Here is a 57,200-nt window from a genome sequence, read left to right as displayed (position 1 = left end):
GAGCTTCACATTTCCCGGGGGATTCGCAAGCAATCCCTTTTGATTCAATTGATTGACGTATCAAAAAAGCAGGGCGCAGGGGGAGACCCGCCTGCGCCCCGTCATTCATCCGCCATCAGCCGCGAATGTGCGCGATAAAGGCATCGATCTGTTCACGGCCACAGGCGGGGTTCATGAAGACCGCCTTCTCCCCTGCGATGTAGGAGTATTTGCCGCGGGCATCGTAGTCGGAGTGGGCTATGGCCTCCACCCAGTTGGTGTAGAGCCCCACCTTGCCGCGCCCGGTAAAGAGGCCGCGGTGATAGTCGGTGTTGCGCTGCAAGCGCGCCTTGTAGGCCGCATCCGGGCTGCGTGCCAGCTCGAAGGCGAACTCGGCGTCCGGATCCTGCACCCACTCGGGGTTGTAGATCTTGAAGCCCACGCTCGGCCCCTGATTCTCCTGGGCCACCAGCTTGACGTTGCCGAGCTGGCTTAACCGGAAGCGGAAGTAGTTGGCATTTTGCAGGCAGTGGGCCAGCACGGTGCGATAGCCCTCCACCCCCAGGTAGTTGAGCGCCGCATAGGCACCGAACAGACCGCTCGCCCCGCGGGAACACTCAATGGTGGACTGCAGGTGGGTCTGGCCCTGAATGTCCCGCTCAAAATAGGAGAAGTTCTCCGGGTCGTTCTCCATCGCCTGGAGATCGTCCTGCTCCTTGATCATCACCAGGCTGGAGGTGTAGGGCACATAGCCCCACTTCTGGAAGTCGACGGTGAAGGAGTCGGCGTATTTCAGCTCGGCGAAGCGGGCCACGTTGCGCTCGATCCCCGCCAGGGTGGCGCCGTTGATGGCGAGCGGGTTGGCGCCAAAATCGTAATCCAGGAAGAAAATCATCGACCAGCCGATGGCGGCATCCACGTGGATGTGAGGCTTGACCGCCACCTCGAACCGCTCGCAGAGGCGATCCCGCAGCTCGACCACGGGTTTGACCTGGTCCACCCCGAAGGTGTCCGTGGTCCCCATGGTGAGCATGATGGTGGGCACCACATGCTTGAGGGCAAAACAGGCGGTCAGGGTGCGTTCCAGGTGATCGAGATCGATGTCGTTGTTCTCGCCAACCTGAATGCGGATGGTCTTGTTCTCTATGTCGACCCCGAGCAGGGAGAGGTTGGTGATGTTGGAGTAGTGGCCGCCCTGGGAGTTGATGATGCGGTAATCCTGATAGTGGCCGAGCCCCTTGTGCTTGGCCTCCGGCAGGCTCTTGCGAATGCCGAGCAGGTAGCCGTAGAGGTTACAGAAGGTGCCCCCCTGGGTGAAGATGCCGGTGGCGCGGGCCGGATCATAGCCAGCCAGCAGGGCTATCTGGCGCACCACCTTCTTCTCCAGCTCCTCGGCCACCCCGGCATACTCGGAGTAGACCAGATTGGGGTTGGCCAATATGCCCATCTGGGCGCCGTAGATGGCGGGATCCGCCGACATTGTGATGACGTTCTCGACGCTGGAGGGGTTCTCCCAGTCTTTCGACAGGGCGCCGGCAAACAGCAGCTCGGCCATGGGTTCACCCGGAGTGCGCATCTGTGCGGGCACCGGCATGGTCTCGCAGAGATCGGCGAGGCGGGCGCGGCCATCGGGCCAGGCGTTCAGGCGGGCATCCGGCGCCAGGCCACGGGCGCGAAACTCGTTGAGGGTGGCGAAACCGGGCTCGCGAAACACCGGCCAGAGATCGGGATTGCGCGAGAAAAAGTTAGCTTTGACTGTGGCAAAACGGGCGGAGAACTCGTGGTGGACGGCGTTGACGCCTTCATCTTTCAGATAAACTAAGTCACTCATTTTTATACCATTAGTACAGCAAGTGTGCTGCCCTTATACCCCTGAGCCGCTGTTTGAAACAGCGACAATATCTAATGGCCGCCCCTACTTTTTGTCATGATGAGCCGTGGCGTGGGTTGGCAAAAAGGCGCCTTTTGGGCGCCTCTTTTGATTTCGTGATCGGACAGGAAAAAACCTCAGCGCAGCGCGGCCAGCAACCAGCGGGAGAGCTCGTCCAGCTCGGCTTGCTGGGCCGGGAAATCGGCCCGCAGTTGCGACAGCAGCGCCGCTATGACCTCGCGGCGATAGGCGAGGCCAACCAGCCGTTCGGCCAGCGCATCCAGCGGCGCCGGATCCAGGCTGTCGCTGAAGATCTGCGCCCGGCCTATGACCCCCTTCTCCACATCGAAATGGAGCTCGACCCCGCCCCAGCCGAAGCGCTCGTCCAGCTGATGGCTGAACGCAGGCGCATGGCCGAAGTTCCACTCCCAGCTGCGCTGGCGGGCGAAGGTGTCGGCAAAGCCGGGCAGGTCGGGCAGTTGGCTCGGAGAGATGTGTTCGGACAGAACCCGCTCGCCGTAATGGGCAAAGAAGGCCTCGCAGAGGGCGTGGCTCAGCTGGTTGTGGTCAATGCCGGGCAGCAGCTCGCACAGGTTGGCCACCCGGCTGCGCACCGAGCTGATGCCCTTGGCCGCCAGCTTCTTGGGATCCGGATTGAGGTAGTTGGCGAGCCGGCCCAGATCGGCATTCAGCAGCAGGGTGCCGTGATGAAAGCCGCGATCCTGGGTCTCCCGATACGCCGAGCCCGACACCTTGCGCTCCCCGTCCTGGGTCGCCACCAGCAGATCGTTGCGCCCGGAGGCGAAGGCGCTCACCCCGAGCCGCTTGAGCGCGTCCAGCACTATGGCGGTGGAGATGCTCTTGTCATAGCCGGGCTTGCCCGCCATGAAGGTGAAGCAGCTGTTGCCAAGGTCGTGAAACACGGCGCCGCCGCCGCTACTGCGCCGGGCCAGGGTCACCCCATCCTCTTCCATGCGACGGGTGTTGCACTCCTTCCAGGGATTCTGGGCGCGGCCAATCACCACCGTATTGGCGTTGCGCCACAGGAAGAGCACCCGCTGGTTCGGGTCCATCTGGCGAAAGATGCACTCCTCCACCGCCAGGTTGAACAGGGGATCGTGAGAGTCGGACAACAACAGACGCAATCGGGACATGAGAGAGCCTCAACGAGAAGGAAGAGCCGCTATCATACCACCGCTGGCAACCGGATTTGGGCCCTTGCCGGCTGGGCTCCATCGTTACCGATTAACAACCTAATAGAATCAATCCGGATACATTTCCACAGCATCAGAAAAGTATCTTTTGATACGGCGACACAGGTTGACGCATTGCACCGTGAAAAAAGCAATCACTCACTATTACTGAGGTAAACAACAGGTAAATACGACTAAAATGCGACCGTTTTTATAGGCCATATGGCTCCTTAATTATTCGCATAATTGACAAAAATACCGAGCATGAAAGCCAAATGTGATAAACGACACAGAAATCACTTTTTTTGTCACCCATCCCCCATTCCAGCAGCCTTTCGCCCCCTTGCGGGCAACAAGGAATTGTTTGACTCTAGGATCGAACCCGTCTCCCGAGAGGAATGTATATGACAGGCGTAAATTCCTCCCTTCATCGCTTGCTCTGGTATCTGCCAATGCTGGGTATGGCGATCTGCTACAGCGTCACCTCTCTGCCCCTGAGGGCGGCAGATCAGATAGTGGTGCAACTGCCATGGCAACATCAGTTCCAGTTCGCCGGTTATTACGCCGCCCAGTTCAAGGGCTTTTATCGTGATGCCGGTCTGAATGTCGCGCTGCGCGCCGCCACGCCGCAGACCAATGTGGTCAACGAGGTGGTGTCGGGCAATGCCCAGTTCGGGATCAGCGGCAGCGACTTGCTGCTCGCCCGTGCCGCAGGCCGTCCGGTCGTGGTACTGGCAGCCATGCTGCAGCACTCGCCGCTGGTCCTGCTCTCGCTGGAACGGCCCGACATACTGCAACCCTCGGATCTGGCGGGCAAGCGCCTGATGCTGGAACCAGGCTCAAGGGAGTTGCAGGTCTATCTCGGCCGCCATGCCCAGCCACAGAGCTGGACCAAACTGCCCTATGAACAGGGGCTGCAGGCCTTGCTGACCGGACAGGTGGATGCCATCAGCGCCTACAGCACCACCGAGCCCTTCTATCTGGCCCAGCTGGGGATCCCCTACCGGGTATTCTCCCCCCGCGACATCGACTTCGACTTCTACGGTGACAATCTGTTTACCTCTGAGCGTGAGCTGGCGGGCAGGCCGGAGCGGGTCTATGCGTTCCAGCAGGCCAGCCTCAAGGGATGGCGCTATGCCATGGAAAACCCGGAGGAGATGATCAGCTGGATCATGGAGCACTATCCCAGCGGTTATGGCCGTGAGCAGCTGGAGTTCGAAGCCCGTGAAACCAGGGAGCTGATGCAGCCGGATCTCATCGAGCCCGGCTACATGCAACCCGAGCGATGGCAGCAGATCGCCAGGACCTACCTGGAGGCAGGCTTGCTCAGCTCCCTGCCCGATCTGGAGCGCTTCCTCTACAACCCGGACCGGGAGCGGATGCGCCAGCAGCGGCAGCTGTTCGACAAGAGCGTGGCTGTCGCCATGCTGATCACCTTCACCCTGCTGACCCTGCTCGGCATCTTCTGCCATCTCTACCTGCGCCTGCGTCAGGAGGCCCGGGATCGGCTGCGGCTCACCCGTGAACTGGCCCAGAGCGAACAGCACTACCGGTTCGTGGCGGAGAACAGCGCCGACGTCATCTGGACCATGGATACCGCCACCCTGCGCTTTCGCTACGTCAGCCCGGCCATTCTGCCGCTCAGCGGTTACGAGGCGATCGACATCCTCAGCCTGCCCCTCAAGCAGCTGATCCCGGAGACCTCCAGAAAACAGCTGCGCGATGAGCTCAGTGACTCCCTCGCCGCCTGGCAACGGGGCGACCACGAGCAGACCCGCTGCGTGATCCGCACCCAGTTGCGGCACAGGGAGGGGCATCTGGTCGCGACCGAGACCATCACTACCTTGCACGGCAACGAGAAAGGCCAACCCGACGCCATCCTGGGGGTCACCCGCGACATCACGGAACGCGCCGCCAGCGAGGAGATGATGCACCGCCTCGCCTTCTATGATCCGCTCACCAACCTGCCCAACCGTCGCCTGCTGCAACTGCGGCTGAAGGAGGCCATGGCCGACGAGGGGAGAGAGCTGGCGCTGATGTTCATCGATCTGGATCACTTCAAGCCGATCAACGACACCTTCGGCCATGAAACCGGCGATGTGCTGCTCAACATGGTGGCCGAGCGCATGCGCCACTGCGTGCGGGAACAGGATCTGGTGGCCCGCCTCGGGGGCGATGAGTTCGTGATCCTGCTGCCCGATATCAGTGACGAGGCGCTGGCGGTGGCGGATCATCTGCACCAGAGCCTGCGTCATCCGTTCCGGGTGGATGAAGAGCAGGAGTTGCGGATCTCCAGCAGCATAGGGGTGGCGCTCTACCCGGAACATGGCACGGATCCCAAGACCCTGATGCACCATGCCGATCAGGCCATGTATCAGGCCAAGGGACGGGGCCGTGGCCGGGTCTGCCTGTTTACCGCCGGGCTGGATCCCGAGCTGGGTTCACTGCTGTGGCAAAACAGCCACGAGTGCGGCCACCCCCGCATCGATGCCGAGCATCGTCAGCTCTTCGTGCTGACCAACCGGCTGCTGGAGCGCATGAAAGACAACAGTGAACACCCTGCCCTCTATCTGGAGAGTCTGGAAGGCTTGTTCGAGATGGCGCGCCATCACTTCGCCTTCGAGGAGCAGATGCTGGCCGAGCTGGACTATGCCGAGCTGGCCAGCCACCAGCAGGACCACCAGCGGCTGCTGCACAGGGCAAGCCAGCTGATGACCGCCGCCAGGGCCGGCGAGCTTGGCAACGACGAATTGCTCAACTTCATCATTCAGGAGCTGGTTGTCGGCCACATGAGCCAGGCCGACCGACGCTACTTCCCGCTGATGAAAGGACGCTGACTCAGCGCGCCAGCCACCTGAACGTGTGAAAAGAGGAGGGCCACCCAGGTGGCCCTCTCGCTATTGCGCCTGCCTGACTCCGGCACGGATACCGGGACTGCGGGATCATGGCGCCTGGGGATCAGGCGCTGCGGGCGGGCCACAGCGTCGGCCATACCCTGTCCACCAGCAAGATCCCGCTCACCATGGCCGCCACGAACAGCAGTATCATGGGCTGACCGCTGGAGATGAGGCTCAAGGCAGGCCCTGGGCAGATGCCCACCAGGCCCCAGCCGATGCCGAACAGGGCCGAGCCACCGAGGAGGCGACCGTCCACCTGTCGGGCCTGGCTGAACGAATATGGCTCACCGAGCAGGCTCTGGTGGCTCGGTTTGACCAGCAGAAAGTAGCCCGGCATGAACACCAGCAAGGCCCCCCCCATCACGAAGGCCAGGCTGGGATCCCAGGCCCCCGCCACGTCGAGAAAGCCGATGACCCGGGCCGGATCCACCATGCCGGAGATGGCAAGGCCGAGCCCGAACAAGAGACCGGCCAACAGACTGATAAAGAGTTTCATCTCATCGCCTCGTTACAACAGATGCAGGATGACAAACACGGTGAGGGCACCGGTTGCCATGAAGGTGAGGGTGGCAAGGATGGAGCGCACAGAAAGCCGACCCATGCCGCAGATGCCGTGACCACTGGTGCAGCCATTGCCAAGACGGGTACCGATCCCGACCAGCAGCCCAGCCAGCAACACCAGCGGCCAGGCCGGCAGGGTGTCGAAACGCGGCAGCCTGGCCCAGTCCAGGGAAAATGCCAGCCAGGCACCCGCCCCCAGTCCCAGCAAAAACAGCCAGCGCCAGGCGTGCCTGTGTTGCATGGCGCCCGCCAGAATGCCGCTGATCCCGGCCACCTTGCCGTTGAACAGCATCAGCATCAGGGCGGAGAGCCCCACCAGCATGCCCCCGGCCAGGGCAAGCAACCATTGGGTTTCAAACATCAGGACACCTCGTCATCTTGGGAGTGGCAAAAATGGGTGCGCAACACGGCCAGTACATCCGCCGCCGCCTCGTTCGCCAGCGAGCAGTAGATCTGCTGGGCAACCTTGCGCGACCGGATCAGGCCGCTGCGCCTGAGCACCGCCAGTTGCTGGGAGAATGCCGACTGCCCCAGCGCACTGTGTGCCAGCAGTTCGCCAACACCCTTCTCGCCATCAAGCAGCTGGCAGAGCACCAGCAACCGCTCGGGATGGGCCAGCGCCTTGAGCAGGGCGGCCGCCTCGCTGGCATGCCGGGTCATCTCATCGAAAGGGGCCATAGGAATAAATTAGCAGTTGCTTATATTAAGCTTCATTCTATAAATAAAACCTAAATTAGCAATATCTAATTTTTATATGGGAGTGAACCCTAAGCATGGCCGTGGATCAGGGCGCAGGCTGCCGCAGCCACTGGCCCGGCGCCTGGGATGGCGCCGGCCTTGGCCGGGCTGGTATGGATGTAGCCAAGTGGCTCAGGTTATTGACAAACTTGTATCTAAATGTTGCTGAACGCGGATAAGGCTTTACCTCATCGCTCTGGATGAGTACCATCTGGCCGTTCATCAACAGCGGAGACCATCAGTGGGCAATTCATCAAGTGACAGTTGTAGGCCGACCCAGTCAGTCGGCACCCAGGTCGCGAGATAGCCGCAGGTCTTCCTCTGCCGCGTTCTCGCAACCCTGCGAGAAGCGGAAATCCACTCCCCTCTTCTCTTTTTACACTTGACGTCAGGTGACCCAAGCCCAGGCCTGGACACCTTGCCTGCATAGTTTCTGCTTCCCACAAGGAGGCTGCTATGCGTTTTATTTCAACCAAGTCCGGATCCACCCAGGCCCACCCCCTGCTGAGCAAGCTGGGCCGTGGTTTGTTGCCACTCTGGCTGCGCGCCAAGCCGAGTCAGCACCACTACAGGTTGCAGATCCGTTGCCAGGATCGCGCCGACATGGAGCAGGTGCTCGACATGGTGACTCATACCCTGCAACCGGCCGGGCTGCGTCCCATGCAGTCCCTGAGGCCAGGGCGCAGCGGAGGTCGGGAGCTGGTGCTCAATCTGCACTGCACCCCGCCACAGCGCCGTTATCTGGTGCAGTTCGTGCATCAGGTCGGGGTCGCCCACCCGGTTCGCTGGGAGCTGCGTCCCCGTCGCGACGCCGAGCCACTGCTCAACTAACGGGATCGCGTAGATCGGGGGCCAGCCATGCTGGCCCCTTTCCATCTGGCCCGGCTATCTGCTCGCCATTCTGAGTGCGCGGGCCCGTTTGACCGTGCGCCCGCTTTCATTTCCCATGATGGCCTTCACCGCGCGCACCTCTGCGATTCATCAGGAATGCTCACTGGGCCTTCTATCCTGTATCCCGAAGGCCATCTCAAACCAGAAGGAGTACGCCATGAGAATGTGGCAGCAATTTGACATGATTTCCCTGCTCGACACCCTGGCCAGCCTGTTGCTGGCCTTCGTGCTGGGCAGCCTGGTCGGGCTGGAGCGCCAGTACCGCCAGCGTACCGCCGGTCTTCGCACCAACGTGCTGGTCGCAGTGGGGGCCGCCCTGTTCGTCAGCCTGGCCCAGCGCATCTATGACCTGCACGGCGGCAACTACAACGTGGTCCATGTGGTGGCCTATATCGTCTCCGGCATCGGCTTTCTCGGCGCCGGTGTCATCATGCGCGAGTCTGGCAATATCCGCGGCATCAACACGGCCGCCACCCTGTGGGGCGTGGCGGCTGTGGGCGCGGCCAGCGGGGCCGGGCTCGCCATGGAGGCAGTGCTCGGCGCCCTGTTCGTGCTGGCCGCCAACACCCTGCTGCGACCGCTGGTCAACCAGATCAACCGCCGCCCGGTGGACAATACAGATACCGAGGTGACCTACAGGGTCACGGCCCTCGCCCAGCGCGAGTATCAGAAGGAGGTGCTGCACTGGCTCGAAGAGATGATGGAGCAGGCCAACTACCCTTTGAGCGAGCTGGACATAGAGCCGTTCGGTGAACAGGATCTGGAGATCTCCGCCGTGCTGCTGGCTACCTCCATCGACGGCGACGAGCTGGATGCCCTGATGGTGAAGCTGGCCATTCATCCCCATATCAAGCAGGTGTTCTGGCGCGCCAGCACCACGGATTGAACCGGCTGGGCATGTCTGTGTGCCCTCCCCCGATAAACAAAAAAGCCCCGCCAATTCTGGCGGGGCTTTTGTATGGGAGCAAACCTGCGCGACTAGCGGCGGGTGCGCCAGCGTACCCTGGGGCTGATCACCTGGGCGGTCTGCGCGGGGGGATTGCCCGCGATCAGTTGCTGCATCAGCTCGAAGGCGGCGCGGGCCAGCGCCGGACAATCCTGCGCCACCGAGTCGATGCGCATCGGTATGCAGTCGAGCAGATCGTGATCATCGAAGGTGCACAGCCGCATGCCCGTCTCCATCAGCCCAGCCTCGTTGAGATAGCGCAGCACCCCTTCCAGCAGGGTAAAAGAGGCGGTGAAGAGCCCGCGGGGCGGCGCCCCCAGCTCGGCCACCAGCTCGGCCATCAGCTGATAGCCCGAGCTCGGCTGATAGTCACGATGGCGCACCCGGATGGCGTCCGCCTCAAGCCCGGCTCGATGCAGCCCCAGCTCATACCCGGCAAGCCGATGGCGGCTGGGGGAGAGATCCAGCAGACCGCCGAAATAGTAAATTTCCTCGCCGCATTCGCCAGCCATGTCCCGCACCAGCTCGGCGGTGGCCTTGCAGGCGTCCGAGATCACCATGGGCAGGCGCGACTCGCCTATGTGGCGATCCAGCTGCACCACCGGCAGGCGGTCGTGAATGCGGGCATAGATGTCGTCGCTGTGGCCGCTGGAGGCGACGATGAGGCCATCCACCTGACGGCTGATGAGGTTGTCCACCACCGTCTGCTCCAGAGTGGGATCATCCTCGGAGCAGGCGATCAGCAGCTGGATGCCCGCCTCCCGGCAGTGAGCCTCGAGGGCGCGGGCGATGCGGGCAAAACCGAAGTTGGTGAGATCGGGGATCACCAGACCCCAGGTGTAACTGCGGGTCTCGCGCAGGGCGCGGGCATGAAAGCTCGGCTGGTAGTGGCACTCATCCGCCACCGCCTGGATGCGCTTTTGGGTCTGATCGGCAATCCGGTACTCAGCACTCTTGCCGTTGAGCACCAGACTGGCGGTCGCCTTGGACACCCCCGCCAACTCGGCTATCTGGGCAATCGTGATCCGTTTCTTCTTCTCCACCTGGCCTCCCGGCTGACTAGCACCGGGCTATTGTACTAGGCAAGCCGACAGCGGCCAGTGATTGAGGCAAATTTTGCAGCCCCCACCCGCGTTCCCTGCCGATAGCTGCGGCTTTTCACCGGGGAAGTAGCGGGCCGACAGGCTGTGGCGACCGCCATCGATGAAACACTCCAGACTGGAACGATCGCACAGCACAGTGATCCGCCCACCCAGCCAGGGGGCGGATCGCGTCTCCCATTCCCCGCTCTGCCAGTTCTGGCGCCGCAAGGTGATGCGCCCAGGCTGCCACACCAGCTCGGCCACAGCGCCGAACCAGAGGCTTCCCTCACCGCACAGATCCAGATCGAGCCAGGCCGAGTCGATGGCCAGCCCCGCAAATTCGCCTGGCGTCCCCTCGAACCGGGTCAACTCCCCCTTCAATGCCGCCAGCTCCGCCACCGGCCGCTGGCAGAGCCACTCCCCCTGCCAGAACAGCTCCCGCGGGCAGCTCATCTGATGGATCCAGCCATAGGGGATAGTGGGCTGGCTCATCTCGTTCTCCTCCGGCAGCCCCAGCCAGCCGAACAAGAGGCGCCGCCCCTGACTGTCCTGGGTGGTCTGTGGCGCATAGAACTCGAAGCCCCTGTCCAACTCGTGGAAAGCCCCGTGCTTGAAGTGCTCGCCGTCAAAATGGCCCGCCAGCCAGCCACACTGGTAGAGATTGCGATAATCCTCCCCCACCGGGGCAATCCCTTGCGGGCAACTTATCAGCACGTGGCGACCCCCTAGCGGGAAGAGATCCGGGCACTCCCACATATAGCCAAAGTCGCCGAGACCGCCATGCCCGCTGCCGGCGATGGAGCCCAGCAGCTGCCACTTGTCCAGCGTCTCGCCGCGATAGAGCAGCACTTCGCCCCTGTCATCCAGAGTGCGGGCCCCCAGCACCATGAGCCACTGCTGGCCGTCGTGCCACACCTTGGGGTCGCGCACATGGCCGCTGTAGCCTGCGGGCAGTTCCAGCACAGGCCCCAGCTTGACAAAGCCACCCTCACCATCGGCGCGAGCCAGACACTGGTAGGCGGTGCGGCCGCCGTCCGGGTATTTGACATTGCCTGTGTAGATGAGGGTCAGGCGTCCCTGCTCGTCGCTGACCGCCGAGCCAGAATAGCAACCGTGGCTCTCATACGCCTCGGTGGGCAAGAGCGCCACCGGCTCGTGCTGCCAGTGCAGGAGATCGCTGGAGCTGACATGACCCCACCCCTTGTTGCTGTGCGTGCAACCCAGCGGGTTCCACTGGTAAAAAAGGTGATACCGGCCGCCGTGCTCGATAAAGCCATTGGGATCGTTGAGCAGCCCCACCGGGGCTGCCAGATGCCAGCGGGGCCTATGGGGATCGGCCGCCGCCTTGAGCTGTCCGGCCAATAGCGACCGGACAATCTGATTGAGGAGATCAACTTCCTTCATCACTCCACCTTGTATTTGAGCAGCCAGGAAGCGGCAAAGGCAGCGCCAAAGGCGATCACCAGCCCGATGACGTAGTGGATGAGGCTCATGGGCTGGACTATGGCCATGCCGGGAATGCCGGTCAGCCCCACCGCCGTCATGCCCACCTTGGTCGCCACCACGTAGGCACCACCCAGGGCACCGCCGAGCAGACCGGCCAGGAAGGGCTTGATGTAGCGCAGGTTGACGCCGAAGATCGCCGCCTCCGTGATGCCGAGCAGGCAGGACATGGCCGCCGGCACGGTAATCGCCTTGATTTTCGGATCCCGGGTCTTGAAGTAGACAGCCAGACAGGCCCCGCCCTGCGCCACGTTGGCCATGGCCCAGATGGGCAACAGGAAGTTGACGCCTATGGCCGGATTGGTGAGCAGCCCCGCCTCTATGGCGTGGAAGCTGTGGTGGATGCCGGTGATGACGATAAGCGAGTAAGTCCCGCCAAACACCAGCCCCGCCAGCCAGCCCGCCTGCTCATAAAGCGCACTCAGACCGAACGAGATGCCGTCCCCCAGCACCCGACCCGCCGGGCCGATAAACAGCAGCGCCACGAAACCTGTGATGATGACGGTGAGAAACGGCGTGAGGATCAGATCCAGCGCGTCCGGAATGCGCTTGCGCAACTGCCTCTCCAGATGGGACATGAACCAGACCGCCAGCAGCACAGGGAAGACGGTGCCCTGATAGCCGATCATGGCGACATCGAGACCGAAGAAGTCCATGGTCTTGAAGCCACCGGCTACGCCCCAGGCGTTGGTCAGCGCCGGATGGGTAAGGATGCCCCCCATGGTGGCCCCCAGATAGGGGTTGCCGCCAAACTCCCGCGCCGCAGTAAAGCCGATCAGGATCGGCAAAATGATGAAGGCCGCCGAGCTGAACATGTCGAGCATGACGAAGAGGGCGCTGTCGGCGTTGACCCAGCCGTAGGTGCGCACCATGCCGAGCAGCCCCATCAGCAGACCGGACGCGACGATTGCCGGAATGATGGGCACGAAGATGTTGGACAGCGTCCGCGCCAGCCGCTGGGCCACATTGAGCTTGGCCGTCGCCATGTCGGTCAGCTCCGACTTGCTGGCGGTGCCGGTACCGGTCAGGGCCACAAACTCCGCATAGACCTTGTTGACCAGACCTGTGCCGAAGATCACCTGAATTTGACCCGCGTTGCTGAAGCAGCCTTTTACCCCGTCCAGCTTGTCGATGGCGGCCTTGTTCACCTTGCTGTCGTCCGCCAGCACCAGTCGCAGCCGGGTGGCACAGTGAGCGGCGCTGACGATGTTCTCCTTGCCCCCGAGCAGGGGCACCAGATCCTTGGCTATCGCACTGATATTCATATTCTTCCTCTTATGACCCGCCATGCTGGCAGGCCCTTGTCACATGAGAGTAGGGGCTGTCGAGCCGGGCTTCTAGCCGCAGATCAACAGCCGCTTGCGCCTGATCGCAAAAAGGCATCCAGTTCTGTGCGGGTTGGCAGCGCCGTCATGGCCCCCTTGGCGGTGGTGGCAAGCGCCCCGCAGCCGTGAGCCTGGGCCAGGATGGCGGGCAGCTCGGCCAGCGTGGGCAATCGCTCACCCTGCGCCAGTGCCGCCAGCAGACCGGCGACGAAAGCATCCCCCGCCCCCGTGGTGTCGAGCGGGGTCACTTTTTGCCCCACCCACTCCAGCAACTCGCCCCCCAGGCGGGCCACCACTCCGGCCGCCCCCCGGGTCACCAGCACCAGCGCCGGGCCCGAGAGGGTGGCGAGCCCCGCGGCCAGCTCATCCTCACCGCTCAGCAGCTGCAGCTCCTCGATGGAGAGCTTGACCACGTCCGCCAGGGCGATGGCCGCGCTTACCTGGGGCAGCATCTCGGCGGGCTTGCCCCACACCTCGGGCCTCAGGTTGGGATCGAAACAGACCCGCCCCCCCGCCTCCTTGATGGCGGCCATGGCGTGCAGGCAGCTGCCGCGTACCGGCTCGTTGGCCAGGGCGATGGAGCAGGTGAGCAGCCACTGCCCTGCCTCGAAGCGGGGCAAGTCAGCCGGTTCGAGGAACTGATCGGCGCTGGGGCGCACCATGAAGGTGAAGCTGCGCTCCCCTTCTTCATCGAGTTCCACCAGCACCGTGGAGGTACGATGGGCCGGATCCTGGGTCAGATGGCGAATGTCGACGCCCTCGGCCACCAGGGTATCGGCCATAAAGCGGCCGAAGGGATCGGCGCCGACCCGGCCGATAAAGGCCGACTCCCCGCCAAGCCGGGCTACCCCCACCGCCACGTTGGCGGGTGCGCCACCCGGACACTTGAGGTAGTGCAGCTCCCCTTCCGGGATAAGATCCACCACCGCATCCCCCATTACCCACACACGATTCGTCACCTTGCTACTCCACTGCTGCACAGAATTCATTGACGAGGCCGGGCCCTCATCTCTTGGCTTTCATTATCAGCTAAACCGATTTAGCCAACCAACAGATCTCGGCACCGGCTGCCATTTTTGTGATCGGGATAACGAACTAGAACCAGGTTTCCATCTGTACGCCAAAGTTCCACTCGCCACCGGCGGTGAAGTTGCTCTGGCCCATGGCATCGTCGCTGGCGTAGCTGTCGAGCTCGGATGACCAGTCCATCCAGCTGGCGAACACCCGCAGTTCGGGACGTTCGAAGAAACCGGCGGTCTGCGCCTTGAAGGTGGGAGCGAAGGTGAGCTTGGTGAAGTTGCCGCTCACCGCCTGGCGGCCCTTGTAACCCTTGGGATCCAGATCCATGTACTGCCAGCTCGCCTCATAGACCAGCTCGACGTTCTGGCTCAGCACCTGGGCCACCCGGGTATTGAGGGTCAGCCACTGGTATTCATCCCCCTTCACGTAACGGTCCTGGCTCTGCTCTGCCAGCAGGGCCGGGGCGAAACGCCAGCGCGGGTTGAGATCCGTGGCGCCAAAGACCGCCACTCGCACCGCATCGGCATCCGGCAGCAGCTCGCTGTCGGAACCCAGTCCCTTGAGCTCGGCCCCCAGGCCATGACCATAGAGGATCGCCGCCTTGGAGAAGCCGGGGTTGATGCCAAAGAAGCTGTCGGCGTGATAGGCCAGCAGGGTGTGCGCCCCCTTGTTCGCCGCCTCGCTTCCCTTGCCGCCGTCGTTGATGCGCGCCTCGTTGTCTTTGGCCGAGAGGCCGTTCAGCATCCACTGCCAGTTGCCGACGCGATTGTTCATGGTGAGGATATGGCTCTCTATGTCCGACAGGCCGCTGGCGCTGATGTCACCATAGTCGCGCCCATAGAGGGAGAAGTTCGCCTTCCAGCTGTCGGCCAGCTGCACGTCGTAGACGCCGCCACCGGTCCCGGCCAGGAACACCACGTCCGAGTCGAGCCAGTGGATGTCGAAGTTGTCCCGATCGAAGCGCTTGCCCGCCCACAACACCGCATGCTTGAAGGGGCCGTCGAAGCTCGCCAGATTGCCGATTTCGGCAAACACCTGGCGGGTATTGAGGCTCGAATCGCTGGCGGTCCAGTCGTTGCTGGTCTCCACGCCATCGGCCAGCATCAGCTTGTAGCGGGCCCAGCTGCCATCGGCGAAGGTCTGGGTCTTCTGCAGGTTGGCCTCCATGTAGGTGTCATCCTCGTTGCCAAGCCGGCCAACAGCCCCGCCCACCGATCCTGCCGGGGTGATGTAGGGGCCGCCGCGCCCGCCGTTGCCATTGCCGTTGACCAGCAGGCCCGAGCGGGCATAGCCGTGAAACTCGAAGCCCTGCGCCCCCGCCGTCTTCTCATCCACCTTCTGGCTGCGGCTGTTGGCGACCTGGGCCTGCTCACTGGCCGCACTCGCCTTCACCTCGGCCTGACTGGCACGACTTTCCGCCGCCTCGGCTCGCGCTTCAGCCGCCTGTACCCGCGCCTCCAGCGCTGCCAGCCTGGCTTCGATACCGCCCTCGGCCGCCCACAGCGGGCCGCTCATCCCCAATCCCAGCGCTACCGCCAGCGCCAATCTGCTCTTGAACATCATCATCTTCCTCACCTGTCGTGTGTTGCCCGATCGGGCTCTGTTTTTATCGGCGAAGAGAGCATAGCTAAACCGCTTTAGCCAACTCAATATAGAAGCTAAACCGTTTCAGCCACTCTGTGAGCGGGATAACATTTGTACAGAATGAATTGGCTGAACTTGTGAGGTGGATCCCTTATCGGGATCCACTCAATAGTGCAGATCCACATCCGCAGAGCTGCGATACCGGCTGGCGGTGTGGATGAAGGGCCGCATCTCGCCGGCAATATGGGTCAAGGGGTCATGGTGCTGACGATGGATCTGCCGGGCATTGGCCATGCACCATCCTGTGAGTGGACGTTGACACACGCAGTGCACCATCTGGGTCGGCGGCGAAGCGGCAGCTAATGATGCCGAGCCCGGCGCGTAATATGGCCGCGTACCCGATGATCCTGTCGTTCAATCACGAAACATATCAATAAAGATGTTTCTAAATGTTTCTGTCGATGGATTAATTATTTACCAATAAGTGTCATTCCAGTAGCATCGCCGCATTGATTAATAACGGAGACCATCAGTGGGCAATTCATCAGATGACAGTAGGTTGTTGAGCTCGTCAGCCAATACCTGAGTCGCGAGATCCCGCAGAGTCTTCTGCCGCTATCTCGCGCTATGCGGAGAGCGGTTTATTTGCACCTGAGTGCACCCCTTCCCTGTATTCACTCGATGTCTATTACTTGCGCCATCCAGGGTCACCCGCTGGATGCCGTCAATCATGCCTGCATGGATCTTCTCCTGATATCAGGACCCGCATGTCATTACCGCTGTCTACCCATCAGCCCATGTTGCTCCGCCCATGGCGCGAGTTGCCAATGGTGAGCCCGGTTTGCCTAGGGTCAGTGGCCATGCGGCTTGCCGGCGAAACCGCAGGCGACATGGCAGCCGCCGCTCACCGGGTTGCGTCCGTCTCGCCATCCGGTCTCCCTTGCTGCACGCTTGCCGAGCGTTGCACCTGTTCAGTTCCCCTTTCCTTGCCCATGACGGGCAAGAATATGGCCGTTTTCTACATCAATCAGGAGGTGTCTTATGGACCCTGACCCTGGAGCCTGTACTGGCGACTAGCCCGAGTTAATTTTCGGGTGTTATTTCTTTATCTATTTTTGCTGATGTGATGTCAGTCGGGACTCTATTTGCCATTTTTCCGGCTGATGTAATAAAGGATATATAAATGCAATACCAAGATATTCACCAACAGCTGTACGTACTGCTGCAAAACAAGGATCGCATGGGGATCCAGAGCCTGAGCCTGAATATTCATGAAGTCGATTTGGCTCAAGCGATAAAGCGCCTGACAGACAAGCATATTCACACCTTCCTCAGCCTGGTGCCTGCATTGCGGGCCGCTCGCATCTTCCGCCATCTGCCCAGCGACATTCAGGCCAGTCTGGTGCGCTCCATGGCCAAGACCCAGCTGGAGGAGCTGTGCACCCGCCTCTCCCCCGATGACAGGGCCGACCTCTACAATCGTCTGCCCGCCGCCTTGCGCCAGATCCTGCTCGATGCGATGACGGAGGAAGAGCGGGAGGATACCCAACGACTGGCCTCTTACTCCGACAGCCTGGTCGGCTCCATCATGAGCTCGGATTGTGCCAGCCTGCCGGCCGACATCACTGTGGGCGAAGGGCTGCAGCGCCTGCGCAGCACTGCCGCTGACAGAGAAAGCATCTACACCCTGTATGTCGTGGATGAAATGCGCCGCCTCATCGGGGTTGTCTCGCTGCGAGAGCTCTTTCTGGCCGACAGCAAGGCCCCCATATCAAGCATCATGCAGCGGGAGCTGGTGAGTATTCAGGCAGATGCCCACAAGGGAGCCGCTGCGGACATGATAGCCCGCTATAACCTGCTGGCCCTGCCGGTGTTGAATAATGACCGACAGCTGCTCGGCATGGTCACAGTGGATGATGCGATGGATGTGGCCGAGGAAGAGGATGCCAACCGCATTGCCCGTTTCGGTGGTACGGCGGCTCTGGGTGGCCCCGAACTCGATCTTCGCGCATCCAGCACACTGAGCATGTTCAATGCCCGTTTCTTCTGGCTGGCGGTACTGACCATCTTTGGCATTCTCACCAGCAATCTGGTCGCGGCCCAGGAGGATCTGCTCAGCGAGGTCCTGATCCTCGCCGCCTTCATTGCCCCCATCATCGACATGGGCGGCAACGCGGGCAGCCAGTCTGCCACCCTGGTGATCCGCTCTATGGGCATGGGGCAGCTCAAGCTGAGCTTGCGTGACTTCTTCTTCGTACTGCGTCGCGATCTGCCCGTGGCCGTGGCGCTGGGGGTGGGTGTCGCCGTGCTGGAAGGCGTGATGGCATTCTGGAGCAAGAGCATAGGTTGGGACATAGTGCTGATCGTCAGCCTGTCGGCCATGACGGTGACCGTCGTTGGCAGCCTGCTCGGTTTGGCTCTGCCATTCGTGGCGCGCAAGATAGGCACTGACCCGGCCACCCTCAGCTCCCCCATGCTCACCTCGATCATGGATCTGCTGGGTGTGTTGATCTATTTTGGCTTCGCCTATGCCTTCCTCGGCAGCACGCTGGTCGGCGCCTGATATGGACAGCTCTGCACATCGGGATGACGGGTCGCGATAGCGCTCGGATCAAGACGACAAAAAAAAGAGGGAGGCATCATGCCTCCCTCTTTCTATCTTGGTGCCGGACCGGCTGCCATCAGCGGGTCAGGTCGTCGAAGAAGCGTTTCACCCCTTCGAAGAAGCCTTCCGATCTCGGCTTGTGGGTCTTGGCGGCGGCACCGCTGAACGACTCGTCCAGCTGGCGCAGCAGCTCTTTCTGGGACTCGGTCAGCTTGACCGGGGTCTCGACCACCACCTTGCACATCAGATCCCCCACCTGGCCGGAGCGCACGGACTTGACGCCCTTGCCCCGCATGCGGAACATCTTGCCGGTCTGGGTCTCGGGAGTGACCTTGAGCTTGACGCGGCCATCCAGGGTCGGCACTTCGATCTCGCCACCGAGTGCGGCGGCGGTGAAGCTGATGGGCACTTCGCAGTAGAGGTTGTTGCCGTCACGCACGAAGATTTCGTGCTCCTTGACGTGCACCTGTACGTAGAGATCCCCGGCCGGAGCCCCGGCTTCCCCCGCTTCCCCTTCGCCGGAGAGACGGATGCGATCGCCGGTATCGACGCCCGCCGGAATTTTCACCGACAGTGTCTTGGTCTTCTGGTAGCGACCCTCGCCATGGCACTTGCGGCACGGATCCTTGATGATCTTGCCGCGACCGTGGCAGTGCGGACAGGCTTGCTGCACCGCGAAGAAGCCCTGACGCATCTGCACCTGACCGGCACCGTGGCAGGTCGGGCAGGTCTGGGCGCTGCTGCCGGTGTGGGCGCCGGAGCCGTTGCAGACCTCGCAGTGGACCAGGGTCGGCACCTTGATCTCCTTGGAGACGCCGCGCACCGCTTCTTCCAGGGTCAGCTCCATGGTGTAGCGCAGGTCGGAACCCCGGGCCGGACCACGACGACCGCCGCCGTTGCGACCGCCAAAGATGTCGCCAAAGATGTCGCCGAACGCATCACCGAAATCGGCTCCGCCGCCAAAGCCACCGTGGCCACCGCCACCCTGGCTCTGATCCACGCCGGCATGACCGTACTGGTCATAACGGGCGCGCAAGTTGGCATCGGTCAGGACCTCATAGGCTTCCTTGACCTCTTTGAACTTCTCTTCGGAGGCGGCATCACCCTGGTTGCGATCCGGGTGAAACTTCATCGCCAGACGCTTGTACGCCTTCTTGATCTCGCGCTCGTCGGCATCTTTCGATACCCCGAGCACTTCATAGAAATCGCGCTTTGACATACTGATCCTGTTGCTACGTAAACAGTTATGCAGACGGGCGTTGGTCACCCAACGCCCGTAAATTCATCGTTCAAGCCGATGGGCAGAGCGGACTCTGCCCATCTGGGTGTGGCTTATTTCTTGTCGTCTTTCACTTCTTCGAACTCGGCATCGACCACGTCGTCGTCAGCCTTGGTGGAAGAAGAGGACTGACCGGCATCGGCGCCAGCGCCCTGAGCCTGGGCTTGCTGCTGGGCAATCTCCATCAGCTTCTGGGAGGCTTCCATCAGCGCCTGTTGCTTGGCTTCGATGACCGCCTTGTCGTCACCCTTGATGACGGCTTCCAGCTCGCTCAATGCGGTTTCGATCTTGGTCTTGTCGTCGGCAGGCAGGGCTTCACCGGCTTCGGCTACCTGCTTGCGGACCGAGTGGACCAGACCGTCAGCCTGGTTGCGGGTCTGCACCAGCTCTTCAAACTTCTTGTCTTCGGCCGCGTTGGCTTCCGCCTCGCGTACCATGCGTTCGATCTCTTCATCAGACAGACCGGAGGAAGCCTGGATGGTGATCTTCTGCTCCTTGTTGGTCTCCTTGTCTTTGGCAGAGACGTGCAGGATGCCGTTGGCATCGATGTCGAAGGTCACTTCAATCTGCGGCAGGCCACGCTGAGCCGGACGGATGCCTTCCAGGTTGAACTGGCCCAGGGACTTGTTGTCGCTGGCGCGCTTGCGCTCACCCTGCAGCACGTGAATGGTCACGGCAGACTGGTTGTCTTCGGCGGTGGAGAACACCTGGGACTTCTTGGTCGGGATGGTGGTGTTCTTCTCGATCAGCGCCGTCATCACGCTGCCCATGGTTTCAATACCCAGAGAGAGCGGAGTCACATCCAGCAGCAGTACGTCGGTCTTGTCACCGGACAGTACGGCACCCTGGATGGCAGCACCCATGGCCACGGCTTCGTCCGGGTTGACGTCTTTGCGCGGCTCTTTGCCAAAGAACTCGGCAACAGTCTTCTGCACCATAGGCATGCGGGTCTGACCGCCTACCAGGATGACGTCGTCGATCTCGCCAACGGCCAGACCAGAGTCTTTCAGGGCGGTACGGACCGGCTCGAGCGAGTCTTTCACCATGTCTTCCACCAGGGATTCCAGCTTGGCGCGGGTCACCTTGATGTTCATGTGTTTCGGACCTGTGGCATCTGCAGTGATGTACGGCAGGTTCACGTCGGTCTGCTGGGCGGAAGAGAGCTCGATCTTGGCTTTCTCGGCGGCATCTTTCAGACGCTGCAGGGCCAGCTGGTCGTTGCGCAGGTCGATGCCCTGCTCACGCTTGAACTCGTCTACCAGATAGTTGATGACACGGTTGTCGAAGTCTTCACCACCCAGGTGGGTGTTGCCGTTGGTCGCCAGTACTTCGAAGGTTGTTTCCCCTTCGACTTCGTCGATCTCGATGATGGAGATATCGAAAGTACCGCCACCCAGGTCATACACGGCAACCTTGCGCTCGCCCTTGACCTTGTTCACGCCGTAAGCGAAAGCAGCTGCTGTCGGTTCGTTGATGATGCGTTTTACATCCAGACCCGCGATGCGACCGGCATCCTTGGTAGCCTGACGCTGGGCATCGTTGAAGTAGGCCGGTACTGTGATGACGGCTTCGGTCACCGGCTCGCCCAGGTAATCCTCGGCGGTCTTCTTCATTTTTTTGAGCACTTCGGCAGAGATCTGCGGCGGTGCCATTTTCTTGCCCTTCACTTCAACCCAGGCATCGCCGTTGTCAGCCTTGGCGATGGCGTACGGCATGATCTTCAGGTCACGCTGCACTTCTTCATCTTCGAAACGGCGACCGATCAGACGCTTGATGGCGAACAGGGTGTTCTTCGGGTTGGTGATGGCCTGACGCTTGGCCGGCTGACCAACCAGGATCTCGCCATCATCGGCATAGGCAATGATGGACGGAGTAGTACGATCGCCTTCTGCGTTCTCGATCACGCGAGCGGTGTCGCCATCCAGAATAGCGACGCAGGAGTTGGTAGTACCCAGGTCAATACCGATGATTTTACCCATTTGACGAATCTCCAAATACTTTGAATAAACTGGCGAGGAACTCGCCTTAATGCGTTAACGGCTAGGTGGGGGCAGCCAGAGTGGCTTTCAAGCTCCCGGCATCAAAATTTTTGTGCCGCCGCGGCCTTGCAACCTATATGGGGTCTCAAGTTGTCGCTTCAAGCCCCGCCCTCAAAAAACCGCGCATTCTTGCCCTGTTTACGGCTGAATGCTTGCCAAATGGCGCCACTGAATACGCAGAATGGCGCCGCTATCAATAAAAAGCCCGCCGAGCGGCGGGCTCAGCACAGCGATGACTCTCAGGCCGGCGCCTTGGAGACCATCACCATGGCCGGACGGATCACCCGACCGTTGAGCTCGTAGCCCTTCTGCATCACGGCGATGACTGTGTTCGGTGCCAGCTCGCCATTTTCGATCATGCTCATCGCCTGATGGGCGTTGGGATCGAACGGCTGATTGAGCGGATCCAGCGGATTCAGACCAAACTTGCCCACCGAGCTCTGCATGGATTTGAGGGTCAGCTCGACCCCTTCGATCATGGGCTTGAGGGCATCGTTCTCTTTGTCCGCCAGCTCGATGGCGCGCTCCAGGTTGTCCAGTACCGGCAGCAGTTCGGCGGCGAATTTCTCCAGCGCAAACTTGTGAGCCTTCTCCACGTCCTGGGCGGCGCGGCGACGCAGGTTTTCCATCTCGGCGACGGCACGAATGGCACGCTCGCGCTCTTCATTGGACGCCAGCCGGGCGGCGTCCAGTTGGGCCTCCAGCTCGGCAATGCGGGCCTGCTCGGCTGTCACTTCACTGTCTACATCGGTCGGCTCGACTGGCTGGACTTCCACTTGCTCCATCGCTTCAACCTTTTGTTCTTCGTGGTTCATGACATCTCCAATTTCAGGGTTGCTTGTTAGGGTCTGTTGACGTTCGGGTGCGAGACAAGTCGGTAACAGACCCTGTAATGGCGCTATTATGGGGACGCAGCCCCGGCTTTCAAGGGGAAAAGGGCGCTATCGTCGCCAATGAGCCGAGCCAACGGCCAAATTGCCACTTTTCATGGCGCTATGCCCACCAGTAGACGCCGGCAGCAGACAAATCCCCCACAAAGCGCGGTATACTCCCCCCAATACTCATCCCAGACCCGACAGCATATGGATTCTCCGTTCAAAACCATTGCCCTGATTGGCAAACCCCACCACGAAGGGGCCAACCAGACCCTGACCGGTCTGCATCAATATCTCACTACCCGAGGTTTTCGGGTGCTGGTGGAGAGCCGGGTGGCCCACACCCTCGGCATCATGGATGAGAACGTGATGGATCTGGTCCAGCTCGGTGAGCAGGCGGATCTGGCCATCGTCGTCGGCGGCGACGGCAACATGCTGGGGGCGGCCCGGGTGCTGTCACGGTTCGATGTGGCGGTGATCGGCGTCAACCGGGGCAATCTCGGCTTTTTGACCGACCTGTCGCCGCAGGATTACCTGCTGCCGCTGGAACAGGTGCTCTCAGGCCACTACAAGAGTGAACACCGCTTCCTGCTGGAGGCCGCCGTCTATCGCCATGGGGAGCGCAAATCGAGCAACCTGGCGGTGAACGAGGCCGTGCTGCACCCCGGCAAGATAGCCCACATGATCGAGTTCGAGGTCTATATCGATGGCAGTTTCATGTACAGCCAGCGCTCGGACGGCATCATAGTCGCCACCCCGACCGGCTCCACCGCCTACTCATTGTCGGCGGGCGGCGCCATCCTCACCCCCAAGCTCAACGCCATCACACTGGTGCCCATGTTTCCGCACACCCTCAGCAGCCGCCCCATAGTGCTGGATGCGGACAGCGAGGTGCGGCTGCTGGTCTCGCCGGACAACCAGGATGACGCCATGCAGGTGAGCTGCGACGGTCAGGTCACCCTGGCGGTGCACCCGGGTGACGAGATCCTCATCAAGAAGAGCAGCCACAAGCTGCACCTGGTGCACCCGCTCGACTACAGCTACTTCCACGTGCTGCGCAACAAGCTCGGCTGGGGCAGCAAGCTGTTCTAAGCCGCTTTTCAACCCTTCCTTGTCCATCCTGTTGCGGGCCGACTCTTTACTGTATGTAAAACCAGTATATACTGGATGCATACACAGTAATGTTGGCCCATACAGGATGAGACCATGCTGACCCAGCTGACCGTCAACAACTTCGCCATCGTCAAGTTTCTCGAACTCGATCTGCAACCCGGCATGACCTGCATCACGGGTGAGACGGGTGCCGGTAAATCCATCGCCATAGACGCGCTCGGCCTCTGCCTCGGCGAGCGGGCCGAAGCCAGCATGGTGCGCCCCGATAGCGACAAGACAGAGGTCAGCGCCCGTTTCCTGCTGGACGGCAACCCGGCCGCCCGCGCCTGGCTCGCCGCCAACGAGCTGGACAACGAAGGCGAATGCATAGTGCGGCGGGTGCTCTCCGCCGAGGGGCGCTCCCGCAGCTACATCAACGGGGTGCCCGTCCCCCTGACCCAACTCAAGAACCTGGGTCAACTGCTGGTCAACGTCCACGGCCAGCACGCCCACCAGCTCCTGCTCAAACCCGACTACCAGCTCAGCTTGCTGGATGGCTATGCCGGCCATCACCTGCTGCTGGACGAAGTGCGCCAGCATTATCAGCTGTGGCGCCAGCTGCAAAACGAGCTCAATCGCCTCAAGGCCGAACAGCAACAGCGGGAGGCCCGCCGCCAGCTCATCGAATATCAGGTACAGGAGCTGGACGAATTCGCGCTGCAACCGGGAGAGTTCGAGGCGATCGAAGAGGAACATCAGCGGCTCGCCAACGGCACCGAGCTGATGCAGGAGTGCGGCGCCTGTCTCGATCTGCTCTATGACAACGAAGAGACCACCATCGCCGGCCTGTTGCAGGTCGCCGTCGACAAGGCCGAGGGTCTGGTGGGCATGGACAGCCGCCTCACCCCTGTGCTGGAGATGCTGAACGAGGCGATGATAGGCGTGCAGGAGAGCCACAGCGAGCTGCGCAGCTATCTGGATCGGCTTGAACTGGATCCCGAGCGCTTCAACGAACTGGAGGCCCGCCTCTCCAAAGCCATCAATCTGGCCCGCAAGCACCATGTCAAACCGGCCGAGCTGGCCCTGCATCATCAGGATCTGGCCAGTGATCTCGCCCGCCTCAACTCCGATGAAGAGCGCCTCGAGGGCATGGAAGATGAGCTGGCCGAGGCCCGCCTCGCCTTCGTGCAGGCCGCCGAGGCCCTGAGCCAGAGCCGTCAGCGTTACGCCCAGGAGCTAGGCACCAAGGTGACCGCCAGCATGCACGAGCTGGCAATGCCGGACGGTCGCTTCGCCATAGAGGTGCGACCGGATGCCCAGAGCAGCCTGTCGCCACTCGGTATCGATCGGGTGGAATTTATGGTCACCACCAACCCGGGGCAACCGATCCAGCCGCTCGGCAAGGTGGCCTCCGGCGGTGAACTGTCACGGATCAGCCTCGCCATAGTGGTGATCAGCGCCCGCAAGGTCTCGACCCCGACCCTGATTTTCGATGAGGTGGACGTGGGGATCAGCGGCCCCACCGCCGCCGTGGTGGGTCGTCTGCTGCGCCAGCTCGGTGAATCCACTCAGGTCATGGTGGTGACTCACCTGCCACAGGTGGCAGGCAAGGGCCACCAGCACATGGTGGTGAGCAAGCACACGGACGGCAAGACAACTGAGACCCAGATGCAGGCGCTGGATCAGGGAGCCCGCCTCAAGGAGCTGGCTCGTTTGCTGGGCGGCGACCATATCACGGACAATACCCTGGCCAACGCCCGCGAGCTGCTGGCCTCCTGAGCAAGCATCTCCAGGCAGGCAGTAAAAGGGAGCGCCAGACCCGCAGGGTTGGGCTCTCCTTTTTTATTGCTCTCCCCTCATTGCCTTATGCTCTTTTCCTCTCCCACAATCCCCTCCTCTGGCTGGCCAACCAATATCAGAGCAGCCTCCCTGACCCGGATCCGGCACTGGCGCCAGCGGTAGACAGGACAACACCTGAGCCGCAGCCAAGTTCCTGGGGCAGGATCTGAGCCTGGGTCTGGGTCTGGGTCTGGGTCTGGGTCTGGGTCTGGGTCTGGGTCTGGGTCTGGGTCTGGGTCTGGGTCTGGGTCTGGGTCTGGGTCTGGGTCTGCAACAAGGTGCTCGCCATGACCGGCTCCGCCCACCCACACGACAGGGGACTACAAGGGACTAGCGGATCAGCCTGGTTGCCAGAAGTAGCACAGCTGCATAGAGTGAAACCAGACTGGGGGGCAAGCCCTCACTCCGTTTAGCCATCTTATTTCGCGCCCCCTGCCCGATCTGCATAATCGCGATCTCGGCCAGGCTAGCCTCCAACGTCAGGAATGTCTTTATGCTCCATGTGTTTGGCCACAAGAACCCCGATAGCGACAGCATCTGTACCGCCCTGGTCACCGCCGACTGGCTCAATCGCCAGGGCCGGCAGGCCCAGGCCTATGCCCTGGGTGAGCCCATAGCCGAAACCCGCTTCATTCTGGAAACTGCCGGGGTCGATGCCCCGCCCCTGCTGCAGGGCAGCGTGGCCAATAAATCTGTGTTTCTGGTGGATTTCAGCGAGCTGGAACAGGGGCCCGAGGGGCTGGCCGAGGCCGACGTGCAGGGGCTGATAGATCACCACAGGATAGGTACACTCATCACCCGGGGCCCGCTCGATGCCTGGATCCGGGCCGTGGGTTGCAGCGCCACCGTCCTGCTGGAACTGATGGGCTATCACACCCTCTCCCGCACCCAGGCTCGCCTGCTGCTAGGGGCCATCATCAGCGACACCTTCAGCCTCACCTCGCCGACCACCACGGCCCGTGACCGCGCCGCCGTCAATGCGCTGCTGCCCCTGGCCGATCTGGCGCTGGAGCCCTTTGCCCAGACCCTGCTGGAGCGGCGTACCCAGCTCGGTGACTCCCCTATGACAGAGCTGCTCGTCGCCGACGAGAAGGCGTACCAGATCGCCGGTTACAAGCTCTATGTCAGCCAGATCTGCGTGATGGATCCGGCGCAGATCCACACCCGCCAGGCCGAGCTGGCGCAGGCCATGCAAGACCGGCTGGAGCAAGATGAGCTGGATGCCTATGTGCTGATGCTGACCGATCTGGCCAAGGGCGGCAGCCTGCTCTACTTCGCCAGCAAGGGCATACTGCCCGAGCAGCCGACTCATCTGGCCGGCGCCGTCAGCCGCAAGAAAGAGGGGCTGCCCTGGCTGACCCAGTATCTCTCCTCAGACCCGGCTTGAGTTCAGTGCAGAGGGGGCCGGCCCAGGGCCGGCTCCCTCTCCACTCTTCGTCGCCCACTCTTGCCACCCCCACACCCCAAACCGCTCCCCCGTAATCTCATCGATGCCAAACCACAGGATCCTGGTTTTTGGCGCCCATCCACAGCGCAAACATGCTGCCCTGTCAGGTTTTTCACTGCCAACAGACCAATGAACCATCAAAAAGCAGGGTTCCCTTCATTTTCCATTCAACTCAGTCTGTTATGATGATGTGAACGAACATGGCTTTGCGATCCATCACCGACAAAGAGTGACGCCAGACGCGCGAAACCGGTTCGTTCTATGCGACACATAGCGGGAACACAGTGGTAGGGGACAGACAATTTGTCCCCGGTGCCCCGCGCCATGCCAAGGAGAACTGCTTATGACCTCAACCCATATTGTGCTGTTGCTGGAAGGCAAGGATTACGAGCAGGAGACACTGGCCAAAGCAAGCCGGTTGGTACAGGGAATGGGCGGTGAATTGACCCTGCTGCACCTGACCCACAGCAGCAAGATGCGCCGCAAGAGCCTGTCACTGTCCGAGGAGGAACGCAGTGCCCAAGGCACCCTGGATGCCAAGGCCATCATCAGCGAGCTCATCACCACCCTGCAGCACCCGGTGGATTACCAGTGTCTGGTGGTCGATGACGTGGTACCGGATCTGAAGCGCTGGCTGGACGCGCACCCGGCGGATCTGTTGCTGGTGGGCAGCCGCCACCACTGGATGGAAGGGTCACTGGCCCGCCTGCTCATCTACAAGCTGCCGATCGATATCCAGATCTGCCACGAACCCTACGCCGAACAGCTCAAGGCCGTCGGCTGATCTGCCTGGCGCCCACCCCACGGGTGGGCGCCGCTTGCCAACACGGCATCGCCTCACGTTACTCCCTCTCGCCGCACGCCCTCGCACCTCGCCACCCTGTCCATCCAAGCCGCCGCCCAGCCACTGTCCTGACGGCAGGCAAGGCCGGTAATGACAAGGCTATCTACATGTTTCCTTACATATTCATCGCTGTTTTTTAAGCCTCGTTTGCTGCAGGATATTGCCCTTGCACGCCTTCGTTCGTTTCTTTCAGGTGATAAATGAACATAACCCCCAAGCAGCGAAAATTCGCCCTGCTCATCCTGCTCCCGCTGGCTGCCATCTCCTGGCTGGCCTGGCCGAACAAGGCCCCCGAGCCCGTGCTGAGCGCGCCAGTGACTCGTCAGGATGTGGAGCAGACTGTGCTGGCCAGCGGCGTCCTGCAGGCCATAGAGCAGGTGGATGTGGGTGCCCAGGTCTCGGGTCAGGTGACCTATCTGGCGGTCGAGGCCGGACAGAACGTCAAGCAGGGGGAGCTGCTGGCCGAGATAGACCCGCTGCTCGCCCAGAACAACCTCAAGACCGCCGAGGCGGATCTCGCCAGTCGCCGCGCCCAGCTCAAGATCAAGCAGGCACAGCTCAAGCAAAACGAGCTGGCCTGGCGTCGCCAGCAGCAGATGTTCAAACAGGAAGCCAGCTCCCGCGCCGATCTGGAGAGCGCCGAAGCCCAGCTGGCGGTCACCCGGGCCGAGCTGCAGAGCGCCCAGGCCGAGATCGAGAATGCGCTGATCAAGGTGGATCGCACCAAGACGGAGCTGGGCTATAACCGCATCCTGGCCCCCATGGATGGCACAGTCGTCAGCATAGTGACCCGCCAGGGCCAGACCCTGGCCGCCAGCCAGACGGTACCGACCCTGCTCAAGCTCGCCAACCTGGAGACAATGACGGTGAAGGCGCAGATCTCCGAGGCGGATGTCACCCGGGTCAAGGCCGGCATGCCGGTCTATTTCACCCTGATGGGGGATGCAGACACCCGCTATCACGGCACCCTGCGCACGGTCGAGCTGGCCCCCACCAACATCAACGAGCAGGCCACCAACACCACGGCCACCAGCAATGCCGCCGTCTACTACTACGCCCTGTTCGACGTTCCCAACCCGGATCACACCCTGCGGGTCGCCATGACCACGCAAGTCACCATAGTGCTCGGCGAGCGCAAGCAGGTGCTGACCATTCCACAGACGGCTCTTGGCAAGAAGCTGGGTGAAAACGAGTACGAGGTCACCCTGCTCAAGGATGACGATCAGAAGGAGACGCGCCGCATCAAGACCGGCATGAAGGATGACATCAAGGTGGAGGTGGTCAGCGGCCTGAGCGAGCAGGAGAAAGTCACTCTGGGCCAGGGCAAGCCAGTCAGCGACGGTGACATGGAGATAATGCTGTGAGCGAGCCGCTGATCCAGCTCAAGGGCATAGAGCGACGCTATCAGAGCGGGGAGCAGGAGGTTACCGTCCTGCATCCGCTGGATCTGACCATAGAGGCGGGGGAGATGATCGCCATCGTCGGCGCCTCCGGCTCCGGCAAATCCACCCTGATGAACCTGCTCGGCTGCCTCGATCGTCCAAGCGCGGGCCAGTACCTGTTCCGGGGCCAGGACACAGCCACCCTGGACGCCCTCTCCCTGGCCCGGTTACGCTGCCACCACTTTGGCTTCATCTTTCAGCGCTACCACCTGCTGCCGCACCTCAATGCCGCCGCCAACGTGGAGATCCCGGCCGTCTATGCCGGCGCCTCCCGTCCCGAACGGCAGGCGCGCTCCCAAGCCCTGCTGGCACGGCTGGGCTTGAGCGATCGCAGCCATCACACCCCGGGCCAGCTCTCCGGCGGCCAGCAGCAGAGGGTCAGTATCGCCCGGGCGCTGGCCAACGGCGGCGAGGTGATCCTGGCGGATGAACCCACCGGCGCCCTCGACAGCCAAAGCGGCAAGGAGGTGATGGCCATCCTCAAGGAGCTGCACGCCCAGGGCCACACCATCATACTGGTGACCCACGACATGGCGGTGGCCAGCCACGCGGATCGCATCATCACGCTGCGCGATGGCCGGGTGTTGGAAGACAGCGGCAAACCGGCCACGGCCACAGCCCCCCTTCAGCCCGCCCCACCCACCGCCAGGGCCGGTGGCAACGACTGGGATCGCTATCGCGAGGCGGGGCGCATGGCGCTGCACGCCATGCTGGCCCACCGCATGCGCACCTTCCTCACCATGCTCGGCATCATCATCGGCATAGCCGCCGTGGTGAGCGTGGTTGCGCTCGGTCAGGGCGCCCGTGCCAAGGTGATCGATCAGATCAACGCCATGGGCACCAACACCATCGATATCTTCCCCGGCAAGGATTGGGGAGACGAGAAGGCTGCCAGCATCCAGACCCTCAACAAGCGGGATCTCGATGCCCTGCTCGGCCAGCCTTATCTGGAAGGGGCCAGCCCCCAGATTGCCTCGTCGGGTCAGCTGCGTTATCGCAACAAGACCAGCAGCGGCAGCATAGTGGGAGTCGGCAGCGACTTCTTCCGGGTCAAGGGGATGAAGCTCACCAGTGGCCGCCTGTTTGACGAGCGCGACATCCAGAACCGGGCCGCGGTGGCCGTGGTGGATGGCAAGACCATAAAGAGCCTGCTCGGCGAGGAAGATCCCGTCGGCCAGGTGGTACTGGTTGGCACCCTGCCGGTGCGCATCATAGGCGTGGTGGAAGAGGAGACGGGGTTTGGCCGCAGCAGCCAGTCGGTCAATGTCTGGCTGCCCTACAGCGCCGTGATGAGCCGCCTCATCTCCCAGAACCACTTCAGCCAGCTCACCATACGGGTCAAGGACGGGGTGCAACCCTCCCTTGCCGAACAGGCCGCCATCGAGCTGCTGACCCAGCGCCACGGGGTGAAGGACTTCTTCACCTTCAGCAGCGACAGCATCATAAAATCGGTGGAGAAGACCACGGCCACCATGACGCTGCTGGTCTCCGCCATCGCGGTGATCTCCCTCATCGTCGGCGGGGTCGGGGTGATGAACATAATGCTGGTCTCGGTGGTGGAGCGCACCCGTGAAATCGGGATCCGCATCGCGGTCGGTGCCCGCCAGTCCGACATCTTGCAGCAGTTTCTGATCGAGGCGGTGATGGTGAGCCTGCTCGGCGGCATGCTCGGGGTCGGCGTCTCCCTGCTCATCGGCCTGCTCTTCTCCCTGTTCGTGGAGAGCATACAGATGCAGTTCTCGCTCTTTTCCATCCTGATGGCGTTTGGCTGCTCCTCGCTCATCGGGATCCTGTTTGGTTACCTGCCCGCCCGCAATGCCGCCCGGCTCGATCCGGTCGAGGCGCTGGCGAGGGAATGACGATGCACAACTTATCCAGACTGGGGCTCTGCCTCGCCCTTGCCGCAGGCATGAGCGCCTGCAGCCAGCAGAGCAGCTATCACAGACAAGATCTGGCGCTGGCCCCGAGCTGGCAGCAGCCAGATGACGGTCTCACCCGGCAGCAAGCCGGCCTCTGGTGGCAAGGGTTTCATGATCCGGCGCTGGATCAGCTGGTGGCGGCCGTGCTGGCCGCCAACCCCGACATGCAGGTCGCCGGACTGAGGCTCAGAAGCGCACTGCTGGGCGCGGATCTCGCCGATACCAACCTGACCCCCTCGGTCAACGCCAGCCTGGGTGCCAACGGCACCAAGGATCTGAAGAGTGGCAAGGCCAGCGGCAGCATGGGCCCCTCCCTGACCCTCGGCTACGAGGTAGATCTGTGGGGCCGGCTCGCCTCGGCGCGGGATCAGGCGAGCTGGGAAGCCCAGGCTTCCGCCCAGGATCTGGCGGCCACCCGTCTGATGCTGATCGGCAAGGCGCTGGAGCAGTACTGGCAACTGGCCTATCTCGGCTCGGCCGTCAGCCTGGGTGAGCGGCAACTGGCCAACTATGCCCGCGCAGAACAGCTGACCCAGGCCAAATACCAGGCCGGCGCCGTCACCCGGCTCGATCTGGTGCAGGCCAGCCAGCAGAAGGCGGGCAAGCAGGCGGAACTCAGCTCGCTCCTGATGCAGCAGGAACAGGCCCGCAATGCCCTGCGCCTCTTGCTCGGTCGCAGCAGTGGTCCGCTGCCATTTGCCCCGAGCGCACTGACGACGACGCCCGCGCCATCGCTGGCGGTCGGCATACCGGCAGATGTGCTGGCGCGGCGCCCCGACGTGCGCGCCGCTGAGCTGCGGCTGCGCAAGACACTGGCGAAAGGGGACGAGATCCGCACAGGTTTCTACCCCACCCTCAGCCTCACCGGCGGGGCAAGCACCAGCTCGGATACCCTGACCCAGGTGCTGCAAAACCCGGTCGGCACCCTGGGCGCCACCCTGGCGCTGCCCTTCCTCGAATACAACAAGACCCGGCTCTCCATCGCGGGCTCAGAGCTTGACTACCAGATCGCCGAGGCCGAGTTTCGCAAGCAGCTCTACACAGCCCTGGTGGAGGTGGAAGATGGCCTGGCCGCCCGCCATCATGGCGAGCAGCGCCTGAGCTATCTGGCCGAGCAGCTGGCGTTTGCCAAAGAGGCGGAGCGGCTGGCCAAGGCCCGTTTCCAGGCCGGTGCCACCGGAGTGCAGGCCTGGCTGGATGAGCAGAACCTGCTGTGGGATGCCGAGCTCGCCCTGCTCGGTCAGCAGAAGGAGCAGCTCAACACCATGGCCAGGATCTACAAGGCGCTGGGGGGAAGCGATCGCAGCTAACCCAAGCCCTGGCGACGCCGCCACTCATGCCATGAGAGGCGGCGTTTTTCTCCCCTTTTCATGCCCCCTTCCTGACGGACTGCCACACAAAGCAATTGATAATAGTTTTCATTTAATGAAAAATGGGCGCCATTATCAGTCAGGAGTATCCATATGTCTCAGCCCGCCCCGGTCAATCGTCCTCGTCTGCTCACGGTCAAACACATCCGGGATGTGAGCCCGCACCTGCGCCGAGTCTGCCTGACCAGCCCGGAACTCGCTGACTACCCCTTCACCTGCGGCGGCGCCCATATCAAGATCATGCTGCCCCAGCCAGGCCAGGCCCATGCCGTGCTGCCCACGCCCACCCCGCAAGGGCCGCGCTGGGAAGACCCGAGCCAGCGCCCCATCATGCGCACCTTCACCATACGGGCGTTTCGCCGCGAGGCGCTGGAGCTGGACATCGACTTCGCCCTGCACGGCGATGCCGGCCCCGCCAGCCGCTTTGCCCTTGAGGCCCAACCCGGCGATCTGCTGGCCATCTCGGGCCCGGGCGGCCCGGATCCCATGCTGCAACCCGCCCGGCACTACTACATGGCGGGGGATCTCACTTCCCTGCCCGCCATCAGCGCCATGGCGGAGGTGATGCCCGCCGACGCCCAGGGCCATATCGCCCTGCTGGTGCCCTATCAGGAAGATGTGCAGGATCTGTCGCTGCCGGCCGGCGTCAGCCTGCGCTGGTTTATCGGCACCCCCGAACAGACCGAACCGCTGGTGGCATATTTCACCGCCCTGCCGATGCAGGAGCAGGCGAGCTACTTCTGGTTCGGCGGCGAAGAGGGGCTGGTAGTGCCCTTGCGCCGTCACGTCAGGCGCACCCTGGAGGTGGATCGCACGCGCGTCTACGCCGTGCCCTACTGGCGTCAAGGCAAGGATGAAGAGGCCTATCACCACGCCCGTCACGACGTGATGGACAGCTGATCCCCCATATTTTTCCTCCCATTATCAAGCTCATGGCCTGTCGGTCATGGGCTTGATGGCTATCTGCCCTCCCCCGTTTTTGCCCCTCTCCCCCCATTCTGGTGATCCGCTCGGTTGTGCTTGCATTTGAGACAGACAACAAGATAATGATAATCACTCTCAACAATAAACAGTGATGATGCCCCATTGCAGCACCCTCGCCATGACCTCAGGGGTCGGGCGTGGCGCGCACGTCATTCACTCCCGTTTGCACAGCAAGGTAATCCAGATGGCAGTTTTGAACTCGGTAATGCGCGCCTTCGCGGTGGAGGCTCTCCCCACTCCTGCCGACCTGTTGGCACTTCATCCCTGTCCCGCCCCGACCACGGCGCTGATCGCGCACCATCGCCAGCAGGTTCGCCAGATCCTGACGGGAGAGGACGATCGTCTGCTGGTGGTGATAGGCCCCTGCTCCATCCATGATCCGCTCGCCGCCCTCGATTACGCCCAGCGGCTGGCGCGACTTGCCGACGCCTATCAAGACAGATTGCAGATAGTGATGCGCACCTACTTCGAGAAGCCCCGCACCACGGTCGGCTGGAAGGGACTGGTGTTCGACCCCCATCTGGACGGCAGCAACGACATAGGCCATGGCCTGCGGCTGGCGCGCCAGCTGCTGCTCGACATCAACCGGCTGGGGCTGGCCACCGCCACCGAGTTTCTCGATACCACCAGCTTCCTCTATCTGGCCGATCTCATCAGCTGGGGAGCGATAGGCGCCCGTACCACCGAGTCCCAGGTGCACCGGCAGCTGGCCTCGGCCCTGCCCTGCCCCGTCGGCTTCAAGAACGGCACGGACGGCAATATCCGGGTGGCCATCGATGCCATCCAGGCCAGTGAAGCCTCCCACCTGTTCACCGCGCCGGGCAGTCAGGGCGGCATTGTGGTGATCAAGAGCGAAGGCAACCCGGCCGGCCACATCATATTGCGCGGTGGTACGCGCCCCAATTACCACCAGAGCGACGTGGAGGATGCCGCCGAACGACTGACGCGGCAGGGGCTCAGCCACCGCCTGATGGTGGACTGCAGCCACGGCAACAGCCAGAAGCTGCACAAGAACCAGATCCGGGTGGCAGGGGAGCTCTGTCGTCAACTGGGAGAAGGCAGCGACGCCATCGCCGCCGTCATGGTCGAAAGCTTCCTGCAAGGGGGCAGCCAGAAGCCTGCGCCCTTGAACCAGCTCGCCTACGGCCAGTCGGTCACCGACGCCTGCCTGTGCTGGGACGATACCCAGACCCTGCTCGCCATGCTGGCCGATGCCGTGGAGGCCCGCCGCCAGCACAGCGTCAAGGTCCAGCCTGACAAGGCGATCTGGGATGCCCAGCTGGCCAGTTGAACCCGGGAAGGCTCCCCCCGCGGGAGCCTGATTACCCCTGTCTCTCCCCCTTGCAATACCGACCGCCTCCTCGCCACGCCCGCACGACCCGGGTGATCCGTTCAGGTTGAACATTCTGGATATCCGAGTCCGCAGCGGATAAAGAAAATATCCCCCGCCATGATAAACAACGGTATAGCGGCGCCCCATTATGCTGCGCCAGATAAAACTGCAAAACAGCTGGCTTAATGGCACAGACAACCCCAATGAGTAAAAAAGAAGCGCGGCTTGCTTGCAGGCAGCTTAATGCCCCCTAATTTTCTGGGGAATGACAGAGAAGAATATGCACCGGGCTATATGAGTCCAACAGATTGTCTCTCACGAGTGGTCGACAAGCGCGCTGCAATAAAATAGAGCGCAACATCACCACTCAGATGCAGACGGATCACAATTAATCGGCCAATAAAGGAGGCAAACACATGGACTGAACCGATGCGTCATACGACGACAAACGGGGTGGTACAAAATGAGTGGGGAATTGACAGGAGAGAGTTTCGGTGAGCACAAATAATAATGCCGCCTCGCGGGCGGCATCATTCATGACAGATCCAATGGATCAGATCAGGAAATCATTCAGATCCTTGCCCAGCGCAACTTGCTCGGCAATGGCTTTCGGCATACGGCCCTGACCGGTCCAGGTCTTCTCCTGGCCGTCTTCCTGGTACTTGTACTTGGCAGGACGCGGAGCACGCTTGCTCTTGGTCGCGCCAGCAGCGGCGGCCGGAGCAGCGGCGCTGTTGATCAGCTCGCGCGGGTCGATACCGGCTTGCTGCAGCATTTCAGTGAACTCGCTCAGCTTGCGCTGACGCTCTTCCTGTTCGGCACGCTCTTGTTCAACGGACTCGGCACGCTCGTTATATACCAGCTCAAACTTTTCTTTTGCTTCTTGCAGCTGTTCAAACGGCAATTCACGGATGGCAGCGCGCAGGCTGCGAATGTTCAGCAGAACTTTCAGAAACTCGTTCATTACTTCCTCACAGAATTATTTTTGTTTGTCACAGGGATAACACAGCTTGAGAATAGCATGCCTGTCTGATAACAACATAATGATTTTATAGCTGCTGTCACTTTCTTAACAAAAAACTATTGGCTGAATATGTCAGCAACTTTATTCACCCATTGGTCATTGCGCAAGGCCAGCTGATCACGCTCGGCACAATTCCCCCATACCGGCCTGGCAAATAGGCATGGACCGCCAAGCTATATTTCTCATCACACTTGCGTCAGCTATTTTTACAATTGGCCACGGCTGTTAAAACCCATGCCACCCACACGAGACTCAAGGTAGACGATTGGCGCTATATATTGTCGTCAGGGGCCCATGGCCCCTGACATTCGTCATCCTCATTTTTACCTGCCGCTGACGAGCACTATTCGAGGCTGAGTCGACGCCAGGGGCCGGTGATCTCGCAGTGACCCGTCTCCTCCGTGTTCTGCCAGCCTAGGCGATGATAGAAGGCCAGGGCAGCCGTGTTATGGGTCGCCACCTTGAGCGAGGCCGGTTTCTGGAACGCCGCCAATCCCTGGGCAAGCAGGGCTCGCCCCAGCCCCTGACCATGCCAGTCGGCCGACACATAGAGATGATGCACGAAGCTCTCATCCCCCCAGATGGAGACAAACCCGCAGGGGGCACCGCCCTGTTCGGCCACCCAGATCTGCTCACCCCGGGTCTGTTCGTCGAAATCCTCCAGCCGAAAGTGGGAAGGATCGACCCAGTGAAAGGTCTGACGCCGCCCTTTCAGAAACAACTGCGCCAAGTAGGGAGTGTCTGTCTCTCGCATGACTCTGATCATCAAGCCTTCCTCGTCACTATGATCACCTGGCACCACTGTCGATGGATCGCCACATCATGTCAAATTGCCAGGCCAGTATGACTGGCCGATGGATGGCACGGATGTGACACACCTCTGTCCATTTTATCGCCCGTGGGGCTATACTGCCTGAGTCCCATGTATGGATGGTTTGAGGCTCGCTGATTTATGGATAACAAGCAGATAGAAGGTAACATCTTTGTTCCGGCCCATATCGACGATGTCTGGCGCGCCTGGACAACCGAGAGCGGCCTGCGCAGCTTCCTGGCGCCGGAATGTCTGATGGTGCCCGAACCGAATGGTCCGTTCGAAATCTATTTCAGACCCGATGCCCCACTGGGTGAACGTGGCAGCGAAGGCTGCCGGGTGATGGCCGTCATGCCCCACGACCTGCTCAGCTTCAGCTGGAATTTTCCGCCCTCCCTGCCCCATATTCGCCTGCAAAAGACCCAGGTCAGCCTGCGATTCGTGCCGGAAGGTCAGGGCACCCGGCTCTACTTCCTGCAAACCGGCTGGGCGAACGATCCTGACTGGGATCAGGGCTATGCCTATTTTCGGGAAGAGTGGCTGGAGACCAGCCTGCCGCGCCTGCAGTACCGCTTCACCCACGGTCCCATCGACTGGAATAACCCGCCGGACAAGCAGCAACTGAAATCCCTGGCCCAATAAGGCCCATAGTAAAACACCGCCCACAGGCGGTGTTTTACTATGGGGTTACTGGCAATGCTGCATGGGCGCCTCATCCAATAGCCAGGAAATCCAGCGCCGTTTTGAATTGAGCACGAATCCTTCATCTGCCGCTATGCCTTTTACTATGTAACCATCTGCGGCGCGACGTTCCGCCAGCGCAACAAACTGCCATTCGTTGCTATTAATGCGCTCCCCCTTGATTAAGGCTTCGCTTAACCGTTTATTCATCACAATGATTGACAGTCCCTCCACAGCGTCTATCCCCAACCCGGTATTCGCAACACGACCCACTGCAACCGGCACCCTGATGGTACAGTGACGCCCTTCGCCATCAACACGGGTATAGCTTCCCTCACCAACCCGGCCCTGCAGCCACAACAGTTTCCCCTGGGTCAGACGCTCTACCGACAATATACCCTGCGCCCCCGTGGGGAATGGGTGAATATTGACGGCGTCAGCGAGTGCGACCGGACTTATCAGCATGAGCAACAAGAGGCAATGTTTCATGATGCCTCCCTCACGGATAGATGGCCTGAACAAGCTTGCCGAGCAAGCAAATAGATCAACGCAAAGGGACCCACGCCAGGGACAAAAAAGATCCATCCCCACCATCCCGAGCGATCAATATCGTGCAGCCGGCGGACCATGACAGCGACCATGGGGATAGTGCTCACCACGCTATAACCAACCTCCAAGCCGCTCATACCATTGATGCCCACATCCAATGCGATGCACATCAGGGTAACCAGCACATGAACCAGCATGAACATCCAGAACTCCTTTCTGGAGGAGCGACCGGAAAAATCAGCATAGCGGCGCCACGCGAGTAAATAAAAAGAGCACATTCAGGCTATCTCCAGCGTTATTTGGTCACCCATCCTGGGGGCTAACGCAGCGGTAGACGTCCTGAAACCGGTTTTAGGACGTGCTAAAACCCGTCTTGGTCCGCGACATTCTTCTTTACCTGGATGCAAATCGTTATGCTGGCATGACGTTATCTTTTCACCACCATGACTGGGATCCGGATCGGTTATGCTCGCAATTCCCGTACCCTTTGTTGTCTCTTTGCTGCTGGTCTTGCTGGCGGTGATCCTGTATGTGCGATTGGCCGACCAAGCAAAAGCGGCGTGCCTGTTTTTGGCGCTCTGTGCGGCTACCACCGGGCTGGTTGGGCTGCGCTGGACATTCGATATTGCGCTCTTCAGCATAGCCCAGCCACTACTTGCCTCACTGATCCCTGTGGCCGCCTGGCTCATTTTTACCCATGCAGCCACCGACACCCACAGGGTCGCTTATCACCATGTTGCGGGACCGATATTGGTTGCCGTCAGTCTCTGCACTCACCCCTTTCTCGCCTTGCCACTGGATGAGATCATTACTGCCATTTATCTGTTTTATGGCATCGCGCTGATACGCTACTCAGCCAAAGAGCCGCTGCTTATCCAGGTCTCGTTCAGCCATTGGGAAGCCGTGAAAAGGGCGGAGCAGGTGGCGGGCTGGATGCTGTTGTTCTCTGCCATGATAGATGCGGCTATCTCACTCGACTTTGCGGTTAATCAGGGCGGATATTCCCTTTATATTTTGACGCTCGCTCACCTGGTGCTGCTGCCCGTGCTGGCAATTGCCGTCATCATGGTGAGCATCAATACCCCCGCGGTCGAAGATATTGCCCAGCCGCAAATACCGGAGATTCCCAGGACACCAAGTTCGGAGTCATTATTGACACAAGAGCGGGCCGACGAAATCGTGGCAAGAGTGGATAGATTGATGCGAGAAAAAGCCAGCTATCTTGACCCGGATCTGACCCTGGCAGTGCTGTCACGCAAGCTGGGTATTCCCGCCAAGCAAATCTCGATGGCGGTCAACCAGGTACACCAGAAGAGCATCTCCAGAGTGGTCAATGAATATCGTATCGAGCATGCAAAACAGGCGTTGCTCACCACGGATGAGACCATTACCCACATATTGATGAATGCAGGCTTTCAGACCAAATCCAACTTTAATCGCGAGTTTTCCCGCATCGCCGGCCTGACCCCCAGCGCCTTCAGAAAACAGAGCGAAGCACGGCTCAGGTGATTCGCAGTTGAGCATGATCGCAGGCATGAAACAGCCGCCTAAAGCTGGCCTGCCTGCGACTTGGCGGTAACAGAAGAGGGAGGCCTCATCGTCCATTAATATATGGGATCAGCTTCATCCAGCATGGAAGAGGGGATAGTTGCACACGTTTTGGCCACCTTGAATGCCATGGCGGCATTCTCTACAATGACGCACTTTTTATCCATTTCAGGTCATATTGATGAGCGATACCAACACCAAGCCGGCCCTGCCGGATCGCCTTGCAGGCAACCCGCGCAGCCCGCACCATGTCGCCGCCTGTTTCGAACACCAGATTGGTATTCGACTCAATGGCAAAGAGCGCACCAACGTCGAAGAGTATTGCATCAGCGAAGGCTGGGTAAAAATCCCCTCCCCCAAGGCGCTGGATCGTCGCGGTCAGCCCATTCTGATCACCCTGAAAGGCACCGTTGAGGCCTTTTATCTCTAAGTGAGTCAGGCGCCTGTCGCCAACAGGGTAAAAAACAAGGCCACCGTTCGGTGGCCTTGTCGTTTCTGGCTTCTGCCCACACCAATAAGTTGCGGCAGAATCGGCGGCGCTTACACCCCCAAGCGGTCGCGCAGGGTATACCAAGCGGCGCCGGCGGCGGTGAAGGGGATGCGGAAGAGGCGGCCGCCGGGGAAGGGGTAGTGCGGCAGCTTGGCGAAGGCATCGAAGCGCTCCGCCTGACCGCTCAATACCTCGGAGAGCAGCTTGCCCGCCAGATGGGTACAGGTGACGCCGTGACCGCTGTAACCCTGCATGTAATAGATGTTGGGGCCGATGCGGCCAAACTGCGGCAGGCGCGACAAGGTAAGCAGGAAGTTGCCGGTCCAGGTGTACTCCACCTTGACGTCCGCCAGCTGCGGGAAGGTTTTCAGCATCTTGGGGATGATCAGCCGCTCGATATCCGCCGGATCCCGCGCGCCATAGACAACGCCGCCGCCGTAGATCAGCCGGTGATCGCCCGAGGTGCGGTAGTAGTCGAGCAGGTAGTTGCAATCTTCCAGGCAGTAGTTTTGCGGCAGGAGGGAACGGGCCCGCTCCTCACCCAGCACCTCGGTGGCGACCACCTGAGTGCCACAGGGCATGCTCTTGCCGGCGAGCTCGGGCACCAGGTTGCCGAGATAGGCGTTGCCGGCCACCACCACGAAGCGCGCCTTCACCGCCCCCTTGGCGGTCTTGACCAGGGCGGGCTGGCCCGGGGTGATGCTGGTGACGGCGGATTGCTCGAAGATCCTGCCGCCCTGCATGCGGATGGCTTCCGCCTCCCCCAGCGCCAGATTGAGGGGGTGGATATGACCACCGCTCTTGTCGAGCAGGCCGCCGACGTAGCGATCACTCGCTACCACCTCGCGGATCCCGTCCCCGTCCAGCAGCTCCAGCTTGTCGTTGCCCCACTTCTGCCAACGGGCCTGCTGGGCCTTGAGCTCATGCAGCTGGCGATCCGTCTCGGCGGCAAAGACCCCGCCCTCCTGCAGGTCGCACTGGATGTTGTAGCGCTGGATGCGATCGCGGATGATCTGGCCCCCCTCAAACAACATGGAGCCGAGCAGCCTGGCCTGATCCGGCGGGCAGTTCGCTTCTATGGTGTCGATGTCGCGGCTGTAGGAGTTGACTATCTGGCCGCCGTTGCGACCGCTGGCGCCAAAGCCCACCCGGGCCGCCTCCAGCACCACCACCGAATAGCCCTTTTCCACCAGATGCAGCGCGCTGGAGAGGCCGGTGTAACCCGCGCCTATGACGCAGACATCGCACTCAAGCTGCTCGGTCAGGGTCGGATAGGGTGCGTGTTTGTTGGCACTGGCTGCGTAGTAACTGTTTACATGCTCGGTCATGATCCTGTTTCCTTACCGGTTCTTTTCCCAAACGAGACATAGTCTCAACACTAGAAGTTGGCCGGGGTATGGGCGCTGACGATGCGACAGACCTGCCCCGACGGATTGCTGAAGCTGTGGGGCTCGCCCGTGTCGATCACGTAGCTGTCCCCGGCACTGAGTTGATAGGCCTGGCCGGCTACCGTCAGGGTCACGGCCCCTTCCAGCACGGTTCCGACCTCCTCCCCCAGATGCTTGACCTGACCGCCGGTGTCGGTGCCGGGGGCATAGGTCTCCAGCATGAAGCCGAGCTGACGACGGTTGTTGCCGTTGTGCACCAGCTTCATGGAGACCCCCTGACTGCCCAGCTCGATCAGCTGATCGGCCTTGATCACCACGCTCGGCGTGCGTCCCTCCTCCTCGGCGAAGAAGCGCGACAACGGCAGCTCATAGACGTTGAGCAATTTTTGCAGGGAGGCCACCGACGGGCTCACCTTGTCCTGCTCTATCATGCAGATGGCGCCATGGGTCAACCCGCTCAGCTCGGCGACTCGCCGTTGAGAGAGCCCGAGACGACGGCGGGTGGCGGCGAGGCGCTCCCCCATGCTCTTGCCCATCAACGGGTTATCCGTCATGGTCTGCCACCTTGCCTCTCCTTGTGGTTGCTGCATCGCCCACCTCCTTGTGTGCCTGCGAACATGTGTGGCGGCCGATCTGTTCGATGGCATCCGGTTAAAATAACGGGTCAATCTGTCGGGTGTGTTCGTTATCCTGCACGGTGAATGCCGTTCATTATTTTGCACACCCAACACCGCAAAAACCGGTAAAATCGCCCTGACAGCTCCATTTCTAGCATGCACAGCCCAGTTTACTCAAATATATTTAACACTTGAAAAACATTTCAGCTCAATTTATGGTCTTCCTGTGCTTATTATTCTATACGGTGGCAGCACGGGATGACGTGACCACCCTGACCCACAATCGAGGCTTCTCATGTCAGCATCACAACCTGCTCTCTCCTTGATCAAATCCCTTGCCTATATAGGTGGCCGCTGGTGCGAGGCCCATGGCGGGCACCGCTTCGAGGTGCACAACCCGGCCACCGGTCAGGTCATCACCCAGGTGCCCGACATGGACGAGGCAGACACCCGCCGCGCCATCGAGGCAGCCCACGCGGCCCAACCGGCCTGGGCGGCGCTCACCGCCAAGGAGCGCAGCAACAAACTCTACGCCTGGTTCGAGCTCATCCTGGCCAACCAGGATGAGCTGGCCCGCATCATGACCTGCGAGCAGGGCAAGCCGCTGGCCGAAGCCAAGGGGGAAGTGGCCTATGGCGCCAGCTTCATCCAGTGGTTCGCGGAAGAGGGCAAGCGCGCCTATGGCCGCACCATTCCGGGTTTCTCCAGCGACCGGCGTCTGGCCACCATCAAGCAGCCGGTGGGCGTGGTCGCCGCCATCACCCCCTGGAACTTCCCCATCGCCATGATCACCCGCAAGGCGGGCCCGGCGCTGGCCGCCGGTTGCACCATAGTCATCAAGCCTGCCGCCGAGACACCGCTCTGTGCGCTGGCGCTGGCGGCACTGGCGGAGCAGGCGGGCATTCCTGCCGGGGTCATCAACATAGTGACCAGCCATCAGGCGGCCGCGGTGGGCAACGAGCTGTGCAACAACAAGACAGTGCGCAAGCTCTCCTTCACCGGCTCCACCCGCATCGGCAAGCTGTTGATGCGCCAGTGCGCCGACACCATGAAGAAGTTGTCGCTGGAGCTGGGTGGCAACGCCCCCTTCATAGTGTTTGACGACGCCGATCTCGATGCCGCCATCGCCGGGGCGCTCGCCTCCAAATACCGCAACGCCGGCCAGACCTGCGTCTGCGCCAACCGCATCCTGGTGCAGGCCGGTGTCTACGACGCCTTCGCCGAGAAGCTCACCGCCGCGGTCAAGGCTTTCAAGGTGGGGGACGGCATGAGCGAGGGCACCCAGATTGGCCCGCTGATCAACCCGGCCGCCGCCAGCAAGGTGGCCGAGCTGGTCAGGCAGGCGACCGCCGCCGGGGCCGAGCTGCTGCTGGGGGGCGAAGCCCATCCCGCCGGCCCGCTCTTCTACCAGCCCACCATTTTGGGCAAGGTCGACAAGCGCAACCCCATTTTGCAGGAGGAGATCTTCGGCCCGGTCGCCCCGCTGGTGCGTTTCGAGACCGAAGCCGAGGCCATCGCCATTGCCAACGACACCCCCTATGGTCTCGCCGCCTACTTCTATGGCCGCGACATAGCCAGGGTATGGCGGGTGGCCGAGCAGCTGGAATACGGCATGGTGGGCATCAACGAGGGGATCATCTCCACCGAACTGGCCCCCTTTGGCGGCATCAAGGAGTCGGGTCTCGGTCGTGAAGGCGCGGCCGAGGGGCTGGAGGAGTACCTCGAAACCAAATACCTCTGCTTTGGCGGCATTCGCTAGGGGCGGTTTTATACCGGCCCTCCCGGTCTCCCCGAGGGGGAGAGCAAACCGGGCCCGCCCTGCAGGGCGGGATAGTGCCAGCGCAGACAGACAGCAAGACAAGGACGAAGTGAGTGCTCCCCGCCGGGGAGGCTCGCCATCATTGAGACAGGGGCCCCTGGCCCCTCATGGAGGAAAACATGAGTCATGCAAACAACAACCAGGCCTGGCAAGCCCGCCGTGAAGCCGCCGTGGTCAACGGCGTCGGCACCCTGCTGCCGGTGTTTATCGAGCGGGCGAAGAACGCCGAGCTGTGGGATGTGGAGGGCAACCGCTACATCGACTTTGCCTCCGGCATCGCCGTGCTCAACACAGGCCACAACCACCCGAAAGTGGTGGCGGCGGTGCGTGAACAGCTCGAAAAGTTCAGCCACACCTGCTTCCAGGTCACCCCCTACCCCGGCTATATCGAGCTTGCCGAGAAGCTCAACGCCCTGGTGCCAGGATCCACCCCCAAGCGCACCCTGTTTCTCTCCACCGGCGCCGAGGCGGTGGAAAACGCCATCAAGATAGCCCGCGCCCACACGGGTCGCAGCGGCACCATCGCCTTCAAGGGGGGCTTTCACGGCCGCACCATGATGGGCATGGCGCTGACCGGCAAGGTAGTGCCCTACAAGACCGGCTTCGGCCCCTTCCCGGGGGAGGTCTATCACCTGCCCTTCCCGAGCGACTACCTGGGGGTGAGCGAGGCCGACGCCCTGGCGGCGCTGGATCTCTGCTTCAGCTCGGACATAGAGCCGGCCCGGGTCGCGGCCATCATTCTCGAACCCGTGCAGGGTGAGGGTGGCTTCTATGCCGCCTCCCCAAGCTTCATGCAAAGCCTGCGCAAGCTGTGCGATCAGCACGGCATAGTGCTCATCTGCGACGAGATCCAGAGCGGTTTCTGTCGTACTGGCAAGACCTTTGCCACCGAGTACAGCGGCATAGAGCCGGACATAATGACGCTCGCCAAGAGCCTGGCCGGCGGCTTCCCGCTGTCGGCAGTGGTGGGCAAGGCGGCCATCATGAACGCCGCCAAGCCGGGCGGTCTGGGGGGCACCTATGCGGGCTCGCCCATCGCCTGCGCCGCCGCCCTGGCGGTGCTGGAGGTGATCGAGGAGGAGCGGCTCAACCAGCAAGCCCTGACCCAAGGTGAGCAGATCAAGGCCCGCCTGCACCAGCTGGCGGAACGCTTCGACTGCATCGGCGACATCCGAGGCCCCGGCGCCATGGTGGCCATGGAGCTGGTCAAGGGTCGTGATGCCGGCCAACCCGATCCGGATCTCACCAAACGGCTGGTGGCCGAGGCGGGCAAGCGCGGGCTGGTGCTGCTCTCCTGCGGCGTGCGGGCCAATGTCATCCGCTTCCTGGCGCCCCTCACCGCCTCCCCGGCCTTGATCGAGGAAGGGCTGGGTCTGCTGGAACAGGCACTCACGGCCGCCCGTCAAGGCTAGATCCGCGCCGTGTTGCCAGTCGGTGCGAAAAATACCGTCAGATAACCGCAGGCCGCCCATCGCGGACGGCCTGCTCATACGGTATCATCGCCGCCCCAAAAAATGATGACAGGAGCGCTTGGCTCCCTCCGAGGCCGAGGCCCCCCTGTCACGGATCCTGCGCCTGCCCGCTGCGCGGGAAACCTGCACCGAATTCAAGGAGATAGGCCAATGGCTCCACGCCCGGCTCGATTGAAGCAAACCCTCACCCTGTGGCAAGTGGTGGTGATGGGATTGGCCTACATGACCCCCATGGTGGTGTTCGATACCTTCGGCATCGTCACCGACATCACCCACGGTCATGTCACCACCGCCTACCTGCTGGCCCTGGTCGGCGTGCTCTTTACCGCCACCAGCTACAGCCAGATGGTGCGTCACTATCCCTCGGCGGGCTCGGCCTACACCTATGCCCAGAAAGAGTTCTCCCCCGTGGTGGGCTTCATGGTGGGCTGGTCGTCCCTGCTGGACTATGTCTTCCTGCCGATGATCAACATGCTGCTGGCCAAGATCTATCTAAGCGCCCTCTTCCCCGGCGTCGAGCCCTGGATCTTCATCTGCGCCATGACGGCCCTGATGACCCTCATCAACCTGCGCGGCATCGATCTGGTGGCCAACCTCAACGGCATCATAATCCTGATCCAGATCGCCATCATAGTGGTGTTCCTGGCTCTGATTGGCTATGGCATAGCCCAGGGTGAAGGGGTCGGTGCCGTCAGCCTGCAACCCGTCTACAGCGCCAACGCCGAGGTGCTGCCGCTGCTGACCGGCGCCACCATCCTCTGTTTCTCCTTCCTGGGTTTTGACAGTCTGAGCGCCCTGTGCGAAGAGACGCCGGAGGCGGGCAAGGTGATCCCCAAGGCCATCTTTCTGACCGCGCTGCTGGGGGGCCTCATCTTCGTGGTGGTGGCCTATGCCCTGCAGCTCTACTTCCCGGATGCCTCCCGCTTCAAGGAGCCGGATGCCGTGCTGCCCGAGATAGCCCTCTACGTGGGCGGCAAGCTGTTCCAGAGCGTGGTGCTGGTGTGCGCCTGCGTGGCCGTGCTGGCCTCCGGGCTCTCCTCCCACGCCGGGGTATCCCGCATCCTCTACGTGATGGGGCGGGACAAGGTGCTGCCCCAGCGCACCTTCGGCTACATACACCCCAAGTGGCAGACCCCGGTGTTCAACATATTGCTGGTGGGCCTGCTGGCGCTGTCGGCCATCAGCTTCGATCTGGAAATCGCCCTGGCCCTGATCAACTTCGGCGCCCTGGTGGCCTTTACCGTGGTCAATCTGTCGGTGATCGCCTGCTATTACGTGCGTCAGGGGCGCAACAAGACCCTCAGGGATCACCTGCAATATCTGGTGCTGCCCCTGTGCGGGGCAGGGACTGTGGCGGTTCTCTGGTTCAATCTGGAACAAACCTCCCTTATCCTCGGCCTTATCTGGGCTGCCATAGGGGGAATTTATCTGTTTTTGCGCACCACCTTCTGGCGTGTATCCTTGCCGACCTATTGAGCCGCAACCCCTGCCACATCTGGGCTGGCGTCCATCTCCCACACCCGGGAGCGGACGCCATTTATTGATATAAACCAGGTCATTGATAATTCTCTTGCCTGGAATGGCCTTAGTGGCTTGTCTTCCCCCCCCATCTGGGGCAAAATCCCGCCGCTTTCATAACCGATGTGATCCCACATCGGTTATTTTCATTTTGAAAAAAAATCAATACCACTCGAGGCCGGAACCATTCCGGAAATGATATCAAGGTTCAGATGAACCTAATGCCGCAATGAGGAAAAACATGGGGCTCTTGTTTGCTTTGTCTCCGGTCGCCACCGGAACCTGCTTTGGTCGCCGCGCGACCAACGTCTGTGGTTTGCATACCGATGTTGTGAGTACGCGAGAACCCGGTCCCATGGCCTCAAGCCATTCCACTTCCTGCCGTCCGTGCAAGGAGGAAGCCTGAATGAGCCAACAGCAACCCGTTCGTCTGAAGAAAACCCTCAGCATGTGGCAGGTGGTGGTGATGGGCCTCGCCTATCTGACCCCCATGGCCGTGTTCGATACCTTCGCCATCGTCGGTGACATCACCGAGGGCCGGGTCGCCACCGCCTATCTGCTGGCGCTGGGCGGCATACTGCTGACCGCGTTCAGCTACGGCCATCTGGTGCGCAAGTTCCCCTCTGCGGGCTCTGCCTATACCTATGCCCAGAAGGTGTTCAACCCCTACGTCGGTTTCATGGTGGGCTGGTCTTCCCTGCTCGACTACATGTTCATGCCGATGATCAACATTCTCTTGGCCAAGATCTACCTCACCGCCATGTTCCCGGGTGTCGATCCCTGGATCTTCATCTTCGGTCTGGTGACGGTAATGACCTTCCTCAACCTGCGCGGCATCAACCTGGTGGCCAACTTCAATGGCCTGATAGTAGTGATCCAGCTGGCCATCATCACCCTCTTCATCGGTCTGATGGGCTGGGGCATCTATCACGGCGAAGGCGCGGCAACCCTGATGAGCAGCCGGCCGTTCCACTTCGAATCCGCCAGCGTGGTGCCGCTGTTTACCGGTGCCACCATCCTCTGCTTCTCCTTCCTCGGCTTCGACGGCCTGAGTTCGCTCAGTGAAGAGACCCCGAACGCAGGCAAGGTGATACCGCGCGCCATCGTGCTGACAGCCCTCATCGGCGGCGTCATCTTCGTGGTGGTCTCCTACTGCCTGCAGCTCTACTTCCCGGATCTGGCCCGTTTCAAGGAGCCTGATGCCGTGCTGCCCGAGATCGCCCTCTACGTCGGCGGCGCCTTCTTCCAGAGCGTGGTGCTGGTGTGCACCACGGTCGCCGTGCTGGCCTCCGGCATGGCGGCGCACGCAGGCGTGTCCCGCATCCTCTACGTCATGGGGCGCGATCGCATGATCCCGGAGCGGGTGTTTGGTTATATCCACCCGAAATACCGGACTCCGGCCATCAACGTGCTGATGGTGGGCGGTCTGGCCCTCTCCGCCGTGTCGTTCGATCTGGATACCGCGCTGGCGCTGGTGAACTTCGGTGCCCTGGTGGCCTTCACCTTCGTCAACCTGTCGGTCATAGGCCAGTTCTGGGTACGCGAGAAGCGCAACAAGAGCATCAAGGATCACCTGCTCTACCTGCTGCTGCCGCTGCTCGGCGCCGCCACTATCGGTGCGCTCTGGATCAACCTGGAGCAGAGCTCACTGGAGCTGGGCCTGATCTGGGCGGGTCTCGGGGTCACCTACCTGTTCCTGCGCCTCGCCGTGTTCCGCATTCCCTTCCGTCAGTACGAAGAGACTGCCGACTCCCAATAAGGGACCGAGCCACACAGCAAGAAAGCAGAAGGGGAGCCATGGCTCCCCTTCTTGTTTTCACCCAGCCAGCGCCGGCCTGCCATGCCCGCAGCTGGCCGGCTGATCAGCCCTGGTTGATCACGGCGGTGGCGGCCGCCTTGAGCGGATCCTTGGCTACCGCCTTCACATCCTGCTGGGTCTGCTTGAGCTGCTGCCCGGCCTGGTTGACCTTGTGCTGGGTCGCCTTCACATCGCTCTTGCCCTCTTTGAGGCCGGCGGTCTTCTTGTCCAGCACGTCAGTGGTGTTCTTCTTCACTTCCGCCTTGGCTTTCTCTTTCTGCTGGCGCACCAGCTTGTCGGTGTCACAGTTGCCCTTGACCCCCAGGGTCGCATTGAGCGCCTCGTTCTTGACGGCCTTGTCGAGGTTGCACTCGGACTTGAACACGCTGGCCTGCGCACCGGCAGACAGCAGACCCAGGGAAAGACACAGTACCCATGCTCGCATAACAACATCACTCTCGTTGAGGGAAGGAAAGGAGGCCAGCATATAACCCTGACTCCCGGGTGCAAGCACCTGGGCCCGCACGCCGCCAAACGGGCCAAAATCGGCTCCGGCTCCGACACCGGTTGTCCGCCATGGGCGGCGATACGCCCCTCGTTACCCCGCGAACGGCACCCTGCCGCCATGTCATCAAACCATCATAAAAGTGTCACTTTGTCATATTTCTGTCATGGAGCCTTGGTCTAATGCGCCCGTCCATTTTCACGCAGACTGTCCCAAGAGGCTTCATGCACAGCACCCCATCTTTCGCACAACAGCAGACCCGTCGTCCCGGCCCACTGTTCAACTGGCTCGCTGTCATCACCCTGATCTACCTGATCCTGGTGGCCGTCGGCGCCGTCTCCCACGGCTTCAAGGGCTTCTCCGGCGGCGCCGAGGGCGCGGCCCAGATCTTCGCCTTCGCGAGCAACCCCTTCGTCGCCCTGCTGCTCGGCATACTGGCCACGGCGCTGGTGCAATCGTCCAGCACTGTCACCTCGGTGATCGTCGGTCTGGTGGCCGGCGGCCTGCCCATCGACATGGCCATCCCCATGGTGATGGGGGCGAACCTCGGCACCACCATCACCAACACCATAGTCTCCATGGGCCATATCCGGGACAGGGCCGAGTTTCGCCGCGCCTTCGCCGCCGCCACAGTCCACGACTTCTTCAACCTGCTGGCGGTGTTCATCTTCCTGCCGCTGGAGCTGATGTTCGGCCTGCTGCAAAAGAGCGCCGAGGCGCTGGCCAACCTGCTGGTGGGCTCCGCCGACATCTCGATGCAGGGGATGGATTTCATGAAGCCCCTCATCTCCCCCGCCCTCACCTTCATCGACGGCCTGGTCGCCTTCCTGCCGGGCAAGGGCGGCGCCATCGCCACCATCCTCATCGGCATACTGCTGATCCTCGGTTGCGTCACCTGGCTCGGCAAAGTGCTGCAACGGGTGCTGGTGGGGCGTGCCCGGGATCTGCTGCACAAGGCGCTGGGCCGTGGTCCGCTGACCGGCATCGCCTCCGGCACCCTGGTCACCGTCATGGTGCAATCCTCCTCCACCACCACCAGCCTGATGATACCGCTGGCGGGGAGCGGCCTGTTCAGCACCCGTCAGCTCTACCCCTTCACCCTGGGCGCCAATATAGGCACCACCATCACGGCCCTGCTGGCGGCCACCGCCATCAGCGGCGCCGGGGCCAAGCTGGCGCTGACCATAGCCCTGGTGCACGTGCTGTTCAACCTGTTCGCCGTGGCGCTCATCTATGGCGTGCCCTTCCTGCGCGAGTTGCCGGTGCGGGCCGCCGAGGGGCTGGCCCGGGTGGGCAGCGAGAACAAGCTGCTGGCGCTGGGTTACGTGGCGGGCCTCTTCTTCGCCCTGCCCGCCCTGATGATGGTGGCGGCGAAGTAATCCGCCCTCATGAGGCGAGGGGGCCGGTTCCTGGCCCCCTCGTCGTCTGTCTGCTGCGTCACATCCTCCCGCGTCCCGACTCGCCCTCCCTCCCCGACTGGGATAAGATGCCGCCTTCATTGCATTTAAGGAAAAACTGATGAAATTCATTCTGATCGCGCTGCTGGTTGCCGGTGTCGCCTACTACTTCTACTCGAGCAGCAACAACAAAAAGCTGGCACAAGACAATGTGCGCAAGGGCGCCGAGTTCCTCGCCGGCAACAAGGACAAACCCCTGGTGACCACCACGGCCTCCGGCCTGCAGTACGAGGTGCTGACCCCGGGCAGCGGCACGGTTCACCCCACCGCCACCAGCAAGGTGAAAGTGCACTACGAGGGCAAGCTGCTGGACGGCACAGTGTTCGACAGCTCGGTCGCCCGTGGCGAGCCCATCGAGTTTGGCCTCAATCAGGTGATTGCTGGCTGGACCGAAGGGGTGCAGCTGATGGTGGAAGGGGAGAAGACCCGCTTCTACATCCCCGCCAACCTGGCCTATGGCGACCGTGCCGCCGGCAAGATACCACCGGGATCCGTGCTGATCTTCGACGTGGAATTGCTGGGCATTCAATAAACCGACTGTGCCATCGGCAAGATCCCGCTGAACGCCCGCGCTCCTCTTCGATGTGGAACTGCCGGGCATTCAATAAGCCTGATGCCGTGATAATCAGACAAGGCCAGCGCCATGCGCCGGCCTTGTCGTTTATGGGATCAATCCCCCGGTTTTCGCCACAACTATCAACCCACAGTGAACAGTGCTTATACATGACACTGGATTGTTAACCGCCAATCCTGGGCAGATAATGAGCTCATCGTCAGTGGCAACACGCCCTGACCCGGGTTTCTGGTACGCCGCGCGTACCGACACAGCTTATATGGAGTCTTGTCATGTCTATCGCCCCTGTATGGTTCATCTCTCACGGTGCCCCGGATCTGGTTCTGCGCGACCAGCCGGCGACCCACTTCCTCAAGACCCTGCGCCTTGGGGATATCAAGGGGCTGGTGGTGATCTCGGCCCACTGGTTCAGCCGCACCGAGCTGCAGATCAACGTCGAGCCCAATCCGGCGCTCATGTATGACTTCTACGGTTTTCCGGAGCCGCTCTACCATATTCGCTGGCCGGCAACGAGTCCGCTGTGGTTGCAAGAGGCGGTGGGCGATCAGCTGATGCTGGCGGGCTTGCCGGCTACACAGGTGCGCCGCGAGCTGGATCACGGCGTCTGGTCGCCGCTCTCCCTGATGGATCCGGCAAGCGAGATCCCCCTGGTGCAGATCTCCATCCCGGCCAGTTTCAGCCCGGCCCAGCTCTGGCAACTGGGGGAAGCGCTGCAAAGCCTGCGCGAACAGGGGATAGGCATACTGGCCTCCGGCGCCATTACCCACAACCTGCGGGCCCTCGGGCCGGACAACTCACCGGTGCCGGGCTGGGCCAGCGATTTTGTGAACTGGCTGGAGCAGACCATGAGCGAGGGTGACAGGCCCGCGCTGGAAGAGTACAGAACGCGCGCCCCGGGAGCTGTGGAAGCACACCCCCATGACGATCACCTGCGCCCGCTGTTTGTGGCCCTGGGGGCCGCCGGCCAGGACAAGCCCCACAAGCTGCACGACAGCTGGGATGGCGGCAGCCTCTATATGGGCTCTTACCGTTTCGGCTGACGCCGTGCAAATCAAGTCGATATGGCGGGCCTGTCCCGCCTTTTTTCATGGTTCGAGCACTGACAAACCGGTAAATAGGGACTCATGGCGCGGGACTTTGCGGTAGAATCGCCCCTTTCGAGCGTTTTCTGGCAGGCAGGGATGGTTGTCGCAACCCAGGTAGCATGATGAAGCTTACAAGATCCCTGATCCTCCTCGGCCTGCTGCTCTCCCTGCCGCTGCAGGCGCTGACCCTGCACAGCCGCCACTACATACAGAGCAGCTACGCCTCCCAGGTGCCGGCCGAGCAGCACTGGCTCAGGCAGGTCAATGCGCTGCGGGTCGGCGTGCTGCGTCACGACTATCGCCCGTTCGCCATGATAGTCTCGGACAGCCGCTTCGAGGGGATCTCCGCCGACTACCTGAACATAGTGGCCAGGACGCTGCAAAAGCCGATCGTGCTGCAGGCATTCAATGACAAGCAGAGCGCACTGGCCGCCTTGCGGGCGGGCAAGCTCGACATGGTCAACCTCGGCAACCTCAGCCTGAGCAAGCGCCAGCAGACCGGCATCGCCCTCAGCCAGCGCTACTTCAGCAATACCCCCATCTTCTCGGCCCTCAAATCTGAGTCCGGGCCCCTGCTGCTGCCGGGCCAGCGCGTCGCCACAGTGCAGGGGTACGTCGATCCGGCCGAGTTCAAGCGCTACTACCCTGAGCTCACCCTGGTCAGCTACCCCTCCAACGTGGCGGCCTTCGATGCCGTCTTCTTCGGGCGGGATCAGCTGCTGCTGAGCGACATCCACTCCATGCACTACCTCAACAGCGAGCGCTTCGACAAACTCATGCAGCGCCGCGAGGCACAACCCAGCCTGGCACCGGACGGCTTTCGCTTCGCGGTCTCGGCGCGCAGCCCTCACCTGCTGGCCCTGCTCAACCGCACACTGCAAGAGGTCAACGACGTGACCCGCAGCCTCATTTTCAGCCAGTGGAACGGGCCCATCCGCGACATAGTCGACAACCCGGCCGACATCTATGACTCCGCCGAGCGGGCCTGGCTGGCCAGGGCCAGACCTGTCAAGGTGTGGCTGGTGGACGATCTCTATCCCTATGGCGTGCGGGATTACGACAACCAGCTCACCGGCATGTCGGTGGACATGCTGGCCAAGCTGAGCAAGCGCTCCGGCCTGACGTTCGAATTTGTGTCATTTCACTCGGAGCAGGCCCGCAACGACGCCCTGCGCAATGGCGAGCTCGATCTCATCGGCGCCATCTCCAAGCCGGTGGCCGAGAGCTACCGGCTGCACGCCTCCATCCCCTACTCCACCGACGACATCTATGTGATAGTCGCGCGCAAGGGGGATGAGTTGCATGGCACCCTGGGGGAACTGGCGGGCAAACGGGTAGGCTCGACTTACTACAACCCCATAGCCAGGGGCCTGACAGCCAGCCAGGTGAGCTTCATGGAGAGCGCGGACGAGGCGATGCGGGCCGTCGACAGTGGCCAGCTCGATGCCGCCATAGTGCCGCTCTACTTTGCCCAGAACGCGGTGGACTGCGGCCGGCTGGCCAGGATCCGCATCGCCGGGCCCGCCGACAGCATGCCCATCAAGATGGGCTTTGCCAGCATGCCGGGCCACGACATGCTGATGCGCATCATCGACAAGACCATACTCTCCATCTCCCCCAACGAGCTGGCCATGATGAGCTACGAGTGGCGCAACCGAAAACTGCCGGCGCCCACCTTCATGGAACGCAACGCCCACTACTTCTACCTGCTGTTTGCGGCCCTGTTCGGCCTGGCCTTGCTGCTGTTTTACCGCAACCGCATGCTCAACCGGCTGGCCCAGTCGGAGCAGGCCTCCCGCCGCCAGCTGGAGGAACATGTGCGTTTCATCGAGGCGCTGGGGGAAAGTCTGCCCCACCCCATAGTGGTGCGAGACACGGGCGGCAAGGTGATCCTCTGCAACAGCAAGTACCTGGCTATCCTGGGCGCCCGGCTGGAGCAGGTGCTGGGCAAGTCCTTCGTCGAGGGGCTGCGGGGGCACATCAATGCCGATGCCATCGCCGCGCTGGAGCAGGATTTTCAGCAGGCGCTGCACAGCGGCAGCCCCATCCTCTCGGATCGCATCTTCAGCAACACGGAGCGACGCCAGTTCGTCTATCACTGGATGGTGCCCTACTTCGACGGCCAGGGAGCCATCAGCGGGGTGATCAACGGCTGGATCGACATCACAGAGCGCAAGACCATGGAGGAGGCGCTGCGCCACGCCAAGGAGCAGGCCGACAACGCCAGCCGGGCCAAGAGCGATTTTCTCGCCACCATGAGCCACGAGATCCGCACCCCCATGAACGCCATTCTCGGCATGCTGGAGCTCGCCATTCAGGATCCGGCGCTCGCGCCCCACACCAGCGAGCAGCTGCGCATCGCCTCCGAGTCCGCCAACGGTCTGCTGGATCTCATCGGTGACGTGCTCGACATCTCCAGCATAGAGTCGGGCCAGATGACGCTCTCCCCCACCCCCTGCGAGCTGACGCCGCTGCTGCAATCCGTGGCCCAGGTATTCAGGGGCATGGCCGAGCAGAAGGGGCTGAGTTACCTCGTCACCCTGGACGCCCTGCCGCGGGTGCTGATCGATCCGCTGCGGCTGCGCCAGATCATCTTCAATCTGCTCGGCAACGCCATCAAGTTCACCGAGCGGGGGGAGGTGAGCCTCAGGGCCACCCTGGGCGGTAATGCCACTCACCCCCTGCTGCAGCTCACCATAACCGACAGCGGCGTGGGCATAGCCCCCGACAAACTGCCCCTGCTGTTCAACCCTTTCTATCGCGCCCACGATCCTTATCAGTACGCGGGCACGGGCCTTGGCCTCAACATTGCCCGGATCCTGTGCCAGATGATGGGGGGCAAGATAGAGGTCAGCAGCCAGCTCGGGGTGGGCACCGAACTCAGGATCCGCCTGCCGCTGACCCCGATGGATGATGCCGCCGTGCAGCCGCCCTCGCCCCGACACGGCGACGGGGTCAGCTCCCCGGTGCCGGGTGGCGCGGCGCAGCTGCAGATCCTGGTGGTGGATGACAACCACGCCAACCAGATCCTGCTGCGCCAGCAGCTCAAGCACCTGGGTCACGAGGTGAGCGTGCGCGGCAACGGGGTCGAAGCGCTGCGGGCCATCCAGAGCCACCCCTTCGATCTGGTCATCACCGACTGCCAGATGCCGCTGATGGACGGTTTCGAGCTGACTCGCCGCATCCGCGCCCGTGGTCATGAGCTGCCGATCTGGGGTTTCACCGCCCATGCCCTGCCCCGCGAGCGGGCACTCTGTCTGGCCGCCGGCATGGATGATTGCCTCTACAAGCCCATAGGTCTTGCCCGCCTGCGCACCGCACTCGCCAGCCTCAACCAGCGTGAGACCCGGGCAGCCGAGCGGGTTTAACTCTGCATGGATGACTGCCTCTACCATATCCATAGAGGGCTGGCCCGCCTGCGCACCGCGCTCGCCAGCCTCAACCAGCTTGAGGCCCGGACAGCCGAGCGGGTTTAAGGGCTGGAGTATCCGCCCACAAGCGTGTGTAATAGCCGCTTGTTTTCAGCAGGCGCGCGCACTTCATGCAACTCAAACCCCTTCTCAAGGGCCGCTTTCAGCCCCACTGGCAGGCCAGCCACGATCTGATCAAACAGGTGGTCGAATCCTGCATCACGGAGCGGCGCCTTATTCCCGAGGGGGAGCCCCTGATGCGCCAAGGGGAGCCGTTGCGGGATCTGGTGCTGGTGCCGAGCGGCCGTATCGCCATGGGCCACACCGCCATGAATGGCCGCCGCTTTCAGCTCGGCACTTTGGAGTGCGACAACCAGCTGTTTGGCGAGATGGAGTTCTTCACCGGCTATCGCTGCCAGCTCGACATCATGGCCGAGGAGCCGCTCGAAGTAGCTCGCATCGACGGCGAACGGCTGGAGCAGGCGCTGGTCGCCCACCCCAAGGTGGCGCTCTTCTTCGCCACGGCCATTGCCATCGACTATCAGGACACTGTGGATATCTTCACCTGCCGCATGCTCTACCCCATCAGCTACAACATTGCCCTCGACCTCTACCACAGCCACTGTCATGACAATCCGGTGAGCGGTTTCAGCAAGGGGTATCAGGAAGCGGAGCGTTTCGGTACCACTGACCGCGTCTACCGACGGGCGGTGAAGGAGCTGATGGACAAGGGATTGGTGGAGCGCGGCGAGCAAGGATTGCAGATCCGCGATCTGGCGGGGCTCAAGGGGTTTCTCGAACAACCGTAAGCAAAGCAGGCGCAGCCTTGGGCAAAAGAGCACAGCCATAACCACCCAGCCCAACACAAAATAAAAAAGGGGCGATCGATACCGCCCCTCTTGTTATTCACTCTCCAACTCAGGCCAGACAGGGTTGGGGCCGGGCCATCCGCAGCGAGGCCACCAGCATGGCGAGGATCAGGCCGTAGATCATCGGGATGGCGTACATCACCGCCTGCAAGCCGATCATCTGCTCCAGCAGGGCGCTGATGGCCGGGCTGAACATGGCCCCCGCGCTGCCACTGATAAGGATATAGGAGACGTTCTTGCTCGATGCCTGGCGCACAAACGATACCCCGTAGGCGATAAAGGCGTTGTAGAGCGCGGCGCAGACAAAGCCGTAACCATAGGTGAGGTAAGGCAGTTGGCTCAGGTTGTCGGTGGTAACGATCAAGGTCGTCATCCCCATCGCCAGGGTGATGATCACCAGCAAGAAAGTGCGGATTGGAATGCGGGTCACGATAGCGGTCGACACCAGGGCGCCGAGCAGGGCTGCCGTCCAGTACTGAGTGATGATATTGCCCGCCTCCTCGAAGGGGATGCCGAACTTGTTCTTCACGAACATGGGCGCCCAGGTGAGGAAGGTGTAGAGCGCCAGCATGCCGAGAAAGAGTCCCAAGCCGCCGCTGATGATGCCGAGGTTCCACTCCGAGTGCTCGTTACCGGCGCTCTCGCCGCCCGCCTCGCAGCTGCGAAAATTGGTCAGCACAGCCACCAGCATGGTGGCCAGCGCCACCACGCCCACCGCCAGATAGCTCCAGCTCCACGCCATGGCGTGGGTCAGGGTATAAGTGGTGATGAGCGGGAAAACCACCCCGGCCACGTTGAAGGTGGCATCCTGCACCACCAGCATGGTGCTCTGCATCCGCTCCTTCCAGACGCTCACCACCAGGGTTCCCGCAATGCAGAGCCCCACCCCGCCACACAGGCCAATCACCGTCATGGCCGCCATCACCAC

At 61.7% G+C, this 57,200-nt stretch carries 48 protein-coding genes (1 of these 48 cut by a window edge); 25 read left to right on the top strand and 23 right to left on the bottom strand.

Annotated elements, in window-relative coordinates; all coding sequences use genetic code 11:
• Positions 1 to 115 precede the first annotated feature (115 nt).
• Both ACM3N8_RS09835 and ACM3N8_RS09830 read right to left on the bottom strand, forming a co-directional pair.
• Positions 116 to 1,810: a pyridoxal phosphate-dependent decarboxylase family protein gene (locus ACM3N8_RS09835; protein WP_416016037.1), complete on the bottom strand. Its 1,695-nt coding sequence runs from the start codon at positions 1,808 to 1,810 to the stop codon at positions 116 to 118.
• 176 nt (positions 1,811 to 1,986) lie between these two features.
• Positions 1,987 to 3,003 (bottom strand): lipoate--protein ligase A, encoded by a 1,017-nt coding sequence (locus tag ACM3N8_RS09830; protein ID WP_416016036.1) that lies wholly within the window; start codon positions 3,001 to 3,003, stop codon positions 1,987 to 1,989.
• Positions 3,004 to 3,446: 443 nt separating this feature from the next.
• Here ACM3N8_RS09830 and ACM3N8_RS09825 point away from each other — a divergent pair, with 443 nt between their 5' ends.
• Positions 3,447 to 5,879: a diguanylate cyclase domain-containing protein gene (locus ACM3N8_RS09825; protein WP_290017622.1), complete on the top strand. Its 2,433-nt coding sequence runs from the start codon at positions 3,447 to 3,449 to the stop codon at positions 5,877 to 5,879.
• Between the two features lie 121 nt (positions 5,880 to 6,000).
• Here ACM3N8_RS09825 and ACM3N8_RS09820 read toward each other — a convergent pair whose 3' ends face one another.
• From ACM3N8_RS09820 to ACM3N8_RS09810, 3 genes are read right to left on the bottom strand one after another with little or no spacing between them, the layout of a single operon-like run.
• Entirely contained in the window at positions 6,001 to 6,435 is a 435-nt protein-coding gene (locus ACM3N8_RS09820; RefSeq protein WP_290017623.1) for a YeeE/YedE family protein, read from the bottom strand.
• A 12-nt stretch (positions 6,436 to 6,447) separates the two neighbouring features.
• Entirely contained in the window at positions 6,448 to 6,861 is a 414-nt protein-coding gene (locus ACM3N8_RS09815; RefSeq protein WP_290017624.1) for a YeeE/YedE family protein, read from the bottom strand.
• On the bottom strand, positions 6,861 to 7,178 hold the full coding sequence (locus ACM3N8_RS09810; RefSeq protein ID WP_098983306.1) for an ArsR/SmtB family transcription factor: 318 nt from the start codon (positions 7,176 to 7,178) through the stop codon (positions 6,861 to 6,863). The genes ACM3N8_RS09815 and ACM3N8_RS09810 overlap by 1 nt, the downstream gene beginning before the upstream one ends.
• Before the next feature lie 516 nt (positions 7,179 to 7,694).
• Between ACM3N8_RS09810 and ACM3N8_RS09805 the strand changes: the two genes are divergently transcribed.
• Both ACM3N8_RS09805 and ACM3N8_RS09800 read left to right on the top strand, forming a co-directional pair.
• The gene (locus tag ACM3N8_RS09805; RefSeq protein ID WP_043556778.1) at positions 7,695 to 8,069 is read left to right on the top strand and encodes a hypothetical protein; all 375 of its coding nucleotides are present in this window, start codon (positions 7,695 to 7,697) and stop codon (positions 8,067 to 8,069) included.
• Positions 8,070 to 8,286: 217 nt separating this feature from the next.
• On the top strand, positions 8,287 to 9,015 hold the full coding sequence (locus ACM3N8_RS09800; RefSeq protein ID WP_043134302.1) for an MgtC/SapB family protein: 729 nt from the start codon (positions 8,287 to 8,289) through the stop codon (positions 9,013 to 9,015).
• Positions 9,016 to 9,107: 92 nt separating this feature from the next.
• On the opposite strand, the gene ACM3N8_RS09795 is transcribed toward ACM3N8_RS09800, so the two are convergent.
• The 6 genes from ACM3N8_RS09795 to ACM3N8_RS09770 all read right to left on the bottom strand — a co-directional run bounded on the left by ACM3N8_RS09795 (position 9,108) and on the right by ACM3N8_RS09770 (position 15,883).
• Positions 9,108 to 10,118 (bottom strand): substrate-binding domain-containing protein, encoded by a 1,011-nt coding sequence (locus ACM3N8_RS09795; protein ID WP_043134305.1) that lies wholly within the window; start codon positions 10,116 to 10,118, stop codon positions 9,108 to 9,110.
• A gap of 27 nt (positions 10,119 to 10,145) precedes the next feature.
• Entirely contained in the window at positions 10,146 to 11,561 is a 1,416-nt protein-coding gene (locus ACM3N8_RS09790; RefSeq protein WP_290017628.1) for a glycoside hydrolase family 32 protein, read from the bottom strand.
• Positions 11,561 to 12,925, bottom strand: coding sequence for a sucrose-specific PTS transporter subunit IIBC (locus tag ACM3N8_RS09785; protein WP_290017630.1), 1,365 nt, complete (start codon positions 12,923 to 12,925; stop codon positions 11,561 to 11,563). The genes ACM3N8_RS09790 and ACM3N8_RS09785 overlap by 1 nt, the downstream gene beginning before the upstream one ends.
• A gap of 83 nt (positions 12,926 to 13,008) precedes the next feature.
• Complete coding sequence (locus ACM3N8_RS09780; RefSeq protein ID WP_290017959.1) at positions 13,009 to 13,923, bottom strand: aminoimidazole riboside kinase; 915 nt, start codon at positions 13,921 to 13,923, stop codon at positions 13,009 to 13,011.
• 157 nt (positions 13,924 to 14,080) lie between these two features.
• A complete protein-coding gene (locus tag ACM3N8_RS09775; RefSeq protein ID WP_290017632.1) occupies positions 14,081 to 15,571 on the bottom strand; it encodes a carbohydrate porin in 1,491 nt (496 codons plus the stop codon).
• A 183-nt stretch (positions 15,572 to 15,754) separates the two neighbouring features.
• Entirely contained in the window at positions 15,755 to 15,883 is a 129-nt protein-coding gene (locus ACM3N8_RS09770; protein ID WP_290017634.1) for a hypothetical protein, read from the bottom strand.
• An 889-nt stretch (positions 15,884 to 16,772) separates the two neighbouring features.
• Here ACM3N8_RS09770 and mgtE point away from each other — a divergent pair.
• Positions 16,773 to 18,152, top strand: a complete 1,380-nt coding sequence (gene mgtE / locus ACM3N8_RS09765) for a magnesium transporter (RefSeq protein ID WP_043134317.1) — start codon at positions 16,773 to 16,775, stop codon at positions 18,150 to 18,152.
• 118 nt (positions 18,153 to 18,270) lie between these two features.
• Here the strand turns inward: mgtE and dnaJ are convergent, their stop codons facing one another.
• From dnaJ to grpE, 3 genes are all read right to left on the bottom strand, one after another.
• A complete protein-coding gene (dnaJ, locus tag ACM3N8_RS09760) occupies positions 18,271 to 19,413 on the bottom strand; it encodes a molecular chaperone DnaJ (protein ID WP_042871174.1) in 1,143 nt (380 codons plus the stop codon).
• A 113-nt stretch (positions 19,414 to 19,526) separates the two neighbouring features.
• Complete coding sequence (dnaK, locus tag ACM3N8_RS09755; RefSeq protein ID WP_290017638.1) at positions 19,527 to 21,452, bottom strand: molecular chaperone DnaK; 1,926 nt, start codon at positions 21,450 to 21,452, stop codon at positions 19,527 to 19,529.
• A 299-nt stretch (positions 21,453 to 21,751) separates the two neighbouring features.
• Positions 21,752 to 22,327 (bottom strand): nucleotide exchange factor GrpE, encoded by a 576-nt coding sequence (gene grpE, locus ACM3N8_RS09750; protein ID WP_043556786.1) that lies wholly within the window; start codon positions 22,325 to 22,327, stop codon positions 21,752 to 21,754.
• A 267-nt stretch (positions 22,328 to 22,594) separates the two neighbouring features.
• Here grpE and nadK point away from each other — a divergent pair, with 267 nt between their 5' ends.
• On the top strand, positions 22,595 to 23,479 hold the full coding sequence (gene nadK / locus ACM3N8_RS09745; protein WP_042871168.1) for an NAD(+) kinase: 885 nt from the start codon (positions 22,595 to 22,597) through the stop codon (positions 23,477 to 23,479).
• A 114-nt stretch (positions 23,480 to 23,593) separates the two neighbouring features.
• Positions 23,594 to 25,258, top strand: a complete 1,665-nt coding sequence (recN, locus tag ACM3N8_RS09740; RefSeq protein WP_098983297.1) for a DNA repair protein RecN — start codon at positions 23,594 to 23,596, stop codon at positions 25,256 to 25,258.
• Positions 25,259 to 25,394: 136 nt separating this feature from the next.
• Here the strand turns inward: recN and ACM3N8_RS09735 are convergent, their stop codons facing one another.
• Positions 25,395 to 25,607 carry a hypothetical protein gene (locus ACM3N8_RS09735; protein ID WP_416016035.1) on the bottom strand — a complete coding sequence of 71 codons (213 nt, stop codon included), beginning with the start codon at positions 25,605 to 25,607 and terminating at the stop codon, positions 25,395 to 25,397.
• Between the two features lie 204 nt (positions 25,608 to 25,811).
• Between ACM3N8_RS09735 and ACM3N8_RS09730 the strand changes: the two genes are divergently transcribed.
• The 7 genes from ACM3N8_RS09730 (at position 25,812) to ACM3N8_RS09700 (ending at position 34,615) form a co-directional block, all read left to right on the top strand.
• Positions 25,812 to 26,705, top strand: a complete 894-nt coding sequence (locus ACM3N8_RS09730) for a DHHA2 domain-containing protein (protein ID WP_416016034.1) — start codon at positions 25,812 to 25,814, stop codon at positions 26,703 to 26,705.
• Between the two features lie 403 nt (positions 26,706 to 27,108).
• Positions 27,109 to 27,549 (top strand): universal stress protein, encoded by a 441-nt coding sequence (locus ACM3N8_RS09725; RefSeq protein WP_043134323.1) that lies wholly within the window; start codon positions 27,109 to 27,111, stop codon positions 27,547 to 27,549.
• Positions 27,550 to 27,809: 260 nt separating this feature from the next.
• On the top strand, positions 27,810 to 28,973 hold the full coding sequence (locus ACM3N8_RS09720) for an efflux RND transporter periplasmic adaptor subunit (RefSeq protein WP_416016033.1): 1,164 nt from the start codon (positions 27,810 to 27,812) through the stop codon (positions 28,971 to 28,973).
• Positions 28,970 to 30,910: a MacB family efflux pump subunit gene (locus tag ACM3N8_RS09715; protein ID WP_416016032.1), complete on the top strand. Its 1,941-nt coding sequence runs from the start codon at positions 28,970 to 28,972 to the stop codon at positions 30,908 to 30,910. Before ACM3N8_RS09720 ends, ACM3N8_RS09715 begins: the two co-directional genes overlap by 4 nt.
• Positions 30,907 to 32,280 (top strand): efflux transporter outer membrane subunit, encoded by a 1,374-nt coding sequence (locus ACM3N8_RS09710; RefSeq protein ID WP_416016031.1) that lies wholly within the window; start codon positions 30,907 to 30,909, stop codon positions 32,278 to 32,280. Before ACM3N8_RS09715 ends, ACM3N8_RS09710 begins: the two co-directional genes overlap by 4 nt.
• Positions 32,281 to 32,433: 153 nt before the next feature.
• Positions 32,434 to 33,240 carry a siderophore-interacting protein gene (locus tag ACM3N8_RS09705; RefSeq protein WP_043134329.1) on the top strand — a complete coding sequence of 269 codons (807 nt, stop codon included), beginning with the start codon at positions 32,434 to 32,436 and terminating at the stop codon, positions 33,238 to 33,240.
• Positions 33,241 to 33,508: 268 nt separating this feature from the next.
• Entirely contained in the window at positions 33,509 to 34,615 is a 1,107-nt protein-coding gene (locus tag ACM3N8_RS09700; RefSeq protein ID WP_290017648.1) for a 3-deoxy-7-phosphoheptulonate synthase, read from the top strand.
• 595 nt (positions 34,616 to 35,210) lie between these two features.
• Here the strand turns inward: ACM3N8_RS09700 and ACM3N8_RS09695 are convergent.
• Both ACM3N8_RS09695 and ACM3N8_RS09690 read right to left on the bottom strand, forming a co-directional pair.
• On the bottom strand, positions 35,211 to 35,621 hold the full coding sequence (locus ACM3N8_RS09695; RefSeq protein ID WP_043134332.1) for an H-NS family nucleoid-associated regulatory protein: 411 nt from the start codon (positions 35,619 to 35,621) through the stop codon (positions 35,211 to 35,213).
• A 403-nt stretch (positions 35,622 to 36,024) separates the two neighbouring features.
• Positions 36,025 to 36,447 carry a GNAT family N-acetyltransferase gene (locus tag ACM3N8_RS09690; protein WP_043556796.1) on the bottom strand — a complete coding sequence of 141 codons (423 nt, stop codon included), beginning with the start codon at positions 36,445 to 36,447 and terminating at the stop codon, positions 36,025 to 36,027.
• A gap of 186 nt (positions 36,448 to 36,633) precedes the next feature.
• Here ACM3N8_RS09690 and ACM3N8_RS09685 point away from each other — a divergent pair, with 186 nt between their 5' ends.
• Entirely contained in the window at positions 36,634 to 37,134 is a 501-nt protein-coding gene (locus ACM3N8_RS09685) for an SRPBCC family protein (protein WP_011706794.1), read from the top strand.
• 45 nt (positions 37,135 to 37,179) lie between these two features.
• Here the strand turns inward: ACM3N8_RS09685 and ACM3N8_RS09680 are convergent, their stop codons facing one another.
• Positions 37,180 to 37,662 carry a hypothetical protein gene (locus ACM3N8_RS09680; protein ID WP_416016030.1) on the bottom strand — a complete coding sequence of 161 codons (483 nt, stop codon included), beginning with the start codon at positions 37,660 to 37,662 and terminating at the stop codon, positions 37,180 to 37,182.
• Positions 37,659 to 38,000 carry a DUF805 domain-containing protein gene (locus ACM3N8_RS09675; RefSeq protein WP_416016029.1) on the bottom strand — a complete coding sequence of 114 codons (342 nt, stop codon included), beginning with the start codon at positions 37,998 to 38,000 and terminating at the stop codon, positions 37,659 to 37,661. Before ACM3N8_RS09675 ends, ACM3N8_RS09680 begins: the two co-directional genes overlap by 4 nt.
• Positions 38,001 to 38,187: 187 nt before the next feature.
• Here ACM3N8_RS09675 and ACM3N8_RS09670 point away from each other — a divergent pair, with 187 nt between their 5' ends.
• Together ACM3N8_RS09670 and ACM3N8_RS09665 are read left to right on the top strand one after the other, a co-directional pair.
• Entirely contained in the window at positions 38,188 to 39,231 is a 1,044-nt protein-coding gene (locus ACM3N8_RS09670; protein WP_416016028.1) for a helix-turn-helix domain-containing protein, read from the top strand.
• Between the two features lie 220 nt (positions 39,232 to 39,451).
• Positions 39,452 to 39,700, top strand: coding sequence for a DUF3297 family protein (locus ACM3N8_RS09665; RefSeq protein WP_042034019.1), 249 nt, complete (start codon positions 39,452 to 39,454; stop codon positions 39,698 to 39,700).
• Between the two features lie 110 nt (positions 39,701 to 39,810).
• Here ACM3N8_RS09665 and ACM3N8_RS09660 read toward each other — a convergent pair whose 3' ends face one another.
• A complete protein-coding gene (locus ACM3N8_RS09660) occupies positions 39,811 to 41,088 on the bottom strand; it encodes an NAD(P)/FAD-dependent oxidoreductase (protein ID WP_043556801.1) in 1,278 nt (425 codons plus the stop codon).
• Between the two features lie 50 nt (positions 41,089 to 41,138).
• Positions 41,139 to 41,738: an HTH-type transcriptional regulator PuuR gene (gene puuR / locus ACM3N8_RS09655; protein ID WP_043134343.1), complete on the bottom strand. Its 600-nt coding sequence runs from the start codon at positions 41,736 to 41,738 to the stop codon at positions 41,139 to 41,141.
• Positions 41,739 to 42,060: 322 nt separating this feature from the next.
• Between puuR and ACM3N8_RS09650 the strand changes: the two genes are divergently transcribed.
• From ACM3N8_RS09650 to ACM3N8_RS09635, 4 genes are all read left to right on the top strand, one after another.
• Positions 42,061 to 43,524, top strand: coding sequence for an NAD-dependent succinate-semialdehyde dehydrogenase (locus ACM3N8_RS09650; protein WP_241278398.1), 1,464 nt, complete (start codon positions 42,061 to 42,063; stop codon positions 43,522 to 43,524).
• 179 nt (positions 43,525 to 43,703) lie between these two features.
• Entirely contained in the window at positions 43,704 to 44,996 is a 1,293-nt protein-coding gene (gene gabT, locus ACM3N8_RS09645; protein ID WP_416016027.1) for a 4-aminobutyrate--2-oxoglutarate transaminase, read from the top strand.
• Between the two features lie 210 nt (positions 44,997 to 45,206).
• Positions 45,207 to 46,532 (top strand): APC family permease, encoded by a 1,326-nt coding sequence (locus ACM3N8_RS09640; protein WP_043134347.1) that lies wholly within the window; start codon positions 45,207 to 45,209, stop codon positions 46,530 to 46,532.
• Positions 46,533 to 46,980: 448 nt separating this feature from the next.
• Positions 46,981 to 48,333, top strand: coding sequence for an APC family permease (locus ACM3N8_RS09635; protein ID WP_043134350.1), 1,353 nt, complete (start codon positions 46,981 to 46,983; stop codon positions 48,331 to 48,333).
• Positions 48,334 to 48,436: 103 nt separating this feature from the next.
• Here the strand turns inward: ACM3N8_RS09635 and ACM3N8_RS09630 are convergent, their stop codons facing one another.
• Positions 48,437 to 48,817, bottom strand: a complete 381-nt coding sequence (locus ACM3N8_RS09630) for a hypothetical protein (protein ID WP_043134353.1) — start codon at positions 48,815 to 48,817, stop codon at positions 48,437 to 48,439.
• A 284-nt stretch (positions 48,818 to 49,101) separates the two neighbouring features.
• Between ACM3N8_RS09630 and ACM3N8_RS09625 the strand changes: the two genes are divergently transcribed.
• The 5 genes from ACM3N8_RS09625 to ACM3N8_RS09605 all read left to right on the top strand — a co-directional run bounded on the left by ACM3N8_RS09625 (position 49,102) and on the right by ACM3N8_RS09605 (position 56,212).
• Positions 49,102 to 50,256 carry a Na/Pi cotransporter family protein gene (locus tag ACM3N8_RS09625; protein WP_416016026.1) on the top strand — a complete coding sequence of 385 codons (1,155 nt, stop codon included), beginning with the start codon at positions 49,102 to 49,104 and terminating at the stop codon, positions 50,254 to 50,256.
• 139 nt (positions 50,257 to 50,395) lie between these two features.
• Entirely contained in the window at positions 50,396 to 50,866 is a 471-nt protein-coding gene (locus ACM3N8_RS09620) for an FKBP-type peptidyl-prolyl cis-trans isomerase (protein ID WP_043134355.1), read from the top strand.
• A gap of 314 nt (positions 50,867 to 51,180) precedes the next feature.
• Entirely contained in the window at positions 51,181 to 51,948 is a 768-nt protein-coding gene (locus ACM3N8_RS09615) for a DODA-type extradiol aromatic ring-opening family dioxygenase (RefSeq protein ID WP_416016025.1), read from the top strand.
• 167 nt (positions 51,949 to 52,115) lie between these two features.
• The gene (locus ACM3N8_RS09610) at positions 52,116 to 55,361 is read left to right on the top strand and encodes a response regulator (protein ID WP_416016024.1); all 3,246 of its coding nucleotides are present in this window, start codon (positions 52,116 to 52,118) and stop codon (positions 55,359 to 55,361) included.
• Between the two features lie 173 nt (positions 55,362 to 55,534).
• Positions 55,535 to 56,212, top strand: a complete 678-nt coding sequence (locus ACM3N8_RS09605; RefSeq protein ID WP_155602538.1) for a Crp/Fnr family transcriptional regulator — start codon at positions 55,535 to 55,537, stop codon at positions 56,210 to 56,212.
• A gap of 109 nt (positions 56,213 to 56,321) precedes the next feature.
• Here the strand turns inward: ACM3N8_RS09605 and tsgA are convergent, their stop codons facing one another.
• Positions 56,322 to 57,200, bottom strand: partial view of an MFS transporter TsgA gene (gene tsgA, locus ACM3N8_RS09600; RefSeq protein ID WP_416016023.1) — the 3' portion only. Its footprint extends 285 nt past the window's final position; 879 of the gene's 1,164 nt are visible here — the last part of the coding sequence; its start codon lies beyond the right edge, outside the window; the stop codon is at positions 56,322 to 56,324.

It is taken from the genome of Aeromonas sp. A04, assembly GCF_047780465.1.
Lineage (GTDB): Bacteria > Pseudomonadota > Gammaproteobacteria > Enterobacterales > Aeromonadaceae > Aeromonas > Aeromonas bestiarum.
Note: the sequence above shows the minus strand (reverse complement) of the source record. Positions and strands in the feature narration are given on the sequence as shown.

Excerpts from the sequence above, each read along its gene's own strand:
- ACM3N8_RS09835 (WP_416016037.1), bottom strand. The coding sequence starts at position 1,810 with ATGAGTGACTTAGTTTATCTGAAAGATGAAGGCGTCAACGCCGTCCAC.
- ACM3N8_RS09830 (WP_416016036.1), bottom strand. The coding sequence starts at position 3,003 with ATGTCCCGATTGCGTCTGTTGTTGTCCGACTCTCACGATCCCCTGTTC.
- ACM3N8_RS09825 (WP_290017622.1), top strand. The coding sequence starts at position 3,447 with ATGACAGGCGTAAATTCCTCCCTTCATCGCTTGCTCTGGTATCTGCCA.
- ACM3N8_RS09820 (WP_290017623.1), bottom strand. The coding sequence starts at position 6,435 with ATGAAACTCTTTATCAGTCTGTTGGCCGGTCTCTTGTTCGGGCTCGGC.
- ACM3N8_RS09815 (WP_290017624.1), bottom strand. The coding sequence starts at position 6,861 with ATGTTTGAAACCCAATGGTTGCTTGCCCTGGCCGGGGGCATGCTGGTG.
- ACM3N8_RS09810 (WP_098983306.1), bottom strand. The coding sequence starts at position 7,178 with ATGGCCCCTTTCGATGAGATGACCCGGCATGCCAGCGAGGCGGCCGCC.
- ACM3N8_RS09805 (WP_043556778.1), top strand. The coding sequence starts at position 7,695 with ATGCGTTTTATTTCAACCAAGTCCGGATCCACCCAGGCCCACCCCCTG.
- ACM3N8_RS09800 (WP_043134302.1), top strand. The coding sequence starts at position 8,287 with ATGAGAATGTGGCAGCAATTTGACATGATTTCCCTGCTCGACACCCTG.
- ACM3N8_RS09790 (WP_290017628.1), bottom strand. The coding sequence starts at position 11,561 with ATGAAGGAAGTTGATCTCCTCAATCAGATTGTCCGGTCGCTATTGGCC.
- ACM3N8_RS09785 (WP_290017630.1), bottom strand. The coding sequence starts at position 12,925 with ATGAATATCAGTGCGATAGCCAAGGATCTGGTGCCCCTGCTCGGGGGC.
- ACM3N8_RS09780 (WP_290017959.1), bottom strand. The coding sequence starts at position 13,923 with ATGGGGGATGCGGTGGTGGATCTTATCCCGGAAGGGGAGCTGCACTAC.
- ACM3N8_RS09775 (WP_290017632.1), bottom strand. The coding sequence starts at position 15,571 with ATGATGATGTTCAAGAGCAGATTGGCGCTGGCGGTAGCGCTGGGATTG.
- ACM3N8_RS09770 (WP_290017634.1), bottom strand. The coding sequence starts at position 15,883 with ATGGCCAATGCCCGGCAGATCCATCGTCAGCACCATGACCCCTTGACC.
- mgtE (WP_043134317.1), top strand. The coding sequence starts at position 16,773 with ATGCAATACCAAGATATTCACCAACAGCTGTACGTACTGCTGCAAAAC.
- dnaJ (WP_042871174.1), bottom strand. The coding sequence starts at position 19,413 with ATGTCAAAGCGCGATTTCTATGAAGTGCTCGGGGTATCGAAAGATGCC.
- dnaK (WP_290017638.1), bottom strand. The coding sequence starts at position 21,452 with ATGGGTAAAATCATCGGTATTGACCTGGGTACTACCAACTCCTGCGTC.
- grpE (WP_043556786.1), bottom strand. The coding sequence starts at position 22,327 with ATGAACCACGAAGAACAAAAGGTTGAAGCGATGGAGCAAGTGGAAGTC.
- nadK (WP_042871168.1), top strand. The coding sequence starts at position 22,595 with ATGGATTCTCCGTTCAAAACCATTGCCCTGATTGGCAAACCCCACCAC.
- recN (WP_098983297.1), top strand. The coding sequence starts at position 23,594 with ATGCTGACCCAGCTGACCGTCAACAACTTCGCCATCGTCAAGTTTCTC.
- ACM3N8_RS09735 (WP_416016035.1), bottom strand. The coding sequence starts at position 25,607 with ATGGCGAGCACCTTGTTGCAGACCCAGACCCAGACCCAGACCCAGACC.
- ACM3N8_RS09730 (WP_416016034.1), top strand. The coding sequence starts at position 25,812 with ATGCTCCATGTGTTTGGCCACAAGAACCCCGATAGCGACAGCATCTGT.
- ACM3N8_RS09725 (WP_043134323.1), top strand. The coding sequence starts at position 27,109 with ATGACCTCAACCCATATTGTGCTGTTGCTGGAAGGCAAGGATTACGAG.
- ACM3N8_RS09720 (WP_416016033.1), top strand. The coding sequence starts at position 27,810 with ATGAACATAACCCCCAAGCAGCGAAAATTCGCCCTGCTCATCCTGCTC.
- ACM3N8_RS09710 (WP_416016031.1), top strand. The coding sequence starts at position 30,907 with ATGACGATGCACAACTTATCCAGACTGGGGCTCTGCCTCGCCCTTGCC.
- ACM3N8_RS09705 (WP_043134329.1), top strand. The coding sequence starts at position 32,434 with ATGTCTCAGCCCGCCCCGGTCAATCGTCCTCGTCTGCTCACGGTCAAA.
- ACM3N8_RS09700 (WP_290017648.1), top strand. The coding sequence starts at position 33,509 with ATGGCAGTTTTGAACTCGGTAATGCGCGCCTTCGCGGTGGAGGCTCTC.
- ACM3N8_RS09695 (WP_043134332.1), bottom strand. The coding sequence starts at position 35,621 with ATGAACGAGTTTCTGAAAGTTCTGCTGAACATTCGCAGCCTGCGCGCT.
- ACM3N8_RS09690 (WP_043556796.1), bottom strand. The coding sequence starts at position 36,447 with ATGATCAGAGTCATGCGAGAGACAGACACTCCCTACTTGGCGCAGTTG.
- ACM3N8_RS09685 (WP_011706794.1), top strand. The coding sequence starts at position 36,634 with ATGGATAACAAGCAGATAGAAGGTAACATCTTTGTTCCGGCCCATATC.
- ACM3N8_RS09680 (WP_416016030.1), bottom strand. The coding sequence starts at position 37,662 with ATGAAACATTGCCTCTTGTTGCTCATGCTGATAAGTCCGGTCGCACTC.
- ACM3N8_RS09675 (WP_416016029.1), bottom strand. The coding sequence starts at position 38,000 with ATGTGCTCTTTTTATTTACTCGCGTGGCGCCGCTATGCTGATTTTTCC.
- ACM3N8_RS09670 (WP_416016028.1), top strand. The coding sequence starts at position 38,188 with ATGCTCGCAATTCCCGTACCCTTTGTTGTCTCTTTGCTGCTGGTCTTG.
- ACM3N8_RS09665 (WP_042034019.1), top strand. The coding sequence starts at position 39,452 with ATGAGCGATACCAACACCAAGCCGGCCCTGCCGGATCGCCTTGCAGGC.
- ACM3N8_RS09660 (WP_043556801.1), bottom strand. The coding sequence starts at position 41,088 with ATGACCGAGCATGTAAACAGTTACTACGCAGCCAGTGCCAACAAACAC.
- puuR (WP_043134343.1), bottom strand. The coding sequence starts at position 41,738 with ATGCAGCAACCACAAGGAGAGGCAAGGTGGCAGACCATGACGGATAAC.
- ACM3N8_RS09650 (WP_241278398.1), top strand. The coding sequence starts at position 42,061 with ATGTCAGCATCACAACCTGCTCTCTCCTTGATCAAATCCCTTGCCTAT.
- gabT (WP_416016027.1), top strand. The coding sequence starts at position 43,704 with ATGAGTCATGCAAACAACAACCAGGCCTGGCAAGCCCGCCGTGAAGCC.
- ACM3N8_RS09640 (WP_043134347.1), top strand. The coding sequence starts at position 45,207 with ATGGCTCCACGCCCGGCTCGATTGAAGCAAACCCTCACCCTGTGGCAA.
- ACM3N8_RS09635 (WP_043134350.1), top strand. The coding sequence starts at position 46,981 with ATGAGCCAACAGCAACCCGTTCGTCTGAAGAAAACCCTCAGCATGTGG.
- ACM3N8_RS09630 (WP_043134353.1), bottom strand. The coding sequence starts at position 48,817 with ATGCGAGCATGGGTACTGTGTCTTTCCCTGGGTCTGCTGTCTGCCGGT.
- ACM3N8_RS09625 (WP_416016026.1), top strand. The coding sequence starts at position 49,102 with ATGCACAGCACCCCATCTTTCGCACAACAGCAGACCCGTCGTCCCGGC.
- ACM3N8_RS09620 (WP_043134355.1), top strand. The coding sequence starts at position 50,396 with ATGAAATTCATTCTGATCGCGCTGCTGGTTGCCGGTGTCGCCTACTAC.
- ACM3N8_RS09615 (WP_416016025.1), top strand. The coding sequence starts at position 51,181 with ATGTCTATCGCCCCTGTATGGTTCATCTCTCACGGTGCCCCGGATCTG.
- ACM3N8_RS09610 (WP_416016024.1), top strand. The coding sequence starts at position 52,116 with ATGAAGCTTACAAGATCCCTGATCCTCCTCGGCCTGCTGCTCTCCCTG.
- ACM3N8_RS09605 (WP_155602538.1), top strand. The coding sequence starts at position 55,535 with ATGCAACTCAAACCCCTTCTCAAGGGCCGCTTTCAGCCCCACTGGCAG.